General features: G+C 33.4%; 54 protein-coding genes, 1 tRNA gene and 1 pseudogene (2 of these 56 running past the window's edge). 46 read left to right on the top strand and 10 right to left on the bottom strand.

From position 1 onward, the window contains the following. From AC0L3Q_RS18885 to AC0L3Q_RS18825, 13 genes are all read left to right on the top strand, one after another. Positions 1 to 695, top strand: partial view of a type IV secretory system conjugative DNA transfer family protein gene (locus AC0L3Q_RS18885; protein ID WP_473281935.1) — the final stretch only. 748 nt of this gene lie to the left of the window's left edge; only the last 695 of its 1,443 coding nucleotides appear in the window; its start codon lies off the left edge, out of view; it ends in the stop codon at positions 693 to 695. A 418-nt stretch (positions 696 to 1,113) separates the two neighbouring features. Beyond that, positions 1,114 to 2,253 carry a serine hydrolase domain-containing protein gene (locus AC0L3Q_RS18880; protein WP_473281933.1) on the top strand — a complete coding sequence of 380 codons (1,140 nt, stop codon included), beginning with the start codon at positions 1,114 to 1,116 and terminating at the stop codon, positions 2,251 to 2,253. Then, the gene (locus tag AC0L3Q_RS18875) at positions 2,254 to 3,099 is read left to right on the top strand and encodes an RteC domain-containing protein (protein WP_473281931.1); all 846 of its coding nucleotides are present in this window, start codon (positions 2,254 to 2,256) and stop codon (positions 3,097 to 3,099) included. A gap of 71 nt (positions 3,100 to 3,170) precedes the next feature. Continuing rightward, positions 3,171 to 3,914: an amidohydrolase family protein gene (locus AC0L3Q_RS18870; RefSeq protein ID WP_473281929.1), complete on the top strand. Its 744-nt coding sequence runs from the start codon at positions 3,171 to 3,173 to the stop codon at positions 3,912 to 3,914. A gap of 285 nt (positions 3,915 to 4,199) precedes the next feature. Further along, a complete protein-coding gene (locus AC0L3Q_RS18865) occupies positions 4,200 to 4,478 on the top strand; it encodes a helix-turn-helix domain-containing protein (protein ID WP_473281928.1) in 279 nt (92 codons plus the stop codon). Positions 4,479 to 4,487: 9 nt separating this feature from the next. Next, the gene (locus AC0L3Q_RS18860; protein ID WP_473281925.1) at positions 4,488 to 5,018 is read left to right on the top strand and encodes a hypothetical protein; all 531 of its coding nucleotides are present in this window, start codon (positions 4,488 to 4,490) and stop codon (positions 5,016 to 5,018) included. Next, positions 5,015 to 5,677: an ATPase gene (locus AC0L3Q_RS18855; protein WP_473281923.1), complete on the top strand. Its 663-nt coding sequence runs from the start codon at positions 5,015 to 5,017 to the stop codon at positions 5,675 to 5,677. The genes AC0L3Q_RS18860 and AC0L3Q_RS18855 overlap by 4 nt, the downstream gene beginning before the upstream one ends. A gap of 86 nt (positions 5,678 to 5,763) precedes the next feature. Continuing rightward, entirely contained in the window at positions 5,764 to 5,961 is a 198-nt protein-coding gene (locus AC0L3Q_RS18850; RefSeq protein WP_473286966.1) for a helix-turn-helix domain-containing protein, read from the top strand. Then, positions 5,962 to 8,292, top strand: coding sequence for a sensor histidine kinase (locus AC0L3Q_RS18845; RefSeq protein ID WP_473281921.1), 2,331 nt, complete (start codon positions 5,962 to 5,964; stop codon positions 8,290 to 8,292). Beyond that, positions 8,279 to 9,409 carry a hypothetical protein gene (locus AC0L3Q_RS18840; RefSeq protein WP_473281919.1) on the top strand — a complete coding sequence of 377 codons (1,131 nt, stop codon included), beginning with the start codon at positions 8,279 to 8,281 and terminating at the stop codon, positions 9,407 to 9,409. The genes AC0L3Q_RS18845 and AC0L3Q_RS18840 overlap by 14 nt, the downstream gene beginning before the upstream one ends. Next, entirely contained in the window at positions 9,393 to 10,166 is a 774-nt protein-coding gene (locus tag AC0L3Q_RS18835) for a hypothetical protein (protein ID WP_473281917.1), read from the top strand. The genes AC0L3Q_RS18840 and AC0L3Q_RS18835 overlap by 17 nt, the downstream gene beginning before the upstream one ends. Beyond that, positions 10,163 to 11,995: an HsdM family class I SAM-dependent methyltransferase gene (locus AC0L3Q_RS18830; protein ID WP_473281915.1), complete on the top strand. Its 1,833-nt coding sequence runs from the start codon at positions 10,163 to 10,165 to the stop codon at positions 11,993 to 11,995. The genes AC0L3Q_RS18835 and AC0L3Q_RS18830 overlap by 4 nt, the downstream gene beginning before the upstream one ends. A gap of 222 nt (positions 11,996 to 12,217) precedes the next feature. Continuing rightward, complete coding sequence (locus AC0L3Q_RS18825) at positions 12,218 to 14,326, top strand: GNAT family N-acetyltransferase (protein WP_473281913.1); 2,109 nt, start codon at positions 12,218 to 12,220, stop codon at positions 14,324 to 14,326. 60 nt (positions 14,327 to 14,386) lie between these two features. On the opposite strand, the gene AC0L3Q_RS18820 is transcribed toward AC0L3Q_RS18825, so the two are convergent. After that, positions 14,387 to 14,974, bottom strand: coding sequence for an N-acetylmuramoyl-L-alanine amidase family protein (locus AC0L3Q_RS18820; RefSeq protein ID WP_473281911.1), 588 nt, complete (start codon positions 14,972 to 14,974; stop codon positions 14,387 to 14,389). A gap of 219 nt (positions 14,975 to 15,193) precedes the next feature. On the opposite strand from AC0L3Q_RS18820, the gene AC0L3Q_RS18815 reads away from it, so the two are divergent. The 8 genes and pseudogenes from AC0L3Q_RS18815 (at position 15,194) to AC0L3Q_RS18780 (ending at position 21,914) form a co-directional block, all read left to right on the top strand. Further along, entirely contained in the window at positions 15,194 to 15,481 is a 288-nt protein-coding gene (locus AC0L3Q_RS18815) for a hypothetical protein (RefSeq protein WP_473281909.1), read from the top strand. Then, positions 15,481 to 15,765 (top strand): hypothetical protein, encoded by a 285-nt coding sequence (locus AC0L3Q_RS18810; protein ID WP_473281908.1) that lies wholly within the window; start codon positions 15,481 to 15,483, stop codon positions 15,763 to 15,765. The genes AC0L3Q_RS18815 and AC0L3Q_RS18810 overlap by 1 nt, the downstream gene beginning before the upstream one ends. Further along, the gene (locus tag AC0L3Q_RS18805; protein ID WP_473281906.1) at positions 15,752 to 18,154 is read left to right on the top strand and encodes a TraG family conjugative transposon ATPase; all 2,403 of its coding nucleotides are present in this window, start codon (positions 15,752 to 15,754) and stop codon (positions 18,152 to 18,154) included. The genes AC0L3Q_RS18810 and AC0L3Q_RS18805 overlap by 14 nt, the downstream gene beginning before the upstream one ends. 18 nt (positions 18,155 to 18,172) lie before the next feature. After that, the gene (locus AC0L3Q_RS18800; RefSeq protein WP_473281904.1) at positions 18,173 to 18,754 is read left to right on the top strand and encodes a conjugal transfer protein; all 582 of its coding nucleotides are present in this window, start codon (positions 18,173 to 18,175) and stop codon (positions 18,752 to 18,754) included. Continuing rightward, positions 18,754 to 19,592 (top strand): annotated as a pseudogene (locus AC0L3Q_RS18795) (hypothetical protein). The gene AC0L3Q_RS18800 and the pseudogene AC0L3Q_RS18795 overlap by 1 nt, the downstream one beginning before the upstream one ends. Positions 19,593 to 19,598: 6 nt before the next feature. Then, the gene (locus AC0L3Q_RS18790) at positions 19,599 to 20,225 is read left to right on the top strand and encodes a conjugal transfer protein TraK (protein WP_473281902.1); all 627 of its coding nucleotides are present in this window, start codon (positions 19,599 to 19,601) and stop codon (positions 20,223 to 20,225) included. Beyond that, a complete protein-coding gene (gene traM / locus AC0L3Q_RS18785; protein WP_473281900.1) occupies positions 20,206 to 21,135 on the top strand; it encodes a conjugative transposon protein TraM in 930 nt (309 codons plus the stop codon). The genes AC0L3Q_RS18790 and traM overlap by 20 nt, the downstream gene beginning before the upstream one ends. Beyond that, complete coding sequence (locus AC0L3Q_RS18780; protein ID WP_473281898.1) at positions 21,132 to 21,914, top strand: DUF4138 domain-containing protein; 783 nt, start codon at positions 21,132 to 21,134, stop codon at positions 21,912 to 21,914. Before traM ends, AC0L3Q_RS18780 begins: the two co-directional genes overlap by 4 nt. On the opposite strand, the gene AC0L3Q_RS18775 is transcribed toward AC0L3Q_RS18780, so the two are convergent. Then, a complete protein-coding gene (locus tag AC0L3Q_RS18775) occupies positions 21,906 to 23,162 on the bottom strand; it encodes a site-specific integrase (RefSeq protein WP_473281896.1) in 1,257 nt (418 codons plus the stop codon). The two genes, AC0L3Q_RS18780 and AC0L3Q_RS18775, sit on opposite strands and share 9 nt — an antisense overlap. Positions 23,163 to 23,559: 397 nt before the next feature. On the opposite strand from AC0L3Q_RS18775, the gene AC0L3Q_RS18770 reads away from it, so the two are divergent. The 17 genes from AC0L3Q_RS18770 to AC0L3Q_RS18690 all read left to right on the top strand — a co-directional run bounded on the left by AC0L3Q_RS18770 (position 23,560) and on the right by AC0L3Q_RS18690 (position 42,215). Then, positions 23,560 to 24,798: a tyrosine-type recombinase/integrase gene (locus AC0L3Q_RS18770; RefSeq protein ID WP_473281894.1), complete on the top strand. Its 1,239-nt coding sequence runs from the start codon at positions 23,560 to 23,562 to the stop codon at positions 24,796 to 24,798. Positions 24,799 to 24,998: 200 nt separating this feature from the next. Then, entirely contained in the window at positions 24,999 to 26,597 is a 1,599-nt protein-coding gene (locus AC0L3Q_RS18765; RefSeq protein WP_473281892.1) for a hypothetical protein, read from the top strand. 160 nt (positions 26,598 to 26,757) lie between these two features. After that, positions 26,758 to 27,057 (top strand): helix-turn-helix domain-containing protein, encoded by a 300-nt coding sequence (locus tag AC0L3Q_RS18760; RefSeq protein ID WP_473281890.1) that lies wholly within the window; start codon positions 26,758 to 26,760, stop codon positions 27,055 to 27,057. Further along, positions 27,057 to 27,482, top strand: a complete 426-nt coding sequence (locus AC0L3Q_RS18755; protein WP_378253587.1) for a helix-turn-helix domain-containing protein — start codon at positions 27,057 to 27,059, stop codon at positions 27,480 to 27,482. The genes AC0L3Q_RS18760 and AC0L3Q_RS18755 overlap by 1 nt, the downstream gene beginning before the upstream one ends. 168 nt (positions 27,483 to 27,650) lie before the next feature. Continuing rightward, positions 27,651 to 28,256, top strand: a complete 606-nt coding sequence (locus tag AC0L3Q_RS18750; protein WP_473281887.1) for a P-loop NTPase family protein — start codon at positions 27,651 to 27,653, stop codon at positions 28,254 to 28,256. A 212-nt stretch (positions 28,257 to 28,468) separates the two neighbouring features. Next, the gene (locus tag AC0L3Q_RS18745; RefSeq protein WP_473281885.1) at positions 28,469 to 28,870 is read left to right on the top strand and encodes a BfmA/BtgA family mobilization protein; all 402 of its coding nucleotides are present in this window, start codon (positions 28,469 to 28,471) and stop codon (positions 28,868 to 28,870) included. Further along, positions 28,867 to 29,718: a DUF5712 family protein gene (locus AC0L3Q_RS18740; protein WP_473281883.1), complete on the top strand. Its 852-nt coding sequence runs from the start codon at positions 28,867 to 28,869 to the stop codon at positions 29,716 to 29,718. Before AC0L3Q_RS18745 ends, AC0L3Q_RS18740 begins: the two co-directional genes overlap by 4 nt. Then, positions 29,708 to 31,381, top strand: a complete 1,674-nt coding sequence (locus tag AC0L3Q_RS18735; protein WP_473281881.1) for a type IV secretory system conjugative DNA transfer family protein — start codon at positions 29,708 to 29,710, stop codon at positions 31,379 to 31,381. The genes AC0L3Q_RS18740 and AC0L3Q_RS18735 overlap by 11 nt, the downstream gene beginning before the upstream one ends. Positions 31,382 to 31,391: 10 nt before the next feature. Continuing rightward, entirely contained in the window at positions 31,392 to 31,931 is a 540-nt protein-coding gene (locus AC0L3Q_RS18730; protein ID WP_473281879.1) for a conjugal transfer protein TraO, read from the top strand. 13 nt (positions 31,932 to 31,944) lie between these two features. Next, entirely contained in the window at positions 31,945 to 33,339 is a 1,395-nt protein-coding gene (locus tag AC0L3Q_RS18725; RefSeq protein WP_473281877.1) for a hypothetical protein, read from the top strand. A gap of 401 nt (positions 33,340 to 33,740) precedes the next feature. Further along, entirely contained in the window at positions 33,741 to 34,340 is a 600-nt protein-coding gene (locus AC0L3Q_RS18720; RefSeq protein WP_473281875.1) for a hypothetical protein, read from the top strand. A 4-nt stretch (positions 34,341 to 34,344) separates the two neighbouring features. After that, positions 34,345 to 35,049 carry a hypothetical protein gene (locus tag AC0L3Q_RS18715; RefSeq protein ID WP_473281873.1) on the top strand — a complete coding sequence of 235 codons (705 nt, stop codon included), beginning with the start codon at positions 34,345 to 34,347 and terminating at the stop codon, positions 35,047 to 35,049. A gap of 11 nt (positions 35,050 to 35,060) precedes the next feature. Next, positions 35,061 to 35,591 carry a metallophosphoesterase family protein gene (locus AC0L3Q_RS18710; RefSeq protein ID WP_473281871.1) on the top strand — a complete coding sequence of 177 codons (531 nt, stop codon included), beginning with the start codon at positions 35,061 to 35,063 and terminating at the stop codon, positions 35,589 to 35,591. Positions 35,592 to 35,845: 254 nt separating this feature from the next. Next, positions 35,846 to 36,559, top strand: a complete 714-nt coding sequence (locus tag AC0L3Q_RS18705; RefSeq protein WP_473281869.1) for a hypothetical protein — start codon at positions 35,846 to 35,848, stop codon at positions 36,557 to 36,559. Between the two features lie 42 nt (positions 36,560 to 36,601). Next, positions 36,602 to 37,318: a GIY-YIG nuclease family protein gene (locus AC0L3Q_RS18700; RefSeq protein ID WP_473281867.1), complete on the top strand. Its 717-nt coding sequence runs from the start codon at positions 36,602 to 36,604 to the stop codon at positions 37,316 to 37,318. Between the two features lie 210 nt (positions 37,319 to 37,528). Then, entirely contained in the window at positions 37,529 to 40,762 is a 3,234-nt protein-coding gene (locus AC0L3Q_RS18695) for a DEAD/DEAH box helicase (RefSeq protein WP_473281865.1), read from the top strand. A 13-nt stretch (positions 40,763 to 40,775) separates the two neighbouring features. Beyond that, positions 40,776 to 42,215 (top strand): hypothetical protein, encoded by a 1,440-nt coding sequence (locus tag AC0L3Q_RS18690; protein ID WP_473281863.1) that lies wholly within the window; start codon positions 40,776 to 40,778, stop codon positions 42,213 to 42,215. A gap of 110 nt (positions 42,216 to 42,325) precedes the next feature. On the opposite strand, the gene AC0L3Q_RS18685 is transcribed toward AC0L3Q_RS18690, so the two are convergent. Together AC0L3Q_RS18685 and AC0L3Q_RS18680 are read right to left on the bottom strand one after the other, a co-directional pair. Then, positions 42,326 to 42,399: transfer RNA gene (locus AC0L3Q_RS18685), tRNA-Arg, on the bottom strand. Positions 42,400 to 42,577: 178 nt separating this feature from the next. Continuing rightward, the gene (locus tag AC0L3Q_RS18680; protein WP_473281861.1) at positions 42,578 to 43,912 is read right to left on the bottom strand and encodes a hypothetical protein; all 1,335 of its coding nucleotides are present in this window, start codon (positions 43,910 to 43,912) and stop codon (positions 42,578 to 42,580) included. Positions 43,913 to 44,293: 381 nt separating this feature from the next. Here AC0L3Q_RS18680 and AC0L3Q_RS18675 point away from each other — a divergent pair, with 381 nt between their 5' ends. Then, complete coding sequence (locus tag AC0L3Q_RS18675) at positions 44,294 to 44,806, top strand: adenine phosphoribosyltransferase (protein ID WP_473281859.1); 513 nt, start codon at positions 44,294 to 44,296, stop codon at positions 44,804 to 44,806. 58 nt (positions 44,807 to 44,864) lie between these two features. Here AC0L3Q_RS18675 and AC0L3Q_RS18670 read toward each other — a convergent pair whose 3' ends face one another. The 5 genes from AC0L3Q_RS18670 to AC0L3Q_RS18650 all read right to left on the bottom strand — a co-directional run bounded on the left by AC0L3Q_RS18670 (position 44,865) and on the right by AC0L3Q_RS18650 (position 48,079). Further along, complete coding sequence (locus AC0L3Q_RS18670) at positions 44,865 to 45,683, bottom strand: hypothetical protein (RefSeq protein ID WP_473281857.1); 819 nt, start codon at positions 45,681 to 45,683, stop codon at positions 44,865 to 44,867. Positions 45,684 to 45,852: 169 nt separating this feature from the next. Next, positions 45,853 to 46,008 (bottom strand): SsrA-binding protein, encoded by a 156-nt coding sequence (locus tag AC0L3Q_RS18665; RefSeq protein WP_473281855.1) that lies wholly within the window; start codon positions 46,006 to 46,008, stop codon positions 45,853 to 45,855. Between the two features lie 109 nt (positions 46,009 to 46,117). Next, positions 46,118 to 46,525 (bottom strand): hypothetical protein, encoded by a 408-nt coding sequence (locus AC0L3Q_RS18660; protein ID WP_473281853.1) that lies wholly within the window; start codon positions 46,523 to 46,525, stop codon positions 46,118 to 46,120. After that, positions 46,492 to 47,718 (bottom strand): M56 family metallopeptidase, encoded by a 1,227-nt coding sequence (locus tag AC0L3Q_RS18655; RefSeq protein WP_473281851.1) that lies wholly within the window; start codon positions 47,716 to 47,718, stop codon positions 46,492 to 46,494. The genes AC0L3Q_RS18660 and AC0L3Q_RS18655 overlap by 34 nt, the downstream gene beginning before the upstream one ends. A 4-nt stretch (positions 47,719 to 47,722) precedes the next feature. Next, positions 47,723 to 48,079 carry a BlaI/MecI/CopY family transcriptional regulator gene (locus AC0L3Q_RS18650; protein WP_073317215.1) on the bottom strand — a complete coding sequence of 119 codons (357 nt, stop codon included), beginning with the start codon at positions 48,077 to 48,079 and terminating at the stop codon, positions 47,723 to 47,725. A 181-nt stretch (positions 48,080 to 48,260) separates the two neighbouring features. On the opposite strand from AC0L3Q_RS18650, the gene AC0L3Q_RS18645 reads away from it, so the two are divergent. Continuing rightward, positions 48,261 to 49,214 (top strand): calcium/sodium antiporter, encoded by a 954-nt coding sequence (locus tag AC0L3Q_RS18645; protein WP_073317218.1) that lies wholly within the window; start codon positions 48,261 to 48,263, stop codon positions 49,212 to 49,214. A 105-nt stretch (positions 49,215 to 49,319) separates the two neighbouring features. Here AC0L3Q_RS18645 and AC0L3Q_RS18640 read toward each other — a convergent pair whose 3' ends face one another. Beyond that, positions 49,320 to 50,345: a glutamine synthetase beta-grasp domain-containing protein gene (locus tag AC0L3Q_RS18640; protein ID WP_473281849.1), complete on the bottom strand. Its 1,026-nt coding sequence runs from the start codon at positions 50,343 to 50,345 to the stop codon at positions 49,320 to 49,322. A gap of 219 nt (positions 50,346 to 50,564) precedes the next feature. Here AC0L3Q_RS18640 and AC0L3Q_RS18635 point away from each other — a divergent pair, with 219 nt between their 5' ends. From AC0L3Q_RS18635 to AC0L3Q_RS18610, 6 genes are all read left to right on the top strand, one after another. Continuing rightward, positions 50,565 to 52,751: a glutamine synthetase III family protein gene (locus AC0L3Q_RS18635; RefSeq protein WP_473281847.1), complete on the top strand. Its 2,187-nt coding sequence runs from the start codon at positions 50,565 to 50,567 to the stop codon at positions 52,749 to 52,751. 318 nt (positions 52,752 to 53,069) lie between these two features. Continuing rightward, positions 53,070 to 54,587 carry a hypothetical protein gene (locus AC0L3Q_RS18630; protein ID WP_473281845.1) on the top strand — a complete coding sequence of 506 codons (1,518 nt, stop codon included), beginning with the start codon at positions 53,070 to 53,072 and terminating at the stop codon, positions 54,585 to 54,587. Positions 54,588 to 54,670: 83 nt separating this feature from the next. Beyond that, positions 54,671 to 55,180 (top strand): hypothetical protein, encoded by a 510-nt coding sequence (locus AC0L3Q_RS18625; protein WP_473281843.1) that lies wholly within the window; start codon positions 54,671 to 54,673, stop codon positions 55,178 to 55,180. A 24-nt stretch (positions 55,181 to 55,204) separates the two neighbouring features. Next, positions 55,205 to 55,927, top strand: coding sequence for a CsgE family curli-type amyloid fiber assembly protein (locus tag AC0L3Q_RS18620; protein ID WP_473281841.1), 723 nt, complete (start codon positions 55,205 to 55,207; stop codon positions 55,925 to 55,927). 104 nt (positions 55,928 to 56,031) lie between these two features. Beyond that, entirely contained in the window at positions 56,032 to 56,436 is a 405-nt protein-coding gene (locus tag AC0L3Q_RS18615; protein ID WP_473281839.1) for a curli production assembly/transport component CsgF, read from the top strand. A 6-nt stretch (positions 56,437 to 56,442) separates the two neighbouring features. Beyond that, on the top strand, positions 56,443 to 57,671 hold the 5' portion of the coding sequence (locus AC0L3Q_RS18610) for a CsgG/HfaB family protein (protein WP_473281837.1). The gene runs 244 nt beyond the window's last position; only the first 1,229 of its 1,473 coding nucleotides appear in the window; the start codon lies at positions 56,443 to 56,445; its stop codon lies off the right edge, out of view.

Raw genomic sequence — 57,671 nt, 5'->3', positions numbered from 1 at the left:
TCTTTATGGTATTATCTGAGGATGAAGTGTCATTGGATATCAATAATCAGCAAAAGCCAGGTATAATTTCCGTAGTGAATAACCCCAAGTACGAATCCGCTTATTCTCCTATCATCGCCACCATAGTCCATACTATTACCAAGCAAATGAGTGTACGAAATGCAAAACATTCATTTTTAATGATGGAAGAAGCACCCACCATTCGTTTATTGAATATGCACCGTATTCCTGCCACTTTACGGAGTTACAATATTGCTACTGTTTACGTGATGCAGGACAAAATTCAGAATGATATGATGTATGGTGATAAAGCAAGTAAAGCGATTTTGAGCAATCTATCCTATCAATTCTTTGGAAAGGTCAACGACCCAGATACTGCCAAATACTATGAACGCTTTTTTGAACTTATAAAGCAACCCACCAAAAGTATTAGCAAAAGTAGTGGACTGAGTTTTGAGAGCCGAATTACAAAAGGCGAAAAGGAGGTTTCAAAACGTAGAGCGGATATATTTTTCAGATTAAAGCAAGGTGAGTTTATCACATTTGCGGATGGAAAGGATAAGAAAGTACGATTCAAATTACCTGAAATCAAGAAAGAATTACCTGAAAAAAGAACTCAATTTTCACAAGCTGAACTGCAATCAAATTTTGGGAGAGTGTACAATGAAGCCAGGTCTATATTCAAGGGAATTTAAACATGATAAATGCCTGTTGGGATTTCACACTATTTTATCTTAAACCAGTTTAATTTTTTTCAACTCATTTTGAAATACTTTGGCTAAGTAAGTTGACCGCTTGTTTGGTTAGAAATACAGAATTGAACTATTGGTTTTAGACCAAAATTCTATTGTTTCTTTAAAAACAATAGAAGCGGATGAAAAAATGTTATAATGGATAAGGTGAAAAGCCAAGTTAAAATAGACCTATCAAGATTAAGGCATATAAACTTTAAATATAAATCAGAAGAACATATTGCTATTTTAATTGACCATCAAGGATACGAAATCTTAAAGGGTTATGGAGATTCTCAATTAGCGGCTTTAAATGACCTGCACGAGAACTTGATTTAAGATTCTTTTTAAAAATTTAATATAAAACCGCATCATTAGCAGGATGAAAGGATATTTAAAAGCACAAATAATACTATCAATTTGTATAATATTTCTAATGGCATGTGGTCAAAAAAAGCATGTTCCGCCTCAAAAAGAGAATAGGCTAGAATTAGAAATAGACTCACTTGTTAATCATAACGTAAAAGATGGTTTTAGAGGAGTTGTTTTGGTTGCCGATAAAAATGGAATTTTACTTCATAAAAGCTATGGTCAATTCAATGATAGTACTAAAACAGCATTTTGGATAGGCTCTATTTCCAAACAATTTACGGCATCAGCCATCCTTAAACTTCAAGAGGGTAATTTACTTTCTATCGATGATAGAATAGGAAATTTTATTGAAGATGTTCCAACCGACAAGGAAAACATAACAATTCATCATTTACTAACCCATACTTCAGGATTAGCCAATGATTATTCAGCCGATGGAATTACAAACAGAAAAAAAGCTGTTGACACCATTTTATCTTCTCCGTTGAAATATAAAGTAGGTGAAAAATTCAGTTACTCCGCTGAGGGTTATAACCTTTTGGCAATTATTGTGGAATTAATATCAGGAGTATCGTTTGAAGATTATGTATCAAAAAACCTATTTGATTCAATACACATGAATGAAACAGGTTTTTGGGGTTCTAATAATGATAATTCCATCCAAATAGCAAATTTCAGAAATATGGAGCAGATGCAATCATTTCCACCAACCATTTATACTGATGGGAAAAGCATTCAAAACTATGGTTATAAAGGTGCGACAGGTATTTATAGTACTACAGGGGATTTATATAAATGGATAATAGCTATTCAAAACAATGCTATTCTAAAAAAACAAAGTACTGACCAACAATTTACACAGCATTCGACTGCTAGAGGTGATACTATCAATGGCACTCATTACGGATATGGATGGTTTATTCAGCATCAAGGTGGAATATTAAAAGAAATCAGGCATGGCGGTGCTGAGGATGGAGCTATTGGACATAACGGAATGATTCGATTTTACGACAATGGCAACTTAATTATAGTCCTTTCAGATGCAGGTGAATATAATGGAGAAGGTAGGCTCAATGGTGTAGAATGGAGTACTGTTCTCAGTATTTGGATACGAGACATTTTAGAAGCTAAAAATAGCCCTGAGAAATAAATGAACGCTTATGAAAAAATCTTAAAAAATCTTGATGTCGAACTTGAAGCCCTTGAATCCGATACGGAAGATGCTATCCAAAAGGCTGAAAAGGGGATTAAAATAACCAAAAGATTATTAGAACTATTACGAGAACAGGTAAATAGCTACGGATTTAAAAATTCAGAAACAGAGATATACTTTTTTAAAAATGTTAAGCCACAGGTCTTTAGTAGACTCATTTACTATGTAAAGTTATTTAATATTGAAACCAAGCGACCTAGAAGTAGCAGAAAATCTCAAGTCAAGTATCTTAACAATCATATAGATAAGCTACAAACCTACTTTAACGACAACTTAGAATTTTATCATTATTACCGTAGAGGCGCATCTTTTTTGGACGAGCAATACTTTTTACGAGGTAAAGTAGATATTCGTCTTCACCCAGACACTTTTCACTTTTTTACAGATAAACAATTCTCTACGAGTCATGATAGTACTGTGGCGACAATTTTAGCTTATGATATGCTAATAATACACCTGAAAAAGGAAACCGACAAACTAGAAAACACCAACGGAATGGAAACAGAATCTCCCTCATTTCAAAAGCAGTCAAAACTCTTTTGGACCAATAGTAAAACTGATTTAATTGAACTTATTTACGCCCTTGACAGTAGCGGTGCTATAAACAACGGTACTGCCGATATCAAAGAAGTAGCAACAGCCTGTGAGCAAGTATTCAATATAGATTTAGGTAACTTCTATCACACCTATATTGAGTTGAAATCTCGAAAATCTAACAACACCAAGTTTTTGGATAATCTTAAGGATGCGCTCGTAAATCGTATGCGCGATTCAGATGCTTGATAGTATTTTAGTAATCTTGTACCCTTATCTATGGTAGAACAGATGTAATAACTTCATAATGCTTCGGTCTAATGAAAATATTTGATGCGCATTTTCACATTATCGATTTCAATTACCCCGTAGTTGAAAATAATGGCTATATACCGCCGGAATTCAAGGTGGAAGATTACAAAGATTCAACTGATAAATATGAATTGGTGGGAGGAGCAATAGTATCTGGTTCATTCCAAGGTTTTGACCAAAGCTACCTCAAAGATTCTTTATCAAAACTTGGAAGTTGTTTTTTCGGGGTTGCCAATATACCAAATGACATTTCAGATAAAGAACTGCACTTTTTGAATGATAATAATATCGTTGCTGTTAGATTCAATTTAAAGAGAGGTGGCTCGGAAACCATCGACCACTTGGAATATTTATCAAATAAACTTTATGATGAATATGGATGGCATACAGAATTATATGTTGATAGTAAGCATTTGAAAGAGCTGAAAGTGCATCTGAAAAAATTAAAACAATTTTCCATTGACCATTTAGGGCTTTCAAAAAGTGGACTCAATGACCTTTACTATTGGGTCGAAAAAGGAGCAAAAGTAAAAGCCACTGGTTTTGGAAGAATTGATTTTGAACCAATACAAGCAATGCAACAAATAAATGAAATAAACCCTGAAGCTTTGATGTTTGGTACCGATTTACCTTCAACTAGGGCAAAAATTCCATTTTCCGATTCAGATGTTCAAAAAATTGCTGAAAACTTTGATGTAGAGTCACAGAAAAGGATTTTTTATAAGAATGCTTCTTCATGGTATAAGAAGTGATTTGGAATACCCACTATGCACCCACCTTGGGGAATCATATTGGTTTATTCGACAACATAAAATTTACTTCAAATTGATAAAAGAGGAATTCTTTTAATTTAGCAAATAAAATCAATATAAATCATTGAAAATGAAATGTTAAAACATACCCATAGTGGGTTTGTCTATTGAATAAAGTAGAATAATACTTATCAAATTTGTAGGACGAAAGTCAAATCAATGCAAAGCCGTCTAATATCTCTCAATTGATTGCAGACGGTTTTGTTTTCTAAAAATGTCTTACATATGGGAGCAACTATCATTACTTCAGAAGACTTGATGGAATTCAAATTAGAATTACTAGAAGATATCAAGCAACTTTTACAAAATCAAAGCGGACAACCTGCCAAAAAATGGCTTAAATCGCCAGAGGTGAGAGAACTTTTGGGCATCTCACCAGGTACTTTACAAAACCTCCGTATCAATGGTACTTTACCGTATACCAAAATTGGAGGCGTATTGTATTATGATTATCAGGAAATCATAGAAGTTCTAGAGAAAAATAGAATCCACAACAAATTCTAAGAGCTGATTTTGCAGGAGATAAACTATATCAAGCACCTCAATGGTGTGTTTGAGCAATTTTCCAAAGACAGTAGATTAAATCCAACCCATATCAGTTTGTATGTAGCCTTATTTCAAATTTGGAATAACAACTTTTTCAAAGAAGAGTTCTATATCAATCGAGCGGAAGTGATGGAGTTTTCAAAGATAGGTTCTAAATCTACATATCACCGTTGCATTAAGGAATTAAGCCATTGGAAATACTTGCTGTACACACCATCCCATAACCCATTTAAGGGAAGTCGCATTAAGATGTTCGATTTTGGGACAAGTACTGAACAAGCTCTGTACCCAAGTCGTACCAATATCGAGACAAGTACTGGACAAGCATTGGTATCTATAAACAAACATATACAAACCTTAGAAAACAGTAAAAACTTAAACAAACGGCAATTTTCAGAAAATTCAAATAACGAAAATGATGAAAACCATTTGGCAAGTGTCCCATATCAGGACAACTTAAAGACCAGTTCGGATAAAAATTATGACGACCCTTTATGAGTAATCCAAAACCACATATCATTGTTGAAGCAGCTGTGCAGTATACATTGGGTACAATGCGAGGTAATCAAATTTTGTATGATTTTGATAAAATGTTGGTGTATCTGGATGCCAAAGGAAAGTTACTTTTCGGGCAGAAATTTAAAATCTATAAAGAAGACCGAGACATTTTATACAAACTATGCCTGTACTTCATCCAAGATAGAATTGCCTGTAAAAAAATGGGGATAGATATTGATAAAGGCATTTTGCTTTCTGGACCCGTAGGCTGCGGTAAAACTTCTTTGATTCGCTTATTGAAACATCTCGTACCACATAGGAAACCCTACGAAGTTGTACCCACACGAAACATTGTCTTTGGATTTAACCATATCGGTTATAAGACCATTGAAGATTATGGCAATACCCAATTTTTCTGCTTCGATGATTTAGGTGTGGAGCCTATGGGTAGACATTATGGTAAAGACTGTAATGTGATGGGTGAAATATTGTTATCTCGCCATGACCTATTTCTGAACACAAAAATTAAAACTCATGCTACTACCAACTTAAATGCAGCTGAATTGGAAGAGCTCTATGGGATTCGTGTCCGTAGCCGTATGCGACAACTATTTAATTTGGTGGCTTTTGATAAAAAATCTTTAGATAAGCGAAAATAATATTTAGAAAAGCTAAATGAATGTTTAAAAAACTATATTTTAGTGGCATGTGAAACTTTAAGATATACTATGACTAGACTGGGTCAATTTTTAGAAAAAAATCTATCAAAAAGGCAGACGTTTCCAGAAAAACAGGAATTAGTCAGTCTAGATTAAGTCAGCTTGTTAACAAAGATTCTACTAAGTTAAGTGCTAAAGAGCTCTATTTAATTGCACTCGCAATCGACATATTGCCTTCTGAAATTCTTAATGAATTATTTGGTCATTTAAAACTAGAGAATTAGATGGAATCGATTAAAGATAAAATATCGGTGCTTAAGGAGAAACTCAATAAAGAAATCTCAAAAGAGAATTCTGATAATGAGGTGATATTATCACTTTCCCACGAGATTGCCAATTTAGACAATGACAATATTAGATTTTCTGTTGATGCAGGATTAATAAATAGGTTAGGTAAAGAACTAGTAGGGAGACATGAAACAGCGGTAGCAGAATTAGTTAAGAATTCTTATGATGCTGATGCAAAAATAGTGAGTTTATCTTTTGAAAATTGTGATAAACCAGGAGGTAAACTTGAAATTTCTGACGATGGAGTCGGAATGACAAGGGACCAGCTTATTAAAGGATTCATGACTATTTCCTCAAGTGACAAAGTTCATAATCCAAAATCTGTTAGATATCAGAGAACAAGGGCTGGTCAAAAAGGTATTGGAAGGTTTGCCACTCAACGACTTGGTTCGATACTTTCCGTTATAACACAAACTAAAGAATCAAAGGTAGCATACAAAGTTGTAATTCATTGGGATAATTTTAAAATGGATTCTAATTTATTATTGGTTACTAATAGTATTGTTGAAGTTCCTAAAGTCAAAGAAGAAGGTACGGTATTAATAATTGAAGAGTTAAGGGATTATTGGTCATTACCAATGATAAAAAGAGCATATAGATATGTGTCTGATTTATTACAACCATTCCCTTTATCAGAACGTTTTGAAGAAAGTCAAAACGATCCAGGTTTTAAGGTAGAATTTTATAAAGATAATGACGTAGTAATTAATGAGGAAAGTGTTTTTTACAAAAATGCGACAGCCGAAATTGAAGGATATGTGGATAAATCTGGTGACGGATTTTATACATTAAAAAGCACTCACTTTGATATTAAAGATGAGATTTACCCCATTGGATATAATAGAAAAAAAGAGGAATATAGACCTTTCCCTGATTTAAAAAATATACATTTTAAAGCTTATTATTTTATTTATAATGTTGGTCTAGTACCAAAACAAATAGAGTCCGCAATTCGTCAGAATGCGGAGGAATATGGTGGTATTAGATTATATAGAAATGGATTTAGAGTATTACCATATGCTGAAAAGGACAATGATTGGCTAGCTTTGGATGCTTCAGTAAGAAAAAATGTAATTCTTACTCCACACGGTAATAATAATTTCTATGGTTTTGTTGAAGTGTTTGATAAAGAAGGAAAAGTATTTCAAGAATTGTCAAGTAGAGAGGGCCTTCTAGAAAATAAAGCTTTTGCTCAGCTCAAAGAATTTGTTTACAAAGTAATAATCGACTCAACTCTTAAAATAAGCTCGTTAAGAGGACGAAAAAAGAATACTGCACAAAAAGACTGGGAGAAAAAGAAACATAAGGAGGTAGTTGACGAAGTTGCAAGTATATTCGAAGAAGAGGCAAAAAAACGTAAGGATAAATCATCGGAGCAAAAAGGGAATGAAAAAAAGTCAGAATCTGATGACCCTAATCAAGGAGATGGTTTTACTTCAGAAGAATATGAAAATTTTGCAAAAAAACTTCGTGACAGTGCAGAGCAGGAAGAGCGGTTAAAAAAACAGCTTTTACAAGAAGTACAACTTTTACGAATTTTGGCGAGTCTTGGCTTAACTATTGGCGAGTTTGTGCATGAAATCAAACACCATTTGAGAGCTTTTAACTTAGATATAGACTTCTTAGATAGAAACCTCAAAGAAGAGAAGTTTCAAAAGCGTACAAAAAGATTAGCACATAATTTAACCTCTTTTACAACTTACACATCTTATTTTGACAAGGCTATTTCTGAAAATGTAAATAGAGAATTAGAACCAGTTGCCTTAAAGGATGCGGTGCGCTCATTCTATAAAGTTATAACACCAGATGCAAGAAGGTCTGGTATAACTTTAATAGAACCAAAATTTGAAGGGTATGATATTTTTACCATTCCTATGCACAAATCTGAATGGGTTTCAATACTTTTTAATTTTTATACCAATTCAAAAAAAGCAATTAAAAGAGCCCAAAATGATGGGGAAATATTAATCTCCGCGGGTAATGTTGGAGATAAAGTATATCTCGATTTTTCAGATAATGGTGACGGTATATCTATCGAAAATCAGGAGTTAATTTTTGATGAATTTTATACCACCAGTCCTCCTTCTGGGTCTGATGAATCTGAAGTAGATTCTACCACAGGTACAGGACTTGGTTTAAAAATCGTTAAGGATATTGTATCAGGATATGGGGGCGAAGTATTTGTTATTCCACCTGAAGAAGGCTTTTCAACTACCATAAGAATAGAATTAAACAGAATAGAATTAGATGACAATGGCAAAATATAACATTTTATACGTTGATGATGATGCATCTAAACATGGTTTAGAACAAATACAACCAATGATAGATACGTTGGAGGAAAATGAAAAAATTAAAATTCATCCTTTCCAAAGCGCTCCATTTGATAAACTATCAGAACAGATTACGAGTGTTTTAAATGATTATGATGCGATAATTTTTGATTATCAATTAGATGATAGGGCGAATGATGAAGGTCAAAGAGGCAATATGAAAGCACCCGTTATTGCACAACACCTTCGAACAGAAATAACAAATACTGATAAATCATTAAAGGATGTACCTTTTATCTTGTGCTCAACAAATGAAAAGCTACAAAAATCATTTACATCAGATAGTACGAGCCATGATCTTTTTGATTTTATGTTCAAAAAAGATTCTGGGAATTTATTAGTCGTAGCGGAACGAATTGCAGCATTAGCCGAAGGATATAATACTATAAGGAAAGAAAAGGATTTAAGTAAGTTGTTGGACTACAATCACGAGGTTCTTGATAATAGGATATTTTCTAAATTTCTATCTACTAGAGAAAAACTACCCGCTCACGAATACTCCAATACAATTTTAAAAGATCTTTTATATATAAATGGACCTCTCGTTGGAGAAAAAATAATGGCAGCCAGATTAGGTTTGGATATAAAAGAATCTGAGGACTGGAATGCATTACTTGATGGTGTTTTTTCAAAAGCCAGATATACAGGTGTTTTCCAAACAGGATGGAATAAATGGTGGATGGAATCAATTAATCAAGTTTTTTTAGAACACACAGGAAACAATTTATCTTCTCTTGACGCTAAACAACGTGTCTCATTACTAATTGAAAAAACAGGATTAACAGGGTTAAAATTGTCTGAAATTATTGATGGATGCCGAAGTTACAGATATTGGACTATTTGTAAGTCTTATAATAAGCCTGTAGACCCAAGAGAATCCTTTAGAGCTTATACAAAAAAAGAGCCTAAACCTTGGCAAGATCATACTTATATATCTAAACCAGGAGCAATTGATAGAGTTGGATTTGATGAAGGCCTCGATGTACACCCAGTTGATTATGAGAGATATAGATTAACAATAGAAAGTCTAAAAGATGAGGGAGCAAAGTAAAATTCCTTCAGACGTAAGACTTTATCGTCAAGAATTGGCTAATGACTTATTGAAATTATCAAGTTTACTAGAAAAGTTTTACTTAAATACTGGGGAAATTAGAAAAGCAGCGTCACAATTGAAAGGTGAATCTGTATTTAAAATTAAGCCTTCTGATGAAGTTGATTATACTATGGTAGGATATGATATCGATGAAATTGAAATTAGTTTTTCAGAACTTCCAAACCACACACATCCCGAAAATATTGAAGATTTAACGTTAAAATTTGATATTAAACTATTGACAAATTATGATAAGGAATATTCGCATAAAGACCCCTTAAAGCATTTAGAGTTCAATATTGTAGTTACTGGTTATGTTGGTGATAAAGAACACATTATCTCTTACCATTTAGATAGGCATCCCGAAAGTGAAAATGAAACAGAAGAAGCCCACCCCAAGTATCATTTTCAATTTGGTGGCAGAAAACTTGATAAGGTAAATAAGGAATTTGGACAATCAATAATTTTGGATTGCCCTAGAATTATGCATTATCCCATGGATTTAATTTTAGGGATAGATTTTATTGTATCAAACTTTTTTCCAGAGATATGGAATCAGTTAAAAAAAGAGAATGATTATGTTTCCTTAGTTAGGGATTGTAAGGATAAATATTTAAAGCCATATTTTGCATCTATTGCAGGACACTGGACCGGTTTGTTAAATGGAAAATCTACATGGTCAGATGTTGAAATTTGTCCTCAACTATATAAATGAAAAAAGAAATATTAAAATATCTCAAAGAGTATACATATGATACTTTAATGATTGACAGGCTAATTGTCTCTTCATTTCTATATTCAAACAAGTTAGCCGTAGAAAAAAACGAATTAATTTTAAAATATAAAATTTTAGAGACTGACATCGATGAATTCAGAATATTAAGTGAGTTTTTGGCGATACATAAAAAAATCGGCTTTGAAGAACTGATTGAATTATTCGAATTTGTAATATCTCCTGAAGATAAAGTTGTTACTGGTGCAGTTTATACACCAAATGAAATTAGAGACTTTATTGTCAACGAAACGTTAAAACAGACTAACTTAAATCTAGAAATAAAAGTTTGTGATCCAGCATGTGGTTGTTCAGGATTTTTGTTTAATGTAACAAAAGAGATTAATAAAAGAACAGGAGTTAGCTATAAAGAAATTTTAGAAAACAGCATTTATGGTTTAGATATCCAACCTTATTCAGTTGAGAGGTCTAGAATACTGCTAAACTTATTAGCTCTTTCTAAAGGAGAAGATTGTAAGGTAATTAATCTCAACCTTTTTAAAGGCAATGCTTTAGATTTCGAATGGAGTCAAAATGTTGAAAACTTTGAAGGGTTTGATATAATTGTGGGGAATCCCCCTTATGTATGTTCTAGGAATATAGACCATGAATCGTTGCACCTTCTTAATAATTGGTCAGTATGTACAAGTGGGCATCCAGATTTATACATACCTTTTTTTCAGCTTGGAATTGAGTTGTTGAAAATTGATGGTGTTCTTGGTTATATAACGGTCAATAGTTTTTTTAAAAGTGTGAATGGAAGAGCTTTGAGAAGTTATTTTCAGGACTCAAATTACAGTTTTAAAATAATTGACTTTGGAGGGCTACAAATATTCAAAAGTAAAAGTACTTACACCTGTATTTGCTTAATTCAAAAATCTAGAGGTAAATTAAAATACGCCAAATTTAATAATACGAAACAATTAAAAGGAAAGTCAATTCCGTTTAATATTGTCAAGTATTCATCATTAGATTCTGGAAACGGATGGAATCTTCAAAATAGTACCTTAATTAATAAAATAGAGTCAACAGGAGAGGCTTTAGGAAAGAGATATAGAACCAGAAATGGGATTGCCACTTTAAAGAATAATGTTTATGTGTTTAATCCTGTCGATGAAGATGATGATTTTTTTTATCTGCGTAATGGTGAGATATATCCAATTGAAAAGGCGATTTGCGCTGAAATAGTAAACCCTAATAAGTTAACAAAGCTTGATTCTATTGATACTATAAGGCAAAAGATAATATTCCCTTATACAAGAGAAAGTAACACAATTAATTTGCTTGATGAGAATGTATTGGAGCAGGTTTACCCAAATACATACAGGTATTTAGCAAATAAAAGAGAAATTTTAGATAATCGAGATAAAGGGAAAGGCAATTACGAAAACTGGTTTGCCTACGGTCGGAACCAATCCCTTGAACAATATGATTATAAAATGTTCTTTCCGCATATTACTCCTGATATTCCAAATTTTGTAATCAACCAAGAAGAGGATTTGTTATTCTATAATGGATTGGCATTAATTGCTGATTCGGAGAGAGAACTAGAATTTATGAAAAAAATAATGAGCTCAAGACTGTTTTGGTTTTATATAACCAATTCAAGTAAGCCCTATGGTTCGGGTTATTATTCATTGAGCAGAAATTATATCAAAAATTTTGGTATATATAATTTTAGCGATGAAGAAATTGATTTAATAATTACTGAGAACAACCAAGAAGAATTAAACCAATTTATTGAATCTAAATATGAAATAGAATTATCTTAAAATAAAGTAATGACATTAGATAAAAAAGACTTAAAATTTATTCTTGAATCTTTAGAATATACTAGACTTAAGTTTGAGAATTATGAATCGTATCCTTCGTATGAGTATAAACAAAGTAGGATTAATGATGTAAATGAGGTCATGGCTAAAGTCAGAGAGCTATTATAAAAATTGAATCGATTATCTCTTATACGGAGAAAAGAGAATAGAAGTATTTGGAAATTGCAAAAATTCAAACATAAATTAGATGATTTTGAAAAATCCAGTCCGCTATCATTATTTTATGATTTTGGTCTGGAACCTAGTAATATCAAGGACTTTATTATTGAAACGTTCTTTGATTATTTCGATAACAAAGAAAATCTTCAAAATTACGCTACCTCAGACTTTGTAAACAATTGGTTGGCTTACTTAACAATAAAAAGGGATTTTCCAGATTCAGTAGTACATATCGATTCAATACTGAAAATTTATAATGATGCTAAAAAAACAAATGAGTCTGAGGCTATTAATTCCTATATAAGTTGGTATCCTGAAATTTCTCAAAGTATCTCTCGATTTTGGAGTATTAATAACAATCAATTCAAACTTGCGGAACTTTCAGATGAAGATTTTTTTGAAGAATCATTTAAATTAATTGGACAAATAATAGAAGGCTTATCTAAACCTTTTTTGAAATTGTTATTACAGTTAAATAGAATAAAAAGAAATAAGTCTTGTAGTTTTTCTGATATTCAGTCTAAGGACTTGGGTATTGTAGTTGATGAATTGATTCACACCTCTAATCTTAAAGATTTATTAGTATTCAATTCTATTAGGTTTAATCAATGGCGTAATATTTCTTATCACCATAACACTAAAATAATTGATGAAAAATTAGTTTGCTGGTATAAAAAAGACAATCAAAATGTTGAAATAACATTAGATAGGTTTGAGGTGGATAACCTATTAAAAAAAGTGATTTTGACTTTTAAGCTATTAAGAATTTCGGAAACTATTTTCTGCTTTGATAACGTAGACAGACTGCAAAAGGCAAGTGATTTTGCAAATGATGAAAGTGTAAATATTAGACAGGAGGCTAAACTTTTGGAATTATATTCCTCGATTGGGTCTCAAGGGTTTAGAGTCTTAGACTTAACATTCGATAAAAACGAGGCTACTTTGAAACTTAAAGACTTGCAAGATTATTCTAATTTTCAAAAAAGAGCTATTCATTCAACTCAATTCTTATATCATCTTTGGTTATTTTCAGATTCATTTAAACTTATTATTGATTATCACCTTCATGACGGGGTGAAATATTTGTCTACGGAAATTGAATCTGATAGTTTCGCTAGATTAAATGATGATAAAAAATTTTCAGATTTACTTAAGGATATAAAGTTTACTTACTTAACAAAAAAGTACAAACAAAGCACAAATCCTTTCGAGAATTTATCTCTTCCTAAGAAGCTAAGAGAATCTAAGTCTCAATTCTATTCTCAAATGGGGGAGAAAATTAGTATAGAGGAGTTTATAAAACAGTTTTGTTTAAGTGTATTCAACAATTACTTAGTTTTTAAATCAGAAAACTTTCAAGATGAAGAAATAAAATTGAATATTGGAAGTGATGGTGCAATGGTGAAAACTCTGGGAGAAAGAGGTCAATTTATATTTAGTAGTCCAGCCATTATTGAGAGTAAAATACTTCAAAAAAAATTGATTAATCTATTACAAAAGACTATTGAATTATATAGCGAAAAGGAACTTGACTTTAAAATAGTGGAGGAAGCTCGATTAAATAATAGATTTTATTTCAAAAAGTCTCTAATCAAAGACCAGTTAAAAATGAAAAAGCTAGAACAGGAGTTTGATTTTAACATTACTAAAAAGGATAACTTAACTGAGGCGCAAACAAAGACATTCGCTAAATTATTGAAAAAGCAAGGTAAAGTAAATGGAAACCTAAATTTAAAGGCCAATAGATGTAAATTAATTTGCATAGTTTATAAGGATAAAACTCCGATAGCTTCTGGGGGTATAAAGCAAAAAACAGTCTCTGACTTTGCAAAACAAAAAGCAAACTTGCCAGAATTAGAGAAAAAATTTAATTGGGAATTAGGTTATATCTATACAAGTCCTAAATATGCCCAAAAAGGCATTGCAAAAAATATGGTAAAATTATTATTAGAAAAATTTGGAAATGAAAATTTAATGGCTTCAACAGAAGTAACTGATAATCCTGGGATGGTCAAAATTTTAACAAATTTTGGTTTTGAACACTACGGGTCTACCTGGAAGAGTGAAATTCATTCAAAAGACTTAGGGTTGTTTTTAAGGTTTAAAAAATAATCACTTCAACAATATCTCACTCTAACAGTCTTTACAAGCTTGGTGAAACTCTTTCAAAACTTAGCCTTTAAGTACTTTTAACCCCATCAAAACAGTCAACGCCATAGCCTTAATGTATTTAGACTTCAAAAAGTAATCCGCTTCATCAGTATTGGTCATAAACCCCATTTCTACAAGTACAGAAGGACAATATGGAATAGTTTCTCGTAACACCTGAAAATTGGCAAACTTCACACCCCGTTTTTCAAAACCAAGTTTTTGGGTGCTTTCATTCAGAATAGAAACCCCAAGTGCAAAAGACTCTTTGTTTTTTGAATGATGTGCATAAACCTCCATACCCTTAGAATTGTTTCGAGCAGTATTACAATGCAATGACACAAATACATCCGCTTTTAAACTTTTAGCTAATCGACTTCTGTCAGATAGAGAAATAAGTGTATCATTATATCGGGTCAAATAGATATCCAATTCGTTGTCAAAAAGGGATTTGTTCAGCTTCAAAATGGCATTTGCAACATTTAGAACCACATCCTTTTCATAAATACCATTTACACCTTTAGCACCAGAATCAATGCCGCCATGACCAGGGTCGATAACTACAATTTTTTTCTGACCAAAAACGAAACACATTTTCAGCAGTAAAATCATAAAACTGACGTTTTTGAGCATTGAGCGATTCAAAAGTTTTAGAGTTATCAACATTGGCGTTTCAATTTTTAATATGATTTGATGTCATTTTATAGCATTGAAAATCAATCGAATACAAATAATATTTTATTCACAAAATATTGATTATCAGTATTTTGATATTCAATATAGTGTATTTTTCAAACAACGAAATCCAACAAATTTTAAATCAATTTCGACATGAAAAAATCACTATTCCTGACCGCCTTTTTACTGCTCATTTCCAATACCATTTTTGCCCAAATTGGGGGTATTGAAGATTCCGTTAACGATGTTTCCGATACCATAAGAACCATCTTTCCAATTATCCTAGGTGTAATTTTCTTAATAGGTTTCCTATTTAATGCGGGGCATTTCTTTGGAGAAAATGCCGATTTAAAAAAGGGAATTACACGTGTATTAGTATTTGTACTTATTGCAGGAGCCGTAGTTGGCATTTTTACTTACCTCATTAGCATCGTAGTCTAATGAAAAAGTACGAAGTCTATAAAAATATTAGAAAGCGGGCAGTGATAATGGGGTTGCCAATTTCATTGTTCGCTTTGATGATGACATCGGTCATCGGGTCATTACTGTTCATCATCTTTTCGTTCAGCTTTTTGGTCATCATATCAGTATTCATTTTTAACGGCGGTCTATATGTGGTGCTGACACAACTGACCAAACACCCAGCTCTATTGCATTTTAAAAAAGTATTCCCAACCACCATCAGTAACAAACGAGAAAGTCAACTACAGTATGAAGAAAATTAACCTATCGGCATACCATCCCATTCTAAGTATAGAAAAGCATATCGTTTTTGCCAGTAATGGTAATGTTGTATTGTGCTATAAAGCTGACCTGTCAGAAATCTATTCCCTATCCGAAAAAGATTTTGAAGACATACATGGCTCTTGGTTTCAGGCATTTAAATCCCTACCGACAAGTACGGTTATCCATAAGCAGGATATCTACAAAAAAAGCAGCTATGAGGCAGATAATCTACCAAACAAAAGCTTTTTAGAAAAGGCAACCTATCGATATTTTAAAGGAAGGGAATGCCTAATCCATCAATCCTATTTGTACTTCACGCTGCCTTTGGATAAAGCATTGAATGCTTCCAAGTTTACCAACCCTTTCCGAAAGGTGGAAAAGGGTATTCACAAACAACTGGACCATAATGTCCAAGAGTTTATTGCTTCGGTAAATGATGCCGTTTCCTTTATCAATAACAGCCGCAGGGTGTCCCTGAGACAATTAAATGAGAACGAAATTTTAGAGCTTACAAGTGCATACTTCAATGGGTTCAATGAAGACTTTGATACGGACGTTCAATTGAAAAAGTCAACAATTGAAATTGGTGAGAACCATTTTGATGTACTGGCAGTAAATAGTGAACTCTGTTTTGGCGATGTAGTACAAAGCAGTAAAACCAATGACAAGTTTACTTCGGATGATTTTGTGTTCCATCAGGGTTTTATTGATGGATTGGGATTGAACCTAAATGAAAACCATATCATCAACCAAATCATTTACCTCGATGACAAACACAAATGGAGAAAACTACTGGACAAAAAAATTGAAGAACTCAGTAAGAGTTCCAACTTCGGAACACAGAACAAAGTCATTCAAAGGAAGATTGAGGCTATTGTTGCTAAAATTAATGAGGACGATAGTTCAAGAATTATACGCGGGCATCTCAACATTATTTTCTGGTGTCAGGAAGCCGGACAGCTAAAAAATATTACTTCCAAGATTAAAACTGAGTTTAAGGAACTAGATATTGTTCCCTACTACCCAAAAGGAGAAGAACGAAAGCACTATTTTCTTAACTCTTATTGTTGTTTTAGTTCCAATTTTTCCAATGAGGATTTATACGTAACCGATTTAAAGCATGCCCTATGCTTGTATATCAATAACAGCAATTATAAATCGGACAAACAGGGTGTCATTTTCAATGACAGGCAATACAATATTCCAGTTTTAAAGGATGTATGGGATGAGCAAAAGAAACGCATCAAAGCCAGAAACTTTGCCATTTTTGCCCCAACGGGAGAAGGAAAATCCTTTTTAGCCAATAATATACTTCGGCAATATTTTGAGCAACAAGTACGACTCGTAATTATCGATTTGGGAGGTTCTTATTCCAAGTTTGCCAAGCTCTATCCCAATGACCATATCATCTTACGATATGAGCAGGGAAAGAATTTGGGCATCAATCCCTTTTACATTTCCAATGAAGCAGATTTGACCCCCGAGCGATTGGAAGACCTGGCCATTTTCCTATTGGAACTATTGGCTGAAGGCAATCAAGTTTCAAAAGCCAAGGAAGTTGCCATTAAAAAGGTACTGCTGTATTACTACAAGCATATCCGATTGAATCATTCACTTGCTTCTTTGTATCAATTTATTGACGATAAAAAAGATAGCCTCATAGAGGCTCTTAGTATAAGGGAGGAGCATTTTAGTGTTTACAACTTCCTGCATATCCTTTCGGAATATGTAGATGATGGGTTATATAGTTTTCTCTTCAATGTGAGTGAAGACCAGACCTATAAGATTGAGGACAAACGTATGATTGTCTTTGAACTAGATGAAGTCAAGGATAATAAGGAAATTCTTTCTGTTATGCTGAAGCTCATCAAGTCAGCTATCCAAAGAACCATTTGGCGTAACCGTTCCGAAAGAGGTATCATTCTATTTGATGAGTTTGCCAAACAATTGAAGTTTAACAATGTTTTGGAAAGTGTGGAATTCTACTATCAGGCTATCCGAAAACAAAATGGAGCTATTGGTATTATTCTACAATCCATAAATCAATTGCCGAACAATTCCACATCGGCAAGTATTCTGGAGAATACGCAGGTCATTTACAGCCTTCGGAATGAAAAAGGATACGAAGAACTTCAAAAGCGATTGAACCTGTCGAGCCACGATTTAAACCAGTTGAAATCTATTCGCAACAACCTTACGGGAGATAGAAAGTACACGGAGATGTTTATCAAGATTGGAAAGGAGAGCAACATATTTCGTCTCGAAGTGCCTAAAGAAGTGTATGCCGCTTACCTCACAGACGGCAAAGAAAGCGACCGCATAATGCGGATTTATGAAAAAACAAATGACATGGAAGAAGCCATAAATACATTCATTAAACAATTATAAATCTAAAAAACGAATATCATGAAATTAAAAATCAAACTCTTGGGAATAGCCCTAACCTTTGCCCTTTTAATGCCAGCAGGCACTGCCTGCCAAGGAATGCCAGTGTATGACAACACGAACTTTATCAGTTTTGCCAAATCATTGATTGAATCTGCAAAACAGACTTCACAACTCCTTAAAACGGTACAGTTTCTTAAAACTCAAAAAGAAAATATCGAGAAAGTCAACAATGTGATTAAGCAGTTAAAAGCAGTACGCGATATAGCAAGGAACAATCAAAAGCTATTTGATATAGTACAGGACGATTTAAGGGAAATTTTGAATTCGCCCTATATCAAACCTGATGAAGTCAATAGGGTTTCAGAATCCTTCAATTCCATTATTGAAAACTCTTTATATGGATTGGAATACATAGACCAGATATTATCCAGTAATACCCTTAAAATGACCGATGCAGAACGTGCGGAAGTTTTGAAGGACATGGAACTAAAATCCAAAGAAATGGTGGCTGAGATTGAAGCCAAGACCAAACGCTACCGTGAGATTATTGCCTTCCGTGAAATGCAAGATAAAATCAACAATAGAGAAACTAATTACTAATGGCCGGTATTTTTTTAGGAATAGGGTTGGAATATGTTGATGCGGTATTTACCACTATCAAAAACAGTGACTTCTCTCAGTACACCATTACTGGCATGAAGACATTAGCTATCCTTTTTTCCTAATCAATATCCTAAAAAAGTATAACGAAGGTGTTGCTAACAATGAAGGCTATACCTGGGGATTGACCCCTGCAGAACTTGCAAAGAATTTTGCTGTGGTTATCCTGGTCATTTTCTCAACACAGGTTTTGAATGTTTTTGATACCATTTTAGTGGCTATCGAAACCCAATACCGAGACACGGCTCCTGCGCTCCTCCCGTTACAAATGCAAGACATCGATTTGGAACAGGATGTGGGTGCATTGGAAGCCGCCAAAAAAGCAATGGCCATGTTATACGAAGCTCTGGTAACACCTCTGTACGGCTTAAAGATGTTGGCTTTTATCATAGGGATATTCCTTTGGTTATTGGATTTGTTTATTTACCCGTTATTTCTTGCGGAACGTTTCTTTTTGCTGGGTATCATGCAAGCTTTCTTCCCTTTGGTGATTAGTCTTGCTGTATTTGAAAAGTTCCGTTCATTGGCTTACAACTTCTTTAAGCTTTATGCAGGAGTTTATATGTTGGTCCCTGCATTTTTTCTGGTCAATGTATTTGTAAACAACCTGTATACAGAAATCAATACCAATTTTTGGAATAGCCTTTTCGGAACCGATTGGGGAAGTACATTTTTTGCGCCATTACTTCAATTTGGTTCTGTCGGGTTTATCGTTTTACTAAAATTCAAACTCTATCGTAGAGCAACATCATTTGTCTTTAAACTCTTTTCCGCTTAATCAATTATGAAAACACCATATCAAAATATTTACAACGTACTCCGCTTGAACCGATTCATTGTTCTGGCGGTAATCATTGGGGCTGTTTTAACCTGCATTGTTTCAGTGCTCATGGTTATAAAGCTTCACAAAGAATCCGTCAATAATGCCTTTGTAGTTAATTCGGATGGAAGCGTCATTCCCCTTAAAATGGTACAGCAGCATGAAAATCTGGAAGTAGAAGTATTGTCTCATTTAGAATTGTTCCATACCTATTTCTATCACGTCGATGCGAGCAATTATGAAAAGAACCTGGAGAAAGCCTTATGGCTAGGTAATAGCTCTGTAGATGCATTGTATAGACAGAAAAAAGCAGATGGTGTTTACAACCGATTATTGCAATACTCATTGGTACAGAAAGTACTGAAGATTGAATCGAAAATCGACATCCAACAAGAACCATATCGATTTGAAACCACTGTCATTTTTGAAATCAACCGGGGAGCTATCATTGATACTTATAAACTGACCACGTCAGGAAATATTATTCATGTGAATAGAAACTTCCCCAACAATACTCACGGATTATTGATAACCAACTTTTTTGAAAACAAACTGAAAAAGCTAGAAGACTATGAAAATAGAAAAGAATAAAATCGTGTTCGCTGCCGTCATTTTATGTGTAGTGCTGTTCATTGGCTCTTACGCTGTAATTGTATTGGGAGATGAAGAAGAACCAACTATTGATAACAACCAAATTCCGGTTCCAGAATTGGGAGATGAGCAAAAGGAATATGATTCCAAATTAGAAGCTCTTGATGACCTAAAAGAAGTAAGACAAACCAATGCTCCTAGCATTTATGATGAACGTTTGATGGATTCTACTGGAGTCTATGACCCTGATTTATTAGACAAAGAAAAGATGCGGATTGTGGACAGCATCTATAATGAGGGACGTATCAGTTATTCCGACAAGAGTTTTAGAAAGCCTAAGGTCAAAATTGAACCAAAGCCACTACAAAAAGATTCTATTTCCAAGAAAACTGTAATAGAAGAGGAAATTACCCCTAAAGAATTGGGGTTGGAACATCAACTGTTTTTTGCTTCAAATCCATTGGAAAATGAGAACCTCATAACCCAGAATACAGATGCTTTTATATATGTGCGAGTGGATGGTACACAAATAGTTCGAAACAATTATCGTTTGCAAATGCGATTGACGAAAGATGCACTCATCAATGGTAATACTATACTAAGAAATACACCTATTTATGGTTTTGTAAGTTTTCAACCTAACCGAACCATTATAGAAATCGAAAACATCAATCACAAACCTATTAAACTAAACGCTTTTGACCTTCAGGACGGAAGTGAGGGTGTTTACATTGAAAACAGCTTTAGAGCTGAAGCTAGACAGGAAGTAGTCGGAGATATTGTGGATGATATCAATATCGTAGGTGTGCCACAAGTAAGCGGAGTTAAAAGGATATTCCAAAGAAACAACCGCACCGTAAAAGTTACCGTAATTGATAACTACCAACTCATTTTAAAACCCATACTATGAAAACTATAATCATAATTGCCATAGCACTATTTACAAACCTTGTAGTAGCTCAGCAAACCTTAGATACCATTTATGCCAATGATAAAAAAAATGTCGCTCTGTTTTTCCCAGAACCCATTCGCCAGGGAATCACAGGAACATCCAATTTTGTGTTTACCTATAACCGAGAAAAAGAGCAATACTTTGGCTTGTTACAAGCCACTCCAGGAACAGAAAGTAACTTATTGACAGTTACCAAAAATGGTCAGGTCTATTCCTACATTTTGAAGTATAAGGAGCAATTACCGAAACTGAACTACTTCATTTCACTAAAAGAAAGTATTGGGCGTGAGCAACCTGTAATTTTAAAACAAAAGCCGATAACACAACCAATTGATAGGATAGATTACTTCAAAAAATTCAGCAATCATTTATTGAATTCAAATTATAGCCCTATTACAACAAAGCGAAAAAAAGGTATCAAATTACAATTGCAAAAGATGGTTTACAATGCTTCTGAAGTTTATCTAGTATTAGAAATTAAGAACAAGTCGGAAATCGATTTTGAAATAGATTATTTAAACGTCTATAGAGTAAATGGTAATAAGAAACGTAAAGCCTCTTATCAGAAGCTTTTGATACAAGCTGATTATAAACATGAAATGCCAAGTAATATTAGAGTAGGGCAATCGCATCGATTCGTATATGTGTTACCCAAGTTTGTGTTGGGGGATAATGAAAAGTTAATGATTGAATTAAAAGAACTTAATGGGGAAAGGAAAATCCAGCTTTTACAATAAAGCTGAATTTCCTTTTTCTTCCTTCTTAGGATTTAACTTCATTCTTAGCGCATTCATATCATCACTAAGTTTTCTATCAAGAACCCTAGCATAAATCTGTGTAGTGGCCAATTTGGTATGACCTAGCAATTTTGATACAGTTTCAATTGGTACTCCATTGGATAATGTAACAGTAGTTGCAAAGGTATGTCTGGCCATATGAAAAGTTAGATTCTTTTTAATCCCCACTGCATCTGCAATTTCTTTTAAGTACAAATTAATTTTTTCGTTGGTAAGAACTGGAAGTAATGTTTCAGAAACAATTGTAATTGGATTTTCTGCATACTTTTCAATGATGAATTCTGCTTTGTCCAATAAAGGGATTTTCACAGGTGTTTTTGTTTTTTGCCTTTTAGTGTAAATCCATCTGCTTCCATCCATACCTAACACAATATTATCAACTGTCAATTTGATAATATCCGCGTAACTAATTCCAGTATAGCAGCTAAAAACAAATAAATCACGAACCCTATCCAATCGTTCCAGTGGAAAAGCATAAGTTTCCAGATTAGAAAGTTCATTGGCACTTAAAAATTCACGTTGTTTGGTTTCAAAAGTGGGCTTCCATCTTAAAAAAGGGTCTTTGTCTATCCATTCTAAATGATAAGCCAAAGTCACAATTTTTCTCAGCCTTTGAAGATGCTTCATTACAGTATTATGGCTCATAGCTTTGGGATGTCCTTTTGGATAGTAACCAATTAAGAAAGTTTCAAAATCTGAAATGAATTTGTAATCAAGTTTTCTTAAATAGATATCAGATGTCCTTAGTTTCTTTTGAAGATATCTGTTTATATAGTTTTCCGAAATACCAAAGTTTCGAATTGTACCTGGGGCAAGTGTTCTTTCAATTTTTCGATTGTGATATTTTAGAATTTCCTGGAGTGTTTTGGAATTGTCATCTTCGCCATTGTACTTGGCTTTGATGAGCTGAGCCGTAATAAACTCATCTTTATATTTTAATTCTTGGTATATATCATACAATCTTGCCCTTACCTGCTCAATATGATTGTTGATTTGTTTTGAATTTGCTGCGGTTCCAGAGACCTTTTTGGTCTTAGAATCCCATCGTGAAATAGGAACCTTTCGTTTTAATCCGATATTGGCTCGTTTACCATTTACGGTTACTCTTGCAAATAGCTCTGCATTACCTTTCGTCGCTCTCGAAGAATTAATCCAAAATAGGATTGAAAAAGTGTGTGATGTTTTCATAGTTGTCATCTTTAAGGTTAAACATTAAGATGAAAGTCAAATCAACTATGGCTTGTGTTTTTGGCTATTCGGTCAACACTGTTGACCGATTAAAAATCTGTTAACCGATATGTTGACGTTTGGAATCATATCAATTCAAATCTTATTATCGTCCAAAAACAACGAAACCTTGCAAATCATAGATTTTGCAAGGTTTTTTATTCGTTTGGAGTTTCCTCCTAGTGACCTCGACAGGAGTACCTGTATTTTTAAACTGAATTTAATCAGTTTAACTCCTTAATAATTACTATATTTGAGATAACAGTAATAAGGTTAAATCAATTTTTTTTGTTTTTTATTCAAATTTGTCCCCCTTATTGTACCCCTATTTAATGTTTTTTAACTCATTTAAACGCTAATGCAAGTTTCATTTTTATTAAGGAAAGATAAAATCAATAAAGATGGTTTAATACCAGTTAGGATGCTAATCACCTTTGGAGGAGAGCGAATAAGAAAAGAAGTGAAAGGAGTTAAAGTATTAGAGAGACATTGGAAAAAGACAGATCAACGTATCAAGCCAAGTTTGAAATCAGAAGAATATAACTATCATATTGAATATAATAAAATACTGGAAGAACAGAATCAAAGTGTAAAGCAGTTGTTTCGTTATATTTTATTGAACAATATAAAACCAACTAAGGATTTTATTACTGACAAGTTAAATTCTGGTTTAGAAGCTGTAAATCTTACGAACGAATTTTTTCCCAGCTTTGAAGAGTTTATTGAGAAAGGCAAGAATGTTAAAACCGATGGTACATTAAGGCGCTACAGGACAGCATTAAATTTCTATAAAGACTTTGGAGAATATGAAGATTACCCACTTCGGTTTGATACTATTACAGTGGATTTCTTTGAGAAGTTTCGAGATTATGCATTTGAACATAAGAATACGCTAAATAATTATTTCTCGAAGCTTATTTCGGTTTTAAAGACCTTTATGAATTGGTCTTATGATCGAGGGTATCACGAGAATTTGGATTTCCGAAAGTTTAAAGCTCCGGAGCAAGAAATAGAAGTGATCTATCTAACAATGGAAGAATTGATGCAACTTTTTAATCATAAGTTCGACTCTCAGCGTTTAGAACACGTAAAAGACACCTATTGCTTTGGATGTTTTACAGGACTTCGATTTTCTGATATCAAGCAATTAAGGGTTTCTAATGTATACGAAGACCATTTGAAACTGAATATAAAAAAAACTAAAACTATTGATCATAAAATACCACTCAACAATTTTGCAAAGCAACTATTAGAAAAGTATAGAGATACAATTTACGAACCCATACCATCCATATCTGCAGAAAAGTTTAATAAGTACATAAAAGAATGTTGTGAAAAGGCAAAAATTAATACACCTACATCAATCACCCGGTATATAGGAAAAAAAAGGATAGATAAGACGGTTCCAAAATATGAATTGATTACAAGCCATACGGCTCGTAAAACTTTTGTGACCAACAGTCTCGTACTTGGAATGAAGGAAATGGTTGTACGTAATATTACTGGACATAAGAAGGAAGAAAGCTTCCGGAGGTACGTTAAGATTGCAGAGGATCTGAAACGGAGTGAAATGGATAATACCTGGGATAAGTTATGATTTCTGAAGATTTCAATATAGACACGTATGAATTGTCGTTTCTAATTCAGAATTATGAACGTTTTGAAAACGGTGAGATCTATAATGTTTATGTAAAAAGGTTATTCAGCTTAACACTTTATCAATTTGCGTTTTTTCTACAAGAGATATTTCTTTTGTATGAAATAAGAGAAAATAGTCTATTGTCAAAAGTGTTGTATTTGAATGGGCAATATGGTAATAATAATCTTTCTTTTTATTTTGAAGACGATCTTAAAGATTTTAAAAAGATGTTTTATTTCGATATGGATCGTATCGAATTCGACTGTAATCTTAGAACTTTATGTTTTAGTGATTTCAAGGCTTTGGTTGACAAATCCATCAAAAGAGAGCTCTTAGATTTTTATGATATAAAACAAATGGCGAATACTGATTCAATACTATTTGAAATTGACTTCGAAGCTCCTTATTATTTTATCGATAAAAAAGGAAATAGAATAATTGCTTTTTCAAATATCGAGGAAAAATATAAGGAGTGGATAAGGAAAGAAACTAAGTATTTAGGAGGATCACTTCATTTTATTGATCGTGACAAACCAAATGAGTTTGCAGATATTCAGGATTATATTTTAGAAAAGATTAAAGTTGGAGGAGGATTCTCTGATTTTACCAAAAAAGATTATACTGTCTGTTATGAACCATTTTTAGAAAATACTTTCCGTTCATATGATTTGAATTTTACAGACGAATTTACCGTATTTAAATTCTTATATAACAACCTTCAAGGCTTAGAAAAAAAGTATAGAAATTTAATTCATAATTTACTGGCAGTAGTACCGTTTAAAACAAATTGTCATTTTATGACAGCTTTTATTGATAAAACGATTTTAATCTACGAAGATCAAAATGAATATGGTGAAAGTCTAGATGTAGTAAATAGTATAGGCATTCCTGAACTTCTAAAGTATCTAAGAGATGAACTACACATATATGCTCAAAAATTAAATTATAAATTGTTGAGAGAATTTAATCCGGCGGAAAATTTATTTAAAAAGACATTTCTGATTAATAATACAGAAATGACTTCATATAGCCCTTGGATTTTTAATAATGAGCTTAAATTTTTAATAATCTCCGATTTATATGTTCATCTGGACGACTTTGAACCATATAAAAAGAAATTTATTGAACTTTTGAAGAGGAAGTATATAACGGAAAAAATTAGTAGTTCAGATTCAATCCAAGAAGAGAATGAAAAAACTGTAATAATAAACGATTGGATAAGAGGTCTCTCTAAGCAATACATTTCAAATATTAATAAGGTTGAAATTAAATCTAAACTAAAACCTATAAATGAAAAGAATAGTTCAGACGTTTTAGCTATCAGCAAGAGATTTAACCAAACTAAATTAGTACAATTACTAACCAACTATGCTAGGTCATTAATTTTTATTCCCGATGGCGATATTCAATTGAAAAAGGAGATAGAATCATTTGTATTCAATTATTCAGTTGTTGAAGGAGAGTATGTCCATCCGTCAAAACTTATTTCTCCAGTTGAAATTTTCAAAGAATATTCCTTCTTGAAAAAAGAGAAGCCCTATCCACAAGATTTTTTCAAGCTACTATGGAAACTATCAACTGAAAAACAGTTTTTAACAAATAGTAAAAATAGCATCATTCGTGTTTTATCACAATCTCTCCAGGATAAAAGAGGTAATGCTTTTTCAAGATCTACTTTGATTAGGATTAAAGACAAAAAATTTGAATCTAGTGAACTACAAGATTTTTGGATTAAAAATAATTCTTTACTTCAATAATTTTTAAATCATTAAAAAACAATCTATTACGAATTGATTTGATTTGCACCAAAATTCTTTTTTGAGGTGGTGCAAATACATTGCGTATAACTTATAACCAAATTTGACCTGTTCAAACACCACAAATATTTAAGGTGATTTAATTTAAAAACAGTGTCTTATGAGTTTTCAATTAATAACACATTCCAGAAAAGATTTAGAAAAAGTAGTAGAAGTTGTAATTGAAAGATTACGCAAAACAGAATTCATCCAACAAACTCCAATTAACCCCGATGAAGATCGATTGTCACAAAAAGAAGCAGCAGCATTCTTGGGAATATCCGTAACAAGCCTGATATCCTGGAAGAAGAAAGGTAAAGTTCCTTATTACCAAATTGGGCGTTCGATTTTCTTTTCTAAATCAGAACTTTTGAAACTGGCTCAGAAAAATCCAGGTTTAGTTCAATCGAGTAGAAGATAATGGAGAAAATAGAACCTTCATATTATTCAATCATTCCTGCTCCTGTTCGATATGATAAGAGATTATCTCCGGCGGCAAAAGTACTTTTTGCAGAGATTACCTCTTTATGCAACAAACATGGGTTCTGCTATTCGCAAAATAGATATTTCGAAAACTTGTACCAGGTATCCAAACAAACTATAAATAATTGGTTACAACAATTAGAAGCATACGGGTATATAGAAAGGCATATATACAGGAATAAGGGTAGTAAAGAAATTTTGAATAGGTATATAACAATTTTTGAAAAGCCTATGCAAATAAATTTTAATAGGCCTATACAAGAAATTTTGAAAGATAATACTACAAGATTTAATACTAAACCTAATATTTCTTTTAAAGAGAAAAAATCAAAAATTATTAATGCAAATCCCCGGAAGAAATGAAAAATTCATTAGGAAATAGAGTTAAGATTCAGATGGGGATAGAAACTCCTGACGAAAGAAAAAAAGAGTTGCGCAAGAAAAAAAGAAAATGACAAAATTCAAAGATATTTTGATGCTATTCATAACAAGCCTAAACCGGTTAAATATGTTCAAATACCTCTAGAATGGATGAAATCTCAAGTTTGGAAAGAAGGAAAAGCATATTTCCGAAATGAGAATAGAAAATTCATAATCGATGATAATAATAGAGAGTTCTTTGATGTGATCTGTAGATATTTTGCTGATGACTATTCATTTGAGGAAAAAGTACAAAATGGAGAATTGAGAAAAGGGCTATTGATTTATGGTAATTGCGGAACAGGTAAAAGTTCCATTTTCGATATCATTCAAAATATTAGCAGAAAGCACAATTTGATACAATTATGGTTTTCGAATTTATCGGTACATCAAGTAGTGAATGAATTTAACAAAGAAAATAAGCAGAATAAATTCATAGGTGCAGAATCTGTAATTGAAAAATACAGTAAGGGCAAAGTACATTTCGACGATTTGGGAACGGAAAAAGAAGTACAAGCCTGGGGTATAAAAGAGAATCTTTTCGATAGGCTACTGCAGATCCGTTATAACCACTTTAAACAAAAAGGAACAAAGACTTTTGTGACCACAAATTTATCGATTCGAGAATTGGAAAATCGCTACTGCAAGCAGGTCAAAGATCGCTTATATCAAATGTTCAATTTCATACCGCTAAACGGAGAGAGCCGAAGATTTTAATTTCCCTTTGAACGCGATTCTAAGAAACGCCGAGCGTATTCTTTAGAATAGCAAGTAGGGTTCAAGCTAACGCAGTGAACCCTACTTGCTCTGCGAGGCTTATCAAAGGGATGTCAAGGGATAGCGGAAGATGTTGAATTATAATAGTTTATAAAAATCTTATAAGCCTTGTTGTAAAAAACTGATTATCAGAAGTAAAAAATATAAAAGATATGAAAAAGAGTATTGTGATCAACCAAAAGGCACATAAGGACTTGAAAAATTTATCAGATGAGTTTAATAGACCCATCGGGAAATTTACTGAAGATATGATCCTGTTTTTTAAGAAAACCGGACAGGATCCTGCTTTGATAAATGATAAAACTCCTTCACAAATGATTAAGGTGATTGACAGAAGAATAGTTGGTTTTTTCAGAACTCAAGAATCGGAAATATTATATCCTTTAAGATCCTCTTTATCTGAATCAATTGAGCAGAATGCATCCTTTTTTAAAAGCCTTTTGGAAAACTTGAACTCCGTTTTTGGTAAGGTAAAGGAGAATGATCTGGAATTAAAGAATAGGCTTCTAGATATCAGTGAAGCTTTAGAAACAATCAAATCAAGTATAAGATGATGCCAGTATCAATTATTCATAAAACCACCGCAGATAGCAAAGGCAGCTGTACTAAGTATACCTTCTATCTCAATAAGGAAAATAACGAATTGATTAAGGAGAAACAATTTGATCGACAGCAGCACTTCTTTAATCAAAAACTGGATATGCTTTCTACAGCCAGGGCAATGCAATCCATTGATCAAAATACAAGAGGTAAAGGATTAACCAAAAAGGAAGATAAGTATTTCACACTTACTCTAAATTTTAGTGAGAAGGAATTGGTATTTCTATCGGAGAAAGCAACAGGAAGAAAAGGAATAACAAATGTGAATCAAATGTCCAAAAAGGAATTTGATAACTACAATAAATCGATTCGAGAGTATGCCAGGGAGAGTATGAAAAATTATGCTTCGAATTTTAAAAACAATATCTCAGAAAATGATTTGGTGTATTTCGGGAAAACAGAACATAAAAGGAGATACAAAGGAACAGAACAAGAGGTTCTTTCCGGTAAAGCTAAAAGTGGAGAGCTAAAACCCGGATTACAAAGCCACGTGCATATGGTTGTGAGTAGAACTCACAAAGAAAAACGGATCAGGCTTAGTCCGAACAGAAGTGCAAGAAATACAAATAGTCATCAACTAAACGGAAAAAATATTTCAAATGCCAGTTTTAACAGAATGGACTGGGTACAAAGAAATGAGCAATCCTTCGATGATTTATTCAAATATGAAAGAAGCCTGGGAGAAAAATTTGAAGTGCAATACGCTTTGAAAAACGGTACTCCCGAGGAAAAACAAGAATATCAAAGATTAATTAAAGAAAATGTATTAGAAAACCTAAAAGAACTAGAAAATGAGCGATAACGAATTATTAAAAATGATACCATTCGTTGCAATGGTAATTTTCAAAACCTGGACCTTGTATAGCTGCTATTTAGTATGCAGATTTTTTAGAATTCATTATGCGATTGGAGTATTGATATTTTTCTTTCCTATCGTGAATGTATTGGTGACATTATTTCCTTTCCATTATTGGATAGATAAAATTTTCATTACAAAGAGTAAACAAAAGGAGGATGTTAAAGAGATTGAGGTAATAGACCCTCAAAACTTGAATGAATCGGAAATTATAAACTTTGATACAGACAAAGGACAAATAACTATCCAAAATATATATCGAGGGATCTATATTCAGGGAGGTGCAGGTTCAGGTAAATCTAAGAGTCTGATTGAGCCTATTATATATCAAGCTTCAGAGAACTCTATGGCAGGTTTATTATACGATTTTAAGAGCCCTGAACTAACAAAAAAACTTTTGTCAGCGTATAAGGCACAAACAAAAATCAATACATATTTTGTCGATTTCAAAAATCCTACTCGCAGCAATCGTGTGAATCCAATATCACCAAAATATTTAACCAAATCCGCGGTAGCCTTCGAGTTAAGCCAAACCTTGATTAACAATTTATTACCGGAAACGATTAAAAAGCGAGAATACTTTGATAGAGAAGCTCAGAGCGTGTTAACCGGGATCATCTGGTATATGAGAAATAATCATCCGCAGTATTGTACAATTCCGCATATTATTAGTCTGTTCTCGCATATCGGTATAGATAAAATATTGGAAATGGTTGCCAAAGATTCGGAAGCTTTAGGAATGATATCCAGTATAAAACAAGCGGTTGATCGCAATGCCAATAGACTTGTTGCAAGTGTGATGTCTACTTTACAAAATGCATTAGCAACATTGAATAACCCTGAGGTGTTTTGGATTTTATCTGGAGAGGATTTTTCATTAGATCTGAATGATCCCGAAGATCCAAAGTTTATGTGCATCGGAAACGATAGTACATTATCTGGAACCTACGCTCCTGTAATTTCATTAATTATTTCTTCAGCGGTACGATTAATGAATCAACCGGATAAACATAAGAGCATAATTCTTTTAGACGAAGCTCCTACCATTTACATTCCGAAGTTCGAACAGATACCTGCTACAGCTAGATCTAACAAAGTAGCAACGATTTATGCAGCTCAAGACTTCGGGCAAGTTGAAGATCAAAACGGAAAGGACAAAGCCCAGGTGTTGCTATCCAATTTGGGAACTCAAATTTATGGTAGATCTACAAACGTAAAAACGGCTGAAATGATAAAATCGATTTTCAGTAAACAGGATAAATCGTTTTGGGCGGAATCTCAAAACTCTGGTAAAGCAGGAGGACTTGTCTTAAAGATGGGTAGAAATAATAGTGAAGGCAGGAGCCAATCTATTCAAGAAAGAGATCGAGTGAAAGTCACAGATATTTTGAATCTGAATGCAGGTGAGTTCTACGGTATAGTTGCGGAAGGCAACCCCAGGGAATTCCTGAAAACAAAATTTAAAATAGCAGAGCAGATAGACAATAATTCCAACTTTGGAATTAAGACACCTATGGAGTACTTAAGAAAAAATTATCAAAGAATAGTGCACGAAGTACTGAGCTTAACCAAAGAAGATCAGCAAAACAATAACCTAATTAATTTTTAAAACTTCACATATGAGAAAAACACTTTTTTTATTGCTAATAGTATTCGGATTTAATTCGGTTTACTCCCAGACTACTTCAATCAGTGGATTGGTGGGTTTTTCGGAGAATGGCTATTCCGGGATGGCGAATCTACATTTTTATCCTAAAAGAGACATAGCTAAATACTTTGAAATAGGTGCATATACTTCTTTTATCGAAGAAAAAGAAACAGTATATGAAATACCAATCGAAATCTACTCACTTCATCTGGGATACTTTTCCGAGATTCCATTTTTGAGTAATCGAGATGATTCTTTTTTAGTAAGCCTGGGAATCGGAGGAGTTTTTGGCGAAGAATCCATTGATGATTCGGAAATCAATTTATCCGAAAATGACTTTATAACAACCGAAGATGGAATTATATATGGAGCCTATGGTGCTGTAGAAGCAGATGTAAGAATCACTAGAAATATTTCTGCGTTGGGGCGGTACACTCATTTTTATCACGCGAATAGCGAAATAGGAAAATCAAAATTTATGATTGGGCTTGGGTTAGCCATTAAACTTTAAAATTAATTTAACTATGAAAAAAATAATCATCTTAATCGGAATAGCTTTATCCATTATTTCTTGTGAAGAATTGGAAGTAGATATCAATTCCGTAGAATTAACTGACTTCACATTAATAGGAAATCTCAGTAATGAAAATATCACAGTAAACGAAACCTTTCAAATAGAACTGCTAGTTAACCTGGACGATAACCCTAACGAAGATATTAAATTTCTTATCAGTTATTTTGAAAGTGGAATCAACGGAAGTTTGTCTTTTAACGGAGTGAATTACGCGCCAGGAGATAGCATAGAAAACATAACCGATAAGAGCTTAGTTTTCGATTATTCTGTTGAAGACTCAGGATCTGGTGAAATAACTTTTGATGTGACAGCATCTAATGGGGTTTCTAAAAGAACTTCAATTCCAATAGTTGTAGATAATACAGATTTTGAAGTAGCTATACTTTTTGATAAGACAGAAGCATATGTTCATGAGTTAGTTCCTATCAATATAGAGATTGAGCAAAATAGTATAGAAGAACTAAGCTATGAAGTATACTTTACAAATATTCAAGGTGAAGTAAAGTTTTCTAATGGAGAAAGCTTCATTCAAAACAGAAGATTTGACCTTATCAACGGTTTGAACCAATTAGAATTTAAAGGAACAGATATTTCTGAAGCTGAAATAGAGTTTGTAATTGAAGCTTCCAATGGAGTAAAAAAGACCAAAAAGATCAAATATAACTCTTTGCAAACAGATTTTGAACTTGATATTACATTCGATCAGGAAGAGGATTTTATTAACGATCTCACAACTTTTAACATTGACATTAAAAAATTAGGTATTGAGAACATTACATATGAGGCATATTTCACTAATGTTGAAGGAAGAATAAAATTCATAGGATCAGACCGTGTAATAAAGCAAAATACAAAGTTTGATATTAATGACGGGAATGGAGTTGGAGAATTTAGAGGAACAAAAGTTCAGAATACGGAGATAGAGTTTGTGGTTGAAGCTTCAAATGGAGTAGTTAAAAGAAAAAGAATCGCATTCAATATTTTACCTACCAATTTTGAGGTTATTATTAATCCCACTCCAATTCGGGGGTTTTATCAATTCAATGCTCAATTTGAAATTAATATTATAAGTCCTTCGGTAGACAATCAGTTTCTAGAATACAAAATGATATATTTTACAGACATTGGGCAATCTACAATATTAGAACTAAGAAATATTGATGAACCTAGTGGTCTTTCAAATATATATGATTTTGGACCTGCAACATTTACAAGAGCTTCTATAGAACAAATAGGATCTCCCAGACCAATTGAAGGGAACATAACCTTTGTTTTTACGGATTCTAATGGAGTTCAATTAACTAAGGAAGTTCCAATTGAGTTCTATGATCAGGATAGCGAATGAGTAGTAAGGATACTAAATTTTACTTATCTCGATCAGCTTCACAAAATTCCTGTTAAGGCCTATTCAGTCTCTTACCAGAAATCTTTGTTCGCTTCACTTCGGTAAGCAAAATTTAGAGTGAAGATATTTTTAATTAACACATTGCATTCAATCGTTCCTCATTACCGCAAAAAGTTAATTAAAACAAAAGCAGCGTTAGGGCATTTCTCCATACTTACGAAATCCCTAACCCTGCAATTCAAAACAATAAAACTTTAAATCTAAAGAAATGACAAAAGAACAAATAGAAATAGAATTGAGAAAGCTAAGAATGCAAAAGAGACTCTTTGTTCTAGCTTTGATATTGTCCTGTCTTGCAGTAGACCTTTATTTATTTTGGGATTGCATTTTTAAATAATAGTATGGAAACAAATAAACTTAGTCTTATCAAACAGCTTATCGAAAAAAAGATAGCAGATCTTGATGTAGAAAATTTTATCAAACCCTATGAAAAGCAATTGGTAAAGATTCTGAAAACTGCTGCAGATGAATATTCGGTATCGGGAAATCTCGAAATAGGAATAAAAAATCTATTAGAAGCAGCGAGAAATATAGAATACATTATAGGTTATCAATATTCCAAACAACATACATACGCAGAAATATTGAAGCTATTTGATCTGGGAAAGGATCAATTAAACACCAAACTGAATCCGCCAAAAGCGATTGAAAAAACCTGGAGTATTTTGGATGGAAAAGATCTTTCAAAAGCGAAGTCTACAAGAAAACATTTTGGAGACTGTACATTGATAGATGAGGATTGGGGTTCCGAAAATTGTATCTGTCCCGGAGCGTACATCTACAGGAAGTATTTAAGTATTGGACTGAGTAAAGAAGAAGCTCAGTTAATTGTCAAATATTTTGAACTGGGAGACACAATGAAAGAAGATTATAAAAAGGCAAAGGAGTTGTATGAAAAGCATAGATTTTTGAAAGTCAATACTCCTGATCAAAAAGAATAATCCTATGATAGCAAAATTTTTAAACTCATTAGAAGCGATACTAATACCGATGCTCATATTACTTATTGCATTCATTGTGGATGCAGGGGTATTATTTTATAGAGTATTACCTGAGTATATGAATGAAAACTTAAAGTTATTTGCTTCTGTGATGTTGGGAATAGCGGTGGCATTTCCCTTATTATTAACTAGTGTAAACTCCAATTTATTAAAGCATAAGTATAAAGTAGGTTTTCCCGAAATCTTTGGTTTTTGCAGCTTCTTTATGACTTTGCTTTTTTTTGATGTTTTTTCTGCGGAGAAGAAACCTTTTAGTTGGTACTTAACAACTGTATTTATGTGTTTGCTTTTGGGGTTAATTGATTACTTATATGCAGATCTGTTTGTAAAAAAATACAATCAAATTAACAACCTAGAGATATGGCAACGAGACTATGAAAAACTAAAGGATGAAAATAAAAGTCTACTAAATGATCTTGACAAGTCCGGCTTAGTCCTTCAACAATCCAAAGAAGAACTATCCAAGACTAAAGAAAGCCTAAAAAGGACTTTAAGTAGTCTAGAAGAAGCCAACGAAAAACTTACCTGTCCTCATTGCGGACAATTACAGAAATCAGTTAGTGCCTATCGAAATCATATAGGAGGATGTAAAGACAATCCAAAAAACAAACTAAACGGAAAACCAAAATTATCACCTGCAAAGCAATAACTAAATTTCTTATGAGTACCATATTTTTCACATCCGATCATCATTTTGGGCATAAAGGGATAATAAAACACGCCAAAAGACCTTTTGAATCTGTTGATGAAATGAATGAAATTATGATACAGAAATGGAACGAGAAGATTAGAAAGAATGATACCGTATATCATTTAGGTGATATTGGCTTAATGGCATCCAGTAAACTTGTTGAGATCTTGGAGCGATTAAATGGTAAAATTCATTTAATCAAAGGAAACCATGATGACTTGAATCGGAATTGTAAAGCTCGGTTTGTGTGGATCAAAGATTATCACGAGCTAAAGCTTCCGAATCCAAATTCTGCCAATAATCAACTTATTGTGATGATGCACTACCCTTTAATGACTTGGAAAGGAAAATACAGCGGTTCTATTCATCTTTTTGGGCATTCTCACGGTAAATTAAAAGGTTTCAATAGAAAATCAGCTTTAGATGTAGGCGTAGATTGTCATAACTTTTATCCTATTTCTTATGAAGAAGTAAGAGCTATTATTAAAAATAAATCTTAGGGTACTAGGATTGCAAAATATAGAAAGCTGATGGGTTCATTAAACGTGAGTATTTAGCTTGAATGGTGTCTTTTTTGTTGAAAATTAAATATAAAAGTTTTTTTGTATTTTTACAATAATGTGCAAACCGGCGCTCGGATTATGTCAGCTTAAAATCCCAAGGCTAAACCACGGTTTAATTAATTCAACAAGTATAATTTATTAATGTTTGGATTTAGGTAGCTGACATCCTATTTCTGATAAATTAATAAATTATGACTACACTATTCAAAGAAAAAACGCCTTGCATATATTCTTTTTGGTCATATCGTATAAAGCCTAAAGCAAATTATATTACTAAAAATTATGGAATTCCTAAAAGAAAATCGTTAAACCTTTTAGCAAATTGTTGGGGTTATAAAACATGGGAACACTTAGTTCAAAGAGAACGGAGCTATAGGGAATTCTATCCTAATATTTTTAATTCTTCAATAGAAAATAGCTTCCGAACATCCTATAATAAAGATATTTTTGAAAAGGTGTTTGAGGTTTTTCAATTTGATTATCCTTCAAATGAAAGTTTTTTTACCTACCATATTCTAGACTACTTAAAGTCGGATAGTTATAAAGCAATTCTTCCCATATTAGGGGAAGCTACAATATATGTTAGAAAGTATTACAATAAAGAAATCAAGCTTGATAGTTTATCAAAAATTAAAGGTGATTTTATGTATATAGAACCTCATGGTGGAGTTTTTGGTAGAAATAACACTGGATATTTTATAGAACTATTACGAGAAGTGTGGGAGTTATATCCAAACTTAAAAATTCATCTTTCGTGGCACGGGATAAATGCAAATTACAGTACAGGTATTAAGACAGATAAAAAAGATTGGATTGATTATTCTAAGTTGAAAAATATCGAACCTTTATTCTTCAAGTCTTTTGACAGGAGTCTTAAAGAATATGTGATCATTGATAAGTTTTAATTTCCGAAAGGATCTTAATGATGTAATTTAAATTAGATAACGATGAACTGTACCGTTAGGAAAAAATACCAAGAATTATCTGGTTTTAACACGGCGTATTATTTGTGTGTTGCTATTGATCGAGAACCAGATTTATGGAAAAAAATACAAAATTTAGTTCCAGATAAGGATCATAATTTTTACAAAGTTAGCACTAAGTCATTAGTGAAATTTGTAATCCGGAAACATTTGTTGATTGATAAAAATAAAGAACTCACTCTATTGAAAATGCGTAAAACAGAAGACACACTTTCTGTTAGCAAAATAAAAGAGTTTGCTGGTAAATTTTCTTATGAATCTAAATTAGGCGGTTATGTGCCTTGGTATCGAACAAAAAAAGTAAACTCTTTGCTAAAAGATTATTATAATAGAAAGTATGAAAATGATGTTTGGAAAATGTGGAAAAAAGTCAAAGACAGTCTTTATAATGACTCTGGAAATGAAGCTTCTTTAGTGCATAAATTTGATAAGAAACATGTCTATTTTATCGAGAATACTATTAGTAAAAATATTAAAATAGGTGTGTCTGTCCATCCTGAGGAGAGAAGAGAAGTTCTTCAAAGAACAGAAAAAGCAAATTTAGAAATACTTAAAATTATATCTGCTGGTGGTTATAAATTGGAGAAAAAGCTGCATAGGAAATTTAGCAAAGATAGGTTGAAAGGAGAATGGTTTAAACCATCTAAAGAATTGTTAGATTATATCAAAAAGCTAAAATAAGAAAATGGGGAATTTATCAATTAATTATGTTGTAGGCTAGAATAAACCAAAAAATATACTATATTTAAAAAGTAAACATAACCCTTCACTCTAAAAAGAGATTTTTAGAGGAAGGGTTTCTTTTTTAAGAATTGAGATGAAATAATAAATATAAAGCTAAAAATACTATGATATTAAAGTTTCCGGAGATATTCAATATTGAAAAACTAGGTGGTAGATATAAAAAACATAATAAAACATTTAATTCTTCCGGAAGTTGAAAGAGAGTGCGAGTTAGTTAAATCTAATAGAACCTCTATAGTAGTTAAAGACAGAAATGATGTTGTTTATTTTATGACTTCCAATAAAAATGATATTCCTGAAGAATCTGAAAATATTGTATTAATCAAGAAATTTAGTTCTGAAGATTTACAAAATGAAAATATAGAAACCATTAGATGGTTGAAAAACCCTGCGCAGAAAATAAATAATCCACAGGAAATATTAAATTCTTGGGATGAAGTTTTTACATTTAAAAAAGAGAATGTTGATCAAGGATTACTTGGTTTAAGGACTCCACAAATTGGTGCCATTCATTCTCTTTTAGGGCATTTAACTAATGCTCGAGATTTAGCGACTATTGTTTTACCTACCGGTACCGGGAAAACGGAAACCATGCTTTCTGTTTTAGTAGCTAATAAATGCGAAAAACTTTTAGTCACCGTCCCATCGGATTCATTACGATCTCAATTGGCAAATAAATTTTTTAATCTCGGTCTTTTAAAAGTTAATGATATCAATGGAAAAAGTATTTTATTACCAAGTGCTAAATATCCAATTGTAGGAATAGTAAATACCAGTTTTGAAAATCTTGCGGAACTCAAGTTGTTTATGAATAAATGTAATGTAATCATTACAACGATGAACTTGGTGTCGGGACTTAAATTGCAACATCAAAACGAGATATCAGATTTATGCTCACACTTATTTGTAGATGAAGCACATCATTCAAAAGCTGGTAATTGGAATAGATTTATTAATAGGTTCGATAAATCAAAAGTAGTGCAGTTTACTGCTACTCCATACAGAAATGATGGGCAATTATTAGATGGAAGGATAATTTATAATTTCACTCTTAAAGAAGCACAAGAACAAGGATACTTTAAAGTTATTGATTTTATTCCTATAAGAGAGTATGATAAGGAATTAGCTGACAAGAAAATTGCAGAAGTGGCAATACAGAAGTTAAGAGAAGATTTAGCCAATAATTATGATCATATTCTAATGGCAAGATGTGAAAACAAAGATAGGGCATCTGAAGTATTTGAAATTTACAGTGATTTTGAAGATTTAACACCTATTTTGATACATTCAACTGTTTTACAAAAAAATAAAATAAAAGAGGACATTGTTGCTAAAAGGCATAGAATAATTGTATGCGTTGACATGTTAGGTGAAGGTTTTGATTTACCTGAACTAAAAATTGCAGCATTTCACGATATTAGAAAAAGTTTGCCAATAACATTACAATTTGCTGGTAGATTCACCAGGACTAGTCGTGATAGTCGATTAGGGAATGCTAGCTTTGTAGCAAATTTACATCAACCAAAAATTGATGACGAATTAGGTTTACTATATTTTAAAGAATCAAATTGGAATTCGATTTTACCTACTTTAAGTCATCAAGCTACACAGGAACAAATTGACTTGCAAGAGTTTTTGTCTGATTTTGAGAATATAGAAGAGTCAGTTATTCCTTATCAAGATATCCGACCAGCATTTAGTACTGTCGTTTATAAAAACAAAACTGATAATTGGTTTCCAACCAATTTTAAAAATGGTATTAAAGGTTATAATGAATATGACCATAAGTTTAATGATATAAACAGGAAAAGTAAAACTTTGGTGATTTTTTTGGGAAAGAGAAAGGCTGTAGACTGGGGAAGTTTTAAGGATGTATACAATACGGAATGGAATATATTTATCGTTTATTGGGAGCAAAAAAATAATTTACTTTTTATTCATTCCTCAGAAAAAGGGGGAGAGTATAAGGAACTTGCAAAATCAATTATTGGACAAGAAGCTGTATTAATAAAAGATGAAAACGTTTTCAAATCGTTTTACGATATAGATCGTATCAAGTTGTATAATGTAGGGCTTCATAGGGGTAGGGGTAAAGATATCACCTTTCAATCATATTATGGAAAAGGAGTGCAAGAAGGGCTATCAATAGCAGAAGAAAAGCAGGGTATTAGTAATAATGTGTTTGGAGTTGGATTTGAGCAAGGAGACGTGGTTTCTATTGGGTGTTCTAGAAAGGGCAGAATATGGTCATATTCAAGAGGAGCAATTAATGAATTTATTGATTGGTGTGATGCATTAAGTATCAAGTTATCTAATACATCAATAGATCCGAATGAAATATTACTTAGAAATGCGATAAAACCTGAAAAGATATCATCAAGACCAGCACTTTATAACATTACAGTTGATTGGAATTCTAAATGTTACAAGGAATCGCAAGAAGGCTTAACATTTAAGGTTAATAGTGTTGTTTACGATCTCTCAGGAGCAGAATTAAACATAGTTGATCTAAGTGATAATGGAAATTTAAAATTTTCATTGAACACTTTAAATGGAGATAAAATCATATTTGAACAAGAGTTGTCACAGTCAATGATAAACGGAGAACTAGTTTATGACTACAGGATTGTAAGAACATCAGTGAATAATCCTACAATAAAAATGGGATCAACAATATTTGATAATGCTGAAGATTTTTTTAATGATTTCCCTCCAATATTTTGGTTTGCCGATGGTTCATATTTATTAGGAAACGATTATGTCAAATTTAATGAAGATGTTTTAATATATCCCAAATCAGAACTAATAGCATGGAATTGGGGGAAGGTTCTTTTAAATGAGGAATCAGAGAAATTTGATAACATTAGAACAACATCAATACAATATCATTGTATTCAAAAATTTATTCAACAGGATTATGATATTGTTTTTAATGATGATGATAGTGGAGAGATAGCAGATATATTAACTATTAAAAATGAAGCTACTGAAATTAGGGTAGAGCTTTATCATTTAAAATTTGCAGTAGAAGGCAGAGTCTCAAATCAAATCAAAAACTTCTACGAGGTCTGTGGTCAAGCACAGAAATCTTTAGTTTGGAAATATAAAGATGGAAAAGAATTTATAAACCATCTTATTAAACGCGAGTTTAAGAAAAAACGTGTTAATCAAACAAGATTGAGAAAAGGTACAATTGAAGATTTAGAGAAATTATTGAAAGTAGTAAAGAGAACTAAACCAGTGAAATATAGTATTTACATTGTTCAGCCTGGACTTTCTAAAGAAAAAGCATCTAATGAAATTCTTACCCTATTAGGTGTAACAGCTAATCATATTAAGAAACAAGGTAATATTGTCTTAAAGGTAATTACTAATAAATAATAATAATAATAAAATGAAATTAAATTTACTCACTATCATTTTCGCTTTAGCGTTTACATCTTATTCACAGGTAAATACTTTTACTTTAAATTGCAACGAAAGTTTTGAGGTAAAATATAGAACCGGACCAAATCAAACAATTGAATTAGAATTTTTATGGAAAGTAGACAAGCAAATAAATGTACCACCTGGAGAACTTAGTAAAATAAAGGATGCAAATGATAATATTAATAAAGACGCTTTGATTAGCTTAATTAATAGAGAAAATGGTTATCTATCATCTATAAATGATAATTATAAATTTACTGATCTTACAAAACAAAAAATAGATTATTCTATAGATAATAGTTATATCCAAAGTGATATTATCGACTATAAAAACGTCAAGTTTCTTTCTAAGCTGTATAATTCTCTTACCTCTGAATTAAGTAAAGATGGTTTGTCAATTTGTTTGTCAAATGATTTTTCTACAAGACTCAAAAAAGGAATTAATGATTTGAGAAAGGAAATAGTAGTTGAAAATACTAAAACAAACTCTCTAAAGAATAAAAGTATAACTCCACATAATAATAATAAATCTATTACTTATAATCCGTTTTATAATGCCGATATAAGAAACCCAATTGCTTATACAAAATTTATTGTGCGTAATCCAAGAATAAATGGGAAGAATAAAATGGCATCAGTTAGTAATTATGCATCTTATCATTATATACGCCCTGGATCAATTATTGATATACTCTTTGATAAACAAGTTTACAGTCAATTGAACAATATTGAATTATCTGTAAAAGCTTACCTTAAAAGAAAAAGTGGTGCAATTGTTCCAATAACTGTAAGTGGTTTTTACGAAGTAAATACTGAAACTAATCAGTTAGAATTTGAAAAAAATGTTTTGGACGAAAAAAATAATTCAACAAGTCAATTAAACTATAATTTTGAAATTGATTTAAAGACAAATCCCCCAATACAAACTGAAGTTAATACGAGTATGGATAACCCTCAACCTGGAGATAAGCTCATAATAACGGTCTACAATATTTCTGATGCAAATGTCTCTTTTACTACAACTTTTGAGTTTGAGGATTATGGTTGGGAAACGACACCTAGTGGAGGTTTTGCTTGGATTAATACTATTAGACAAGGAAATTCAACCTTTGCTCCTGCAGGCAGTTCAGGATTAAGCTTTCATTATAAGCTTAATAAAGGAGCTAGTTTCTGGAGCAATTTTATCAATCCTAGCTTTGGTCCAGAGTTAATAGTTTTACAAGATTCCAATGAAAACACGAACATTGGTTTAGGGTTGTCTGTTTCTATGTTTCTAAGATCAGTCAAGTTCGGATATGGCTGGTATTTAGTTGGAGAAAATGGTAATCCATATGTTTCTATTGGTGTGAATTTTATTGAAGGATATAAGTCCATATCTTCAATATTGGGCAGATCTAAAGATTAGAAATTAAATGTCTTTTGTATAATTTAGATAGATAAAATAATTATTCCCCCTAACTATCCCCCTAAAAATCAAAAAACCCTTTAAAATCAATGTTTTAAAGGGTTTTCTTGTGACCTCGACAGGATTCAAACCTGTAACCTCTTGAGCCGTAATCAAGTGCACTATTCAGTTATGCTACGAGGCCTTTTTTAATTATTGCGGGTGCAAATATAGGTGTTTTTTATCCTCATAACAAAATATAATCTTAATTTTTCTATAAAGAAAAGCTACCTGATTTGATTCTAAGGAAGATACCTTTAAAAATCATGGATCAGATAGCTGTTTTATCTTACAGATTCTTCAACTTTAACTCAAAGTATGGATTACTTTTGAGGTTTGTTGATCATCTTTTTGGCCAATTCGGCACCAATTAGAGATTGCAATAGATTACCTTCATTACTGGATTTTCCTCTATCCTGGATATAAATTTCAGGTAATCTTAACTCTTTTAACTCTCGAGCTACATTTACCGAGGTTTTATATTCCCACTCTGCACGCTCCTGTGGCGTAAGACCAGCAGTTACCAGTTTAGCATTTTCATACGACTGCGCATCAGCAAGGGTTTTTTGAGTTTTGGCTTTGAACTGCGCTACTTCATAATTTTTACGCTCCTCAATCAAGTTAAACTCAGCAACCTTGGCTTTGGTTTCAGCTTCAATCGTTTTTTGAATTTGCTCTTTTTCTAATCGAGCACGCTCTGCAGCTTTTTCTGCTTCACCTCGAGCGGTTTCTTTTTGTGCACGATAAAATTCTCTTTCGGCCTGCTGTTTTTCTAATTGGGTTTGTGCCACTTCTTCCTTTTGCAATTGTAGTCGCTTATCAAAAGTCGCCTCCCAATCAATCTCGGTAACTACTGCTTGTACCACCGTTAGTCCATACGCTCGTAAAGAGTTGCCTTCTTCTCTCACTGGCTTTCCATCCCTAAATTTGATTCTGAAACGTTTTTGTTTCGTTTCCTTGTTAGTGATCGTTCTTAGGGTGGTGCTATCTCCAATGATTTCACGATTTTCATTTTCTACATACTCTTCTAGTACATACATACCGTTTTCGAGCTGATCCTTAAAATATCTGTCAAAGTCTGAAGCCTGTCCAGAAATATAATCCTGAGCATCCATCAGTTTACAGGTGTTTTTTAAGGACTGATCAATATTTGGGATGATACGAGAGCGTATCAGGTTTCTTTCTGTTTTATTACGGTCTGCCACCGATAAGAATTGGTCCTCATCTGCCGTATTAATACTTATGACTACCGAAGTTGCGATTCTGGCCTTTACTGCATCGCTAAATGCCCAATATTTGGCTTTATCTACATTGGCATATTTGCTTTGCTCTCCCAATTCACCATCTTTACCTGGGATTACATATTTGATCGGTAGTTCAAATTGTATAGGGATTAATCGTCCCCACATTTTGGTGTTAATTCCCTGGTTTACGACCGCCTTTTGGCTTCCCCATGGATACTGCACTGCATATGCGGTACCAGGCTCGGCATAAAAGAACATCCCAGAGATGACACTTAGTACGAGTCCTAGTCCTATCATTTGGAAACTACGACCCTTTGTAAACCAATTGAGTCGTTTTGAATTGGCAAAAAAAGGTTTGATAATTAGTAAAGCGATTCCTGTAAGAATCATCACGATTCCTATAAATGTAAGCATGTTGTTTAGTTTTAAAATGTTTAAATGATTGTTTTTTGTTTACCCGGAAAGTAGTACTGTTTACATGTTTTCTTTGTTTTTAAATATTGAAAAATTAGTTCTGTTTGTCCATTGTTTTTTTAATATATAGTTTGGGGTAATATCCTCAAAATTTTTGGATAAAAATCTATGAATTTGATTGCGTTTTTGTAAGTGAAAAAATGAATTTTGTTTTAATATGTAAGGTGGTTGTCTTTAAGTGAGTTGTTTTTTGTTGTTGAAATGATTGATTTGTGTTTGAAAATATAATTTTTGTAGGGGCTTTTTTTGAATGTTTTCAATTTTGAAGGCGTTTTTCATCTTTTTTTGCCCTCTTTTTTTAAATTTCATTATTTTGGGCCAATGGATGTAAAAGAATTTGTAAGAGATATTCCCGACTTTCCAAAACCTGGAATTTTATTTAAAGATATCACCCCGTTATTAGCAAATCATAAAGCTTTGGTGCATTGTGCAGATCAACTAGCAGCATTTTGCCCAGCGGATACTACAGTGGATAAAGTGATTGGTATCGAAGCCAGAGGTTTTATTATAGGAACTATGATTGCAGAACGTTTAGGAGCCGGTTTTGTACCTGTGCGCAAAAAAGGAAAGCTGCCTTACAAAGTGAAATCAAAAAGCTATGGGTTAGAATATGGAGAAGATACCTTAGAAATGCACGAGGATGCCATACAACCTGGAGAGCGTGTTTTGATTCATGACGATGTATTGGCAACTGGAGGTACGGCCGCTGCAGTTTGTCAATTGGTCAAAGAAGCCGGAGGGATTATCGTACAATGCAATTTTATTATGGAGTTGGATTTTCTGAAAGGAAGAGAGAAGCTAGAATCCGATACTGTAGCTTTGTTGCAATACTAAAAAACCTCCACCAGATCGGTGAAAGTTTTTCGTCAAACTCAATATAAAGAAGTACTACCTAATTTTTGGTAGTTGCGATTATTGCCCCATCTTTTGCTTTTTCTCCGTAAACGCTAATAGCAGTTTGCGGTTTTAGAAAATCAACCTCTGCTAACTTGTCATCTTTCGCCAAAGTATCCAATGTTTGGAAGTCTGCCTCTTTTCCATCAATGATAATTAGTTTTTCGATATTTGGATCGTCTATAAATCTGAATTTTGGACCAAATCTGGCATTGATATTAGGAATTTGTTGACCGTTGAAAAAGAAGTTTCCGTTTTCGTCTTGGTTAAAAGAAAATGATTGCTTCATCATGTCTTTGAACTTTTTCATATCAAAGCCTCGTCCATTAAAAAACAAAGAATCGTTTTCTTCATCAAAATCAAAGTTGAAAGCAAAGTTTTGTTGTTTCAAAAGGCTATCTACTGCTACCTTTGGAAAGGTAAACGTATGTTGATTGCCAAAAGAGGCGATATCAAAAGATCCCGGCTGATTGATATATAAACTGTCATTTTTGAAACCCAGTTCTATTTTAGAAATAGGTTCTGAAGAAGATGAAGAATATTGACTTTTTGAATTTCCCTTTTTTAAGGTAATGTTTAGGGTAGTAATCTCATTCTGATCATTATACTCCACTTTTTTAATGATCAATTCTATACCATTCTCAGCAAAAAATGTTTTTAAATCTTCTAATTCCTGTTCAGTGGTATTTTTGCTGATAACCGCAGTAACTTCATCTTGTACTGCTTCGGTGATGTCGGTCATGTTGTGATTTGTAGAAAATGCTGACAAGGATAGTATACCCAGTATACCCATTCCTAAAATGATCCACTTTTTCATATGATTGTCTTTTTGGTTTTTTTGATTGTGAAATACTTAATTGCTACTTTAAATACGAGAAGAGAAAGTAGCTGTTGCAGAAAAATGAAAAGCCTCAGAATTTTTGGCTATTTGATAAGCAATCTCCTTAATAGTTTATTGAATCACTCCGGATATCAATGAAATTAATTTAAACGTCTAGCGCTCTTTTGGTGACGTAAAGTCTCCAGCCAAAAATAGCGAGTTGAAATTTAGAAGCTTTGCTAAGGTCTAATCTCCTTTTTGTAAAGCTAGGTAGAATTAGTTTGTTGATTTTGGCTAGGATGGCAAATAGTTGATTTTTCATGTTGTAAAATTACAAAAAACTCACCTTTAGGAGATGAGTTTTTTGATTGAAATTATGAGATAATTTATTTATGCTCTATCAGTTAGCCAAAGATAAAATGGATGCTGGATTACTTGTTTTTGGTAATGATTTCAACCACGCCATTCTTTGCTTCTACACCAAATTTCTTTTTGGCCTTTTCACCTTTATATACATTCACTTCTTCAATATCATCTGAGTCTAAGTTTTTCATGTCTGAGGCCTCAACTTTTTTACCATCGATAAAAAATAATGGCTCTTTGCCGCCGGTATTAGTTGTAAATGCAAAGGTTTTTTTGTCATTGGTGTGTATTTTAAAAATATTATCATCGTCATCTCCGTGAATCTCTTCGGTAATAATGTTACCGTTTTTGTCCTTTTTGGTGATTATTTTGGTTTTACCACTAGTTACTATAGAAATATTATGCTCTCCATCAGAGTCTTCATCCTCGTCATAATCAATTTCTACAATTTTTTTCTTACTCTTTTTGAAGACCAAACATGAATGTTGCCATTCTCGGATTGGCTGATGTTGATTTTTTTGGTTTTACTGTTATACGTAATCGTAATCGGATTGATTGGTGCATCGTTTTCTATAGCATAATTGGCATTGCTTTTTTCTGAAGACATTTTCATTTCGATTCTTAGAATCTCTCCATCACCATTGCGTTTGATGTTAGAAAAACTGATTTTAACTGAATATTCATCTTCCAATGTTTTTTTGATACTCTCCAGATCCTGTTTAGAAGAACTTTTATTAATGATAAATTTCACTGTTTTACTATCCTTTGATATAAAATAGGTATATGAACTGTTTGTTGCTGAAGTGGTTTTTTCTTTGACTATGGTAGTGGTATTGAAACTCCATAAGAAAACACTGAGCAGAGGCAGGATCGCAAAAGTCTTTAATAAATTCTGTTTGTTTGAATCTTTTTTGTTTAGCATAACTATTCGTTTTTTGATTAATGATTGATAAAAATTGTTGACAATAGCAACGGTATTATTTGATGATACTTTGATTAAAGTAAGTTGATATTCTTTTTTGCAGGATAAATTGTTGGAAGCTTCCCGATCTGCGATAAATTCTAGATTTTGTTCCAAGCTTTTTTTATACCACCATGCTAACGGATTTGCCCATTGAAAAATGACAAAAAGGTGCCCAATTAGGGTGTCTAGAGTATGTAGTTGATGTGCATGTATCTTTTCATGAGTAATGATCATCTCTAATTCTTCCTGGGTATGTAAAGCGGGATTATAGACAATGGTATTCAAAAAGGAAAAAGGGGCGATGTCTTTTTCGACTTCAATAAGCTTGAATTTCCCTTCCTTTTGTATAGGTTGTTTGTGTATCAAACGACGTAGTGATAGTACCTGAATTAGAAAACGGATTATCATAAGAAATACTCCAACGGCATATATAGTAATCCCAACAAACCACCAATTTATAGAAGTATCTTGGGTTGGTGTGAGGTTGGTCGGTTGTATAATAGATCCTGTAGTAAGTGTAGGTTCTATATAAGTGACCGTAGTAAATTCTACAAAGGGTAGTAAAAGTGATGCGATAATCCCAGACAATAGGAAATGGCGATTGACGGAGAAAAATGTGTCTTTACGAAGTAAAATGAAATATACTCCATAAAATAAGGAGAGTAGAAAACCTACTTTAAGTGTGTAAAAGATAAAAGCTTCCATATCATTATTTTTTTTGTTCGATAACTTCTAAAATCTCTCTAAGTTCTTCGGCCGTAATTTTTTCTTCCTTGGCAAAAAAGGAAACCAGGTTCTTGTAAGAGTCATTAAAATATTCTTTCATGGCTTTGCTTACAAAACGACTGCGATATTCTTCTTTGGTAATCACAGGAAAATATTGATGTGTTTTACCAAAAGCCTTGTGGCCGACATACCCTTTATCTTGCAGATTTCGTATAATGGTAGATACCGTGTTATAATGTGCAGATGTCCCTAGTTCTGCCTGTACCTCTTTGGCAAATGCTTTTTCAAGTTTCCAAAGGGCTTTCATGATTTCTTCTTCCTTTGTTGTAAGTTTTTCCATGATGAAATTTGTTATTGGTCAAATATATAACTATAATTTTAGTTATGAAACTATTTTTTTAGTTATTTAACGAATTTTATAGTTTTCAACTAGAAATAGGCCTTCAAAGTTTCATAAAAAGTAGATGTAGAATTACCTTATCCGTTTCTTATTATCTATATTCGCATCCAAATAATAAACAATGTTTTTAAGTATACTTTATGTATTGATAGGACTTGTTCTTCTTGTAGTAGGAGGGGAGTTTCTGGTACGATCTTCGGTTGCGTTATCTTTTCGGCTAAAGCTATCAAAAATGGTTATCGGGCTTACGGTTGTCTCTTTTGCTACTTCGGCTCCGGAGTTATTGGTTAGTGTCCAGGCGGCATTAGATGGTTTATCCGATATATCATTGGGTAATGTGATTGGATCGAATATAGCAAACATTGGATTGGTATTAGGAATCACGGCTATTATTGGACCTCTTGCAATCGATAGGGATTTTTACAAATTCAATTGGCCGGTGATGGTCTTATTATCGTTTGGGTTGTATCTGGTATTAAAGAATGATGGAGTTTTGACACAACTAGAAGGATTGTTGTTTTTTGCGTCCTTATTAATTTATCTCTTTTTGCTGATCAGGAGGTCAAGAAAATTTGCGGATGCTACCCTTGAAGAAGTTGATGATTCTTTGGAGAAAACTTCAGGGTTTAAAATTGTAGTTTGGTTACTGATTGGAGGTGCAGCACTATATTTTGGATCAGAATTGTTGGTAAAAGGCGCAGAAGATATTGCATTGAGTATGGGAGTAAGTGAAGGGGTAATTGCAGTTACGTTAATTGCAGTGGGGACTAGTGTTCCCGAATTGGCGGCTTCGGTTATCGCTGCGTTAAAACAAGAAAAGGCGATTTCTTTAGGAAACCTGATTGGATCTAATATTTTTAATATCGCTTCGGTATTGGGAATCACAGCGATGATTCAACCTATCGCAGTAAAGGATGAAAGTTTAATGGGAGTCAATATCTACTGGATGTTAGGTTTTGCTTTGATTCTATTACCGTTGGCATTTGTGCCTAAAAAAATGACGCTAACACGACCAAAAGGTCTTTTGATATTTGTGGCCTATTGTATTTTTATTGCTTTGGTATTTATAAAATAAAATCTGGTTTTCTAAAAGAAGATCTTTAACAATAACAAAAAACCTCTAAGAATTTTCTTAGAGGTTTTTTTGCGTTTAACTAACGATTGGTTAGTTCATGTATGATTAAGCTAATAATGCTTCTACGTCAGCAGTTTTAACTGTTTTTACAATTCTAGCAGCAATCTTGTATGGATCTCCATTAGAAGCAGGACGACGATCTTCTAACCATCCTTTCCATCCTTTTTCTACAGTGATGATAGGAATTCTAATCGATGCTCCTCTATCAGATACTCCATAAGAGAATTCGTGGATAGATTGTGTTTCGTGCTCTCCTGTTAATCTCTGATCATTGAACTCACCATATACTGCGATGTGTTCTTTTGCTACTGGTCTGAACGCTTCACAAATCGTTTCGTATACCTCTTTAGAACCACAAGTTCTTAAAACTTCATTAGAGAAGTTAGCGTGCATACCAGAACCATTCCAGTCACCTTTAATTGGTTTTGGGTGATATTCAATATAATATCCATACTTTTCAGTAAGACGATCTAATAAATAACGAGCTACCCAAATCTCATCTCCAGCTTTTTTAGCTCCTTTAGAGAATAATTGGAATTCCCACTGTCCACTAGCAACCTCTTGGTTGATTCCTTCAAAGTTAAGTCCAGCATCAATACAAAGGTCTGCATGCTCCTCAACAAAATCTCTACCGTGTGTGTTTTTACCACCTACAGAACAGTAGTACATCCCTTGAGGACCAGGATAACCACCAACAGGGAATCCTAAAGGTAGTTGAGTGTTTTTGTCCATGATAAAGTATTCTTGCTCAAAACCAAACCAGAAATCGTTATCATCATCATCAATTGTTGCTCTTGCATTAGATTCGTGTGGCGTACCGTCAGCATTTAAAACTTCTGTCATTACTAGGTATCCATTTCTTCTTGTTGGATCTGGATAGATAGCTACTGGCTTTAATAAACAGTCAGAAGATCCACCTTCTGCTTGTTTTGTAGAACTACCATCAAAAGACCATACTGGACAATCTTCAAGCTTCCCGCTAAAGTTATCTTCAATCTTTGTTTTACTTCTTAGATTAGCAGTTGGCTTATATCCATCCAACCAAATGTATTCTAATTTAGACTTGCTCATAATTAACACTTTATAAATTGAACTCTTAAGTCGCCAAAATTAATCTAACTTTTTGTATAACCAAAAAAAATAGGGGTGATATGATTAAATTTATTCATATTTTTATTAACACCCTACTTTTTTAGGGGGTATTTTAAATTAAATTCATTTTTTGAATTATTTATTTTTCATTTTGGCAATAGAAAGTTGTTTTATATTTGTACCAAAACTTACACTAATATGTCTACACTTAGATTTCAAGCTTTAAAAGAAGCGATGCTTCATCGTTCTTTGAAGGTTACAGAAAACGAACGCAGATCCGTATTGTTTGGGGAAAACGTATTTAACCAAACAACCATGTTACAGAGTTTAACCAAAGATGCTTATAGCAGTGTTATGGATGCGATCGAGAATGGTTCTAAAATCGACCGTAGAATAGCTGATCAGATCGCTTCTTCTATGAAAGACTGGGCTTTGGCCAAAGGAGTTACTCATTATACACATTGGTTTCAACCACTTACTGGAGCCACCGCAGAAAAGCACGATGCTTTTTTTGAGCCTCTTGATAATGGACAAGCTATAGAAAAATTTGGAGGAGGGCAATTGGTACAGCAAGAACCTGATGCTTCTTCTTTTCCGCATGGGGGGATTCGAAACACCTTTGAAGCCAGAGGGTATACGGCTTGGGATCCAACCTCGCCTGCATTTATCTACGATACTACCTTGTGTATTCCTACAGTCTTTGTTGCGTACACAGGAGAGGCATTAGATTATAAGACTCCATTGCTACGGGCTTTACAATCCGTAGATCAAGCAGCAACTGCTGTTGCCAAGTATTTTGATAAAAACGTAAAAAAAGTAAATGCTTCTTTAGGATGGGAGCAGGAGTATTTTTTGATCGATTCGGCTCTTGCAGCATCAAGACCGGATATCGTAATGACAGGTAGGACCCTGCTTGGGCACTCATCTGCAAAAGGACAACAGTTAGACGATCATTATTTTGGAAGCATTCCTACCCGTGCCTTAAATTTTATGAAGGATCTCGAAGTAGAATGCATGTTGTTAGGAATTCCGGTAAAAACCAGGCACAACGAAGTAGCGCCAAATCAGTTTGAACTAGCTCCGGTATACGAGGAAACCAATTTGGCAGTAGATCATAATTCATTATTAATGGACATTATGAGCAAAGTGGCTGCCAGACATAATCTCAAAGTCTTGTTACATGAGAAGCCATTTGCCGGAGTAAATGGATCCGGGAAACATAACAATTGGTCCTTAAGCACAAACACAGGTGTAAACTTGTTGAGTCCTGGTAAGACTCCTATGAGCAACCTTCAGTTTTTAACGTTCTTTATCAACACTATAAAGGCAATCAATGACAATGAAGAACTAATGCGAGCAGGGATAGCGTCGGCCAGTAATGATCACAGATTAGGGGCTAATGAGGCTCCGCCAGCGATTATGTCTGTATTTATAGGAGAACAATTGACGGCAGTACTCAAAGAGCTGGAAGGGGTTACCGACGGTAAACTGTCACCACAGGAAAAAACGGACCTTAAGTTGAACGTGGTTGGGAAAATACCTGAGATTTTATTAGATAATACAGACCGAAACAGAACATCTCCTTTTGCATTTACAGGAAATAAATTCGAGTTTAGGGCAGTAGGGTCTAAGGCAAATTGCGCAAATCCAATGACCATCCTTAATACTATTGTGGCTAAGCAGCTAGCTGATTTTAAAATAGAGGTAGATAAATTAATTGATAAGAAAGGATTGAAAAAGGATGAAGCTGTCTTTAATGTATTAAGAGAGTATATCAAGAAATCTAAGGATATTCTTTTTGAAGGTAATGGTTATAGTGAAGAATGGGAAAGAGAAGCCAAAAAAAGAGGGTTAAGTAATAATAAAACAACACCTGAAGCTCTTAAAGCCAAAGTTTCAAAAGAAAATATTGCCCTTTTTGAAGAAATGGAGGTGATGAATGAGATAGAGGCCAAAGCACGATATGAGATAGAGATCGAAGAGTATGTAATGCGAATTCAGATTGAAGGTAGAGTGTTGGGTGATATTGCCAGAAATCATGTAATTCCTACAGGAATTCGATACCAAAATATGTTGATCAATAATGTAACAGGATTGAAGGAACTTTATGGAAAAGACTTTAAGAACTATGCCAAAGAGCAGATGGAAATTATTGAAGAAATTTCTGAGTATATCGGTAAAATCAATACGAAAGTGAATGAGATGACCGCAGAGAGAAGGAAAGCGAATAAGATTGAAGATTTGGAGAAAAAAGCCTCTGACTATTGTAATAAAGTAAAGCCATTGTTTGATCAAATCCGATACAATTGTGATAAATTGGAGTTATTAGTAGACGATGAGTTGTGGCCGCTAACAAAATACCGTGAACTCCTGTTTACCAGGTAGGTAAGAATTAACTTACATCTTAGTTTTATGTTAAAACGGTCAGTAAAGTAAATCTGGGAAAAGTCATTGAAACTTTGGTTTTTATGACTTTTTTTTATGCATTTCGTCGAAATGTTATAGAATCCATAAAAATAGCCTTAATATTTTTCTAAATTTGTCAATGTCGAAATGTGCTACATTTTTACGCTACCCCAGCAAATCTCCCCAAGAATACCAGTGCTTTTAACATTATGTAGAAGGATTAGAATTTTCTAATCTTTTTTGTTCTTATGCATTATTGTACTTGTAAACTCATTAATCATTTTAATTATATTACGTATGAAAACAGCAATTCTTAGTCTAGCAACTTTATTAAGCTCAGCGGTAATGGTTGCCCAGTCGAATACCAGTAACGTAAGCCAAACAGGAGAAGAAAATTTGGCAAACATTACTCAGGTAGGAGATTCTAACTCTTCAATTACTTTACAAGAAGGTGTAGGGAACAATGCCGAAGCAATTCAGGGTAGCGATGCATTTAGCTCTACTCTTGGAGTTGTAGAACAAACTCAAATTGGTGATGGAAACCAAGCATTGGCTCAGCACGAAGAGCTTTTGAATGAGATTTATCAAGAGCAAATCGGAAACGGTAACTCTGCAACAGCTACTCAAAACTTAGCATTTACAGGTGGGGCTAACTTGGCAAATCAACTTCAAGAAGGAGATGGTAACCAAGCGGTAATCTCTCAAGAAGGAGCCTTTAATACAGCGTTCCAGGTACAATTAGGAGAGGAAAACAGTGCAACCTCAACTCAAGAGGGAGGTTTCAATGTTAGTGACATCAACCAAAGTGGAATCCTTAACGAAGCAACTATCGCTCAAATCGGAGATGGGAACTCTTCGCAGCAAAGTCAAGTTGGAGATTCAAACTTAGGTACTGGTGAGCAGTGGGGACCAGATAACGTATTATTACAAGATCAAGATGGTGGTGGTAACACTGCAATCTCTATCCAAGGTAGCAGCTCTTTCGAATCAAGAGGAGGAGAAGTTCAGCAAATCCAAATAGGAGATGAAAACTTTGCGTTTGCTAACCAAGAAGAAGATAACAACAGAGCGCTTCAAGGACAGTTAGGAGAGTCAAACAGTGCAACTATCTCTCAAAACTTAGGATCTTTTGGTGGAGATAACTTTGCTATCCAACAACAATTAGGAAACAGAAACGTTGCTGACGCTTCTCAAAACGGAACTTCAAATGCTTCTGATCAATTACAAAGCGGAGATGAAAATACTGCTTCTGTAACACAATCAGGAGAAAATAACGTAGCGATCCAAAACCAAGACGGATTTGGAAACAACGCTGTAGCAGAGCAAGGTGGTTTCTTCTTTACTTCTAGAGGAGGGGTAATCAACCAAACTCAGTCTGGAGAAGGAAACGACGCATTTGCAAGACACGAAGAGGATAACAATACTATCGTTCAGAACCAAACGGGAGCTGGAAACAGTGCTTCTGCAACTCAAAACATCTTAACTTTTGGTGGAGAAAACGTAACTGACCAATTCCAGTTCGGAAGCGGAAACGTAGCAGAATCTTCTCAAGAAGCTGGTTTAGGAGAAGCTGGTGAAGGAAACTTAGTGATCCACTTCCAGTTCGGAGACGAGAATATCGCTATCTCTGACCAAAACGGTGCAACAAATACAAGTGATATCTTCCAATTTGGAAACGGTAACTTAGCTAACGATACTCAAACTGGACTAGGAAATAACACTTTCGTAACTCAATTAGGAGATCTTAACGCAAGTACAATCATCCAAACAGGAGCTGGTAACTCTGCGGTTGTTACGCAAAACGGACTACAATAGAAAAGTCACTATAATTTTATACCTTAGAGGAGTTATGCTTAAATTAGCATAACTCTTCTGTGGGTATTTAATGCTATAAAGAAATGAAGACAAATATTCTTTTAACGTTTGTTGCTTTTTTGTGTTTAGGAACATCTTTGACATTTGCTCAAGAAGCTGATGAGGAAGAGGTTCTGGTTACAGATCAAGACAAGTTTATAACGTTATCCCAAATAAATGCGATTACTCCGCAAACGAGCTCTTCGGTTGCTAACGGGACAAACGCAGTGTTTATTCAGCAAATTGGGACGGATAACGTGGTGCTTGCAAATATCGCAGCCGAGTCTTCTGATATTAAAATTTTCCAACAAGGAAATGAAAATAGTGTAGCTATAGAAGAAACCGCTAGAGAAATCGAAAAACAAATCACACAATTAGGAAATAATAATTCTGTGGTTGATTTTTCTTTTAATCCAGATACAGCGACCAATCTTGAACTTGTTCAGGATGGTAACAATCTTATTTTTGAGCGTTTTGGTACGAATGAACTGTCTAAAAACTTGAAGTTTAGAATGACAGGAGATGCCAGAACTATTGTGATCAGAAGTTTCTAAAAAATATAGAGCAATCGATTAGCTATGAAACCATTGGTGTTTTTGTTGTTTTTGATGATCGTTCAGGTTTCTGTAGGTCAATTTACGAACACCGATGTAGTAGCAAAGATTAAACCTAAAGAAGTAGACGGGGCTGTTTCTCTTACAGGAACAGCCACCAATACTTCTGAAGTGTATAAGAGCTTGAGTTATACGATGACTGTCTTCAGAACAGATGATCAAAATAACTTAACCAAAAATAGTCAGCAAGGAAGATTTACATTGGAAGCCAATGAAGCTAAAGATTTATCAGTTACAACCGTAAATGCGGATGACACAGATAAAATTGTAGTGCTGTTGTTGATTTATGAAGAAGAAAAAATCATTGGAAAAGACCGTGTGGCATTCAATGAAAAAATTGAAAAAAAGCCGGAACCTGTAGAAGAATCTTCTGATGATGGGATAGAACTCAAAGGAATTGTCATCGAAGAAACCAAAACAAAACCAGGAAGAGACTTCTATGAATTCTTTTATAATTCGTACACTTTAAATCAAATCAATGGTAGCAAGATAGTGGGAGTTTACGAAACCTTAAGCTTTGGTAGAACCACTATACTAAGGGTAAAGATCGAAGACAATGTAATTCATCAATTTATTAGTAAACCGGATTTAGAATATTTAGAACAAATGTCAAAAGTGGCAATTAGAAAAGTGTTTAAGTATTTTAAGGACCTCAAAAAACAAAAAAAGGAGATCTTTCAGTATTAATAAAATTGAATAAATTGTAGTGTCAAATACAATAGGTAATTAGTTTATACCTATTTTAGCAGTCAGAAGTTTTAGGGTAGCTGAAAAAATTACAAAACAAACACATGAAATCATTTATAATAACCCTGGTTCTTATATTTTCGGTCTGTAGCTTTTCTTTTGGGCAGGAATTAGTGTATCGTCCAATAAATCCTGCTTTTGGAGGCGATACCTTTAACTATCAATGGTTACTCAGTTCTGCAGAAGCTCAGAATACCTTTACAGACGATGAAGCTTCGGGAGATGATAGATCAGACTTAGAACGATTTACCGAAAACCTAAATAGTCAATTACTCAATCAGATTTCTAGAACCCTATTTAACCAACAGTTTGGTCAAGACGGGCTTACCGAGGGTACTTTTAGCTTTGGGACACTCTTTATAGAAATTTTTCCTTCGGCTGAAGGGTTGGTCATCAATATATTAGATACCAGTACAGGAGACCAATCCCAAGTTATAATTCCTAATTAATAATTAATGTACATTAGATTTAATAGAATACTCGCAATCATTGCTTGCGTACTTTTACTATCGGGATGCGGAACTTATTTTAATCAGCCTATTACCGTAGAAAATGCCAGAATTGGAGAAGATTCAGATGTAAGTAAAACACTAAGAGCACTTCCATCTCCAAAAGAACCAGTAGTAGTTGGGGTGTATAAGTTTAGAGATCAAACAGGGCAATACAAACCTACAGAAGCTGGTAGTACATTTAGTACAGCGGTTACTCAGGGGGCGACTACAATTTTGATAAAAGCATTAGAAGATTCTAAATGGTTTGTGCCTATCGAACGTGAAAACCTTAGTAATCTACTCAACGAACGAAATATCATTCGTTCCACAAGAAAAGAATACCGAAAATCAAAAAATCCTAACGAACCACAGTTACCTCCCTTGCTATATGCAGGAATTATTCTAGAAGGTGGAATTGTCTCTTACGATACCAACATCATTACAGGAGGGTTGGGAGCTAGATATTTCGGAGTGGGTGCATCTACCCAATATCGACAAGATCGAATCACTGTGTATCTTAGAGCCGTTTCTACTTCTAGCGGAAAGATTTTAAAAACAGTGTATGTATCCAAAACAATTTTATCTCAGGCCTTAGACGCTAATTTTTTCAGGTATGTGCGCTTTAGAAGATTGTTAGAAGCCGAAACCGGATTTACCAAAAATGAACCTGCACAGTTGGCGGTTTCTGAAGCCATAGAAAAAGCAGTTGAAGCCCTAATTATAGAAGGAATCGAAGATAAACTCTGGGCAGTAAATGCCAATCAAGAAACAGTTAACAATCTGGTTCAGGAGTATGAAGCAGAAAAAGATGAAGCTCAAAATACAGGACTGTACGACCGATACTTTAAAGAACGAAGAGGCAAGAAATCTGTATATCTACAAGGAGGGGGAGCATTAATCCGAGGAGATTATAACAATGCAGAATTATCCTACTCCGTAAAAGCTGGTGGGCGATGGTATTTTAATCCCTATCTTAATATCCATGCCAATATCAGTAAGTTTGAGTTGAACAATCAAAATGCATTTTCAGAAGGATTTAATGCAGTAGATTTGAATACAGAGCTAACCTTACTACCCTTTGAAAAGCTATCACCATTTTTCTTCGGAGGAATAGGAAATGTAAATAGCGATAGTTTTGATAGAACATTTTTCAAATTACAATATGGAGGAGGAATCGAATATTTGATTTCAGA

It is taken from the genome of Aquimarina sp. KJ22-3 (assembly GCF_055808215.1).
Note: the sequence above shows the minus strand (reverse complement) of the source record. Positions and strands in the feature narration are given on the sequence as shown.

Excerpts from the sequence above, each read along its gene's own strand:
- AC0L3Q_RS18615 (WP_473281839.1), top strand. The coding sequence starts at position 56,032 with ATGAAATCATTTATAATAACCCTGGTTCTTATATTTTCGGTCTGTAGC.
- AC0L3Q_RS18735 (WP_473281881.1), top strand. The coding sequence starts at position 29,708 with ATGAGCGATAACGAATTATTAAAAATGATACCATTCGTTGCAATGGTA.
- AC0L3Q_RS18745 (WP_473281885.1), top strand. The coding sequence starts at position 28,469 with ATGAAAAAGAGTATTGTGATCAACCAAAAGGCACATAAGGACTTGAAA.
- traM (WP_473281900.1), top strand. The coding sequence starts at position 20,206 with ATGAAAATAGAAAAGAATAAAATCGTGTTCGCTGCCGTCATTTTATGT.
- AC0L3Q_RS18810 (WP_473281908.1), top strand. The coding sequence starts at position 15,481 with ATGAAAAAGTACGAAGTCTATAAAAATATTAGAAAGCGGGCAGTGATA.
- AC0L3Q_RS18630 (WP_473281845.1), top strand. The coding sequence starts at position 53,070 with ATGAAAACAGCAATTCTTAGTCTAGCAACTTTATTAAGCTCAGCGGTA.
- AC0L3Q_RS18730 (WP_473281879.1), top strand. The coding sequence starts at position 31,392 with ATGAGAAAAACACTTTTTTTATTGCTAATAGTATTCGGATTTAATTCG.
- AC0L3Q_RS18865 (WP_473281928.1), top strand. The coding sequence starts at position 4,200 with ATGGGAGCAACTATCATTACTTCAGAAGACTTGATGGAATTCAAATTA.
- AC0L3Q_RS18655 (WP_473281851.1), bottom strand. The coding sequence starts at position 47,718 with ATGGAAGCTTTTATCTTTTACACACTTAAAGTAGGTTTTCTACTCTCC.
- AC0L3Q_RS18635 (WP_473281847.1), top strand. The coding sequence starts at position 50,565 with ATGTCTACACTTAGATTTCAAGCTTTAAAAGAAGCGATGCTTCATCGT.
- AC0L3Q_RS18670 (WP_473281857.1), bottom strand. The coding sequence starts at position 45,683 with ATGAAAAAGTGGATCATTTTAGGAATGGGTATACTGGGTATACTATCC.
- AC0L3Q_RS18870 (WP_473281929.1), top strand. The coding sequence starts at position 3,171 with ATGAAAATATTTGATGCGCATTTTCACATTATCGATTTCAATTACCCC.
- AC0L3Q_RS18815 (WP_473281909.1), top strand. The coding sequence starts at position 15,194 with ATGAAAAAATCACTATTCCTGACCGCCTTTTTACTGCTCATTTCCAAT.
- AC0L3Q_RS18820 (WP_473281911.1), bottom strand. The coding sequence starts at position 14,974 with ATGATTTTACTGCTGAAAATGTGTTTCGTTTTTGGTCAGAAAAAAATT.
- AC0L3Q_RS18720 (WP_473281875.1), top strand. The coding sequence starts at position 33,741 with ATGGAAACAAATAAACTTAGTCTTATCAAACAGCTTATCGAAAAAAAG.
- AC0L3Q_RS18675 (WP_473281859.1), top strand. The coding sequence starts at position 44,294 with ATGGATGTAAAAGAATTTGTAAGAGATATTCCCGACTTTCCAAAACCT.
- AC0L3Q_RS18690 (WP_473281863.1), top strand. The coding sequence starts at position 40,776 with ATGAAATTAAATTTACTCACTATCATTTTCGCTTTAGCGTTTACATCT.
- AC0L3Q_RS18840 (WP_473281919.1), top strand. The coding sequence starts at position 8,279 with ATGGCAAAATATAACATTTTATACGTTGATGATGATGCATCTAAACAT.
- AC0L3Q_RS18640 (WP_473281849.1), bottom strand. The coding sequence starts at position 50,345 with ATGAGCAAGTCTAAATTAGAATACATTTGGTTGGATGGATATAAGCCA.
- AC0L3Q_RS18700 (WP_473281867.1), top strand. The coding sequence starts at position 36,602 with ATGAACTGTACCGTTAGGAAAAAATACCAAGAATTATCTGGTTTTAAC.
- AC0L3Q_RS18880 (WP_473281933.1), top strand. The coding sequence starts at position 1,114 with ATGAAAGGATATTTAAAAGCACAAATAATACTATCAATTTGTATAATA.
- AC0L3Q_RS18830 (WP_473281915.1), top strand. The coding sequence starts at position 10,163 with ATGAAAAAAGAAATATTAAAATATCTCAAAGAGTATACATATGATACT.
- AC0L3Q_RS18620 (WP_473281841.1), top strand. The coding sequence starts at position 55,205 with ATGAAACCATTGGTGTTTTTGTTGTTTTTGATGATCGTTCAGGTTTCT.
- AC0L3Q_RS18650 (WP_073317215.1), bottom strand. The coding sequence starts at position 48,079 with ATGGAAAAACTTACAACAAAGGAAGAAGAAATCATGAAAGCCCTTTGG.
- AC0L3Q_RS18680 (WP_473281861.1), bottom strand. The coding sequence starts at position 43,912 with ATGCTTACATTTATAGGAATCGTGATGATTCTTACAGGAATCGCTTTA.
- AC0L3Q_RS18845 (WP_473281921.1), top strand. The coding sequence starts at position 5,962 with ATGGAATCGATTAAAGATAAAATATCGGTGCTTAAGGAGAAACTCAAT.
- AC0L3Q_RS18665 (WP_473281855.1), bottom strand. The coding sequence starts at position 46,008 with ATGAAAAATCAACTATTTGCCATCCTAGCCAAAATCAACAAACTAATT.
- AC0L3Q_RS18770 (WP_473281894.1), top strand. The coding sequence starts at position 23,560 with ATGCAAGTTTCATTTTTATTAAGGAAAGATAAAATCAATAAAGATGGT.
- AC0L3Q_RS18805 (WP_473281906.1), top strand. The coding sequence starts at position 15,752 with ATGAAGAAAATTAACCTATCGGCATACCATCCCATTCTAAGTATAGAA.
- AC0L3Q_RS18800 (WP_473281904.1), top strand. The coding sequence starts at position 18,173 with ATGAAATTAAAAATCAAACTCTTGGGAATAGCCCTAACCTTTGCCCTT.
- AC0L3Q_RS18715 (WP_473281873.1), top strand. The coding sequence starts at position 34,345 with ATGATAGCAAAATTTTTAAACTCATTAGAAGCGATACTAATACCGATG.
- AC0L3Q_RS18750 (WP_473281887.1), top strand. The coding sequence starts at position 27,651 with ATGAAATCTCAAGTTTGGAAAGAAGGAAAAGCATATTTCCGAAATGAG.
- AC0L3Q_RS18780 (WP_473281898.1), top strand. The coding sequence starts at position 21,132 with ATGAAAACTATAATCATAATTGCCATAGCACTATTTACAAACCTTGTA.
- AC0L3Q_RS18725 (WP_473281877.1), top strand. The coding sequence starts at position 31,945 with ATGAAAAAAATAATCATCTTAATCGGAATAGCTTTATCCATTATTTCT.
- AC0L3Q_RS18760 (WP_473281890.1), top strand. The coding sequence starts at position 26,758 with ATGAGTTTTCAATTAATAACACATTCCAGAAAAGATTTAGAAAAAGTA.
- AC0L3Q_RS18755 (WP_378253587.1), top strand. The coding sequence starts at position 27,057 with ATGGAGAAAATAGAACCTTCATATTATTCAATCATTCCTGCTCCTGTT.
- AC0L3Q_RS18775 (WP_473281896.1), bottom strand. The coding sequence starts at position 23,162 with ATGAAAACATCACACACTTTTTCAATCCTATTTTGGATTAATTCTTCG.
- AC0L3Q_RS18645 (WP_073317218.1), top strand. The coding sequence starts at position 48,261 with ATGTTTTTAAGTATACTTTATGTATTGATAGGACTTGTTCTTCTTGTA.
- AC0L3Q_RS18705 (WP_473281869.1), top strand. The coding sequence starts at position 35,846 with ATGACTACACTATTCAAAGAAAAAACGCCTTGCATATATTCTTTTTGG.
- AC0L3Q_RS18625 (WP_473281843.1), top strand. The coding sequence starts at position 54,671 with ATGAAGACAAATATTCTTTTAACGTTTGTTGCTTTTTTGTGTTTAGGA.
- AC0L3Q_RS18875 (WP_473281931.1), top strand. The coding sequence starts at position 2,254 with ATGAACGCTTATGAAAAAATCTTAAAAAATCTTGATGTCGAACTTGAA.
- AC0L3Q_RS18855 (WP_473281923.1), top strand. The coding sequence starts at position 5,015 with ATGAGTAATCCAAAACCACATATCATTGTTGAAGCAGCTGTGCAGTAT.
- AC0L3Q_RS18710 (WP_473281871.1), top strand. The coding sequence starts at position 35,061 with ATGAGTACCATATTTTTCACATCCGATCATCATTTTGGGCATAAAGGG.
- AC0L3Q_RS18835 (WP_473281917.1), top strand. The coding sequence starts at position 9,393 with ATGAGGGAGCAAAGTAAAATTCCTTCAGACGTAAGACTTTATCGTCAA.
- AC0L3Q_RS18790 (WP_473281902.1), top strand. The coding sequence starts at position 19,599 with ATGAAAACACCATATCAAAATATTTACAACGTACTCCGCTTGAACCGA.
- AC0L3Q_RS18740 (WP_473281883.1), top strand. The coding sequence starts at position 28,867 with ATGATGCCAGTATCAATTATTCATAAAACCACCGCAGATAGCAAAGGC.